At 60.0% G+C, this 57,671-nt stretch carries 52 protein-coding genes (1 of these 52 running past the window's edge); 27 read left to right on the forward strand and 25 right to left on the reverse strand.

Annotation, left to right across the window (positions count from 1 at the left end; genetic code table 11):
- Positions 1–87: 87 nt before the first annotated feature.
- Entirely contained in the window at positions 88–1,287 is a 1,200-nt protein-coding gene (tyrS, locus tag QRN33_RS17945) for a tyrosine--tRNA ligase (protein WP_042610446.1), read from the reverse strand.
- Between the two features lie 212 nt (positions 1,288–1,499).
- Here tyrS and QRN33_RS17950 point away from each other — a divergent pair, with 212 nt between their 5' ends.
- The gene (locus QRN33_RS17950) at positions 1,500–2,924 is read left to right on the forward strand and encodes a peptidoglycan DD-metalloendopeptidase family protein (protein ID WP_285409533.1); all 1,425 of its coding nucleotides are present in this window, start codon (positions 1,500–1,502) and stop codon (positions 2,922–2,924) included.
- Between the two features lie 3 nt (positions 2,925–2,927).
- Complete coding sequence (locus tag QRN33_RS17955) at positions 2,928–4,019, forward strand: anhydro-N-acetylmuramic acid kinase (protein WP_285409459.1); 1,092 nt, start codon at positions 2,928–2,930, stop codon at positions 4,017–4,019.
- A gap of 71 nt (positions 4,020–4,090) precedes the next feature.
- Here the strand turns inward: QRN33_RS17955 and erpA are convergent, their stop codons facing one another.
- The gene (gene erpA, locus QRN33_RS17960; protein ID WP_007918905.1) at positions 4,091–4,441 is read right to left on the reverse strand and encodes an iron-sulfur cluster insertion protein ErpA; all 351 of its coding nucleotides are present in this window, start codon (positions 4,439–4,441) and stop codon (positions 4,091–4,093) included.
- A 168-nt stretch (positions 4,442–4,609) separates the two neighbouring features.
- Positions 4,610–5,644 carry an N-acetyl-gamma-glutamyl-phosphate reductase gene (gene argC, locus QRN33_RS17965; RefSeq protein ID WP_123417911.1) on the reverse strand — a complete coding sequence of 345 codons (1,035 nt, stop codon included), beginning with the start codon at positions 5,642–5,644 and terminating at the stop codon, positions 4,610–4,612.
- A gap of 134 nt (positions 5,645–5,778) precedes the next feature.
- Between argC and hemJ the strand changes: the two genes are divergently transcribed.
- The 6 genes from hemJ (at position 5,779) to coq7 (ending at position 10,322) form a co-directional block, all read left to right on the forward strand.
- Positions 5,779–6,207, forward strand: coding sequence for a protoporphyrinogen oxidase HemJ (gene hemJ / locus QRN33_RS17970; protein WP_123417910.1), 429 nt, complete (start codon positions 5,779–5,781; stop codon positions 6,205–6,207).
- A 33-nt stretch (positions 6,208–6,240) separates the two neighbouring features.
- The gene (locus QRN33_RS17975) at positions 6,241–7,209 is read left to right on the forward strand and encodes an NAD(P)H-dependent flavin oxidoreductase (protein WP_065616570.1); all 969 of its coding nucleotides are present in this window, start codon (positions 6,241–6,243) and stop codon (positions 7,207–7,209) included.
- Positions 7,210–7,287: 78 nt separating this feature from the next.
- Entirely contained in the window at positions 7,288–8,235 is a 948-nt protein-coding gene (locus QRN33_RS17980) for a DUF805 domain-containing protein (RefSeq protein ID WP_281925395.1), read from the forward strand.
- 61 nt (positions 8,236–8,296) lie between these two features.
- Positions 8,297–9,085, forward strand: a complete 789-nt coding sequence (locus tag QRN33_RS17985) for an SDR family NAD(P)-dependent oxidoreductase (protein WP_042610440.1) — start codon at positions 8,297–8,299, stop codon at positions 9,083–9,085.
- A 56-nt stretch (positions 9,086–9,141) separates the two neighbouring features.
- Positions 9,142–9,480: a histidine triad nucleotide-binding protein gene (locus tag QRN33_RS17990; protein ID WP_016772924.1), complete on the forward strand. Its 339-nt coding sequence runs from the start codon at positions 9,142–9,144 to the stop codon at positions 9,478–9,480.
- Positions 9,481–9,674: 194 nt separating this feature from the next.
- Positions 9,675–10,322: a 2-polyprenyl-3-methyl-6-methoxy-1,4-benzoquinone monooxygenase gene (gene coq7, locus QRN33_RS17995; protein ID WP_064365385.1), complete on the forward strand. Its 648-nt coding sequence runs from the start codon at positions 9,675–9,677 to the stop codon at positions 10,320–10,322.
- A gap of 118 nt (positions 10,323–10,440) precedes the next feature.
- Here coq7 and speD read toward each other — a convergent pair whose 3' ends face one another.
- Together speD and QRN33_RS18005 are read right to left on the reverse strand one after the other, a co-directional pair.
- Entirely contained in the window at positions 10,441–11,235 is a 795-nt protein-coding gene (speD, locus tag QRN33_RS18000) for an adenosylmethionine decarboxylase (RefSeq protein ID WP_024014530.1), read from the reverse strand.
- Between the two features lie 237 nt (positions 11,236–11,472).
- Positions 11,473–11,895, reverse strand: coding sequence for an OsmC family protein (locus QRN33_RS18005; RefSeq protein WP_016772921.1), 423 nt, complete (start codon positions 11,893–11,895; stop codon positions 11,473–11,475).
- 235 nt (positions 11,896–12,130) lie between these two features.
- Here QRN33_RS18005 and crp point away from each other — a divergent pair, with 235 nt between their 5' ends.
- A complete protein-coding gene (crp, locus tag QRN33_RS18010) occupies positions 12,131–12,775 on the forward strand; it encodes a cAMP-activated global transcriptional regulator CRP (protein ID WP_042610435.1) in 645 nt (214 codons plus the stop codon).
- A 9-nt stretch (positions 12,776–12,784) separates the two neighbouring features.
- On the opposite strand, the gene QRN33_RS18015 is transcribed toward crp, so the two are convergent.
- The 4 genes from QRN33_RS18015 to QRN33_RS18030 form a co-directional block, all read right to left on the reverse strand.
- On the reverse strand, positions 12,785–13,486 hold the full coding sequence (locus QRN33_RS18015; protein ID WP_083353683.1) for a lipoate--protein ligase family protein: 702 nt from the start codon (positions 13,484–13,486) through the stop codon (positions 12,785–12,787).
- Between the two features lie 124 nt (positions 13,487–13,610).
- A complete protein-coding gene (trpC, locus tag QRN33_RS18020; RefSeq protein ID WP_064365387.1) occupies positions 13,611–14,450 on the reverse strand; it encodes an indole-3-glycerol phosphate synthase TrpC in 840 nt (279 codons plus the stop codon).
- On the reverse strand, positions 14,447–15,496 hold the full coding sequence (gene trpD / locus QRN33_RS18025; RefSeq protein ID WP_064365388.1) for an anthranilate phosphoribosyltransferase: 1,050 nt from the start codon (positions 15,494–15,496) through the stop codon (positions 14,447–14,449). Before trpD ends, trpC begins: the two co-directional genes overlap by 4 nt.
- 9 nt (positions 15,497–15,505) lie before the next feature.
- Positions 15,506–16,099, reverse strand: coding sequence for an aminodeoxychorismate/anthranilate synthase component II (locus QRN33_RS18030; protein ID WP_285409460.1), 594 nt, complete (start codon positions 16,097–16,099; stop codon positions 15,506–15,508).
- A gap of 407 nt (positions 16,100–16,506) precedes the next feature.
- On the opposite strand from QRN33_RS18030, the gene estP reads away from it, so the two are divergent.
- Complete coding sequence (gene estP / locus QRN33_RS18035) at positions 16,507–18,414, forward strand: esterase EstP (RefSeq protein WP_285409461.1); 1,908 nt, start codon at positions 16,507–16,509, stop codon at positions 18,412–18,414.
- Between the two features lie 173 nt (positions 18,415–18,587).
- On the opposite strand, the gene trpE is transcribed toward estP, so the two are convergent.
- The 10 genes from trpE to QRN33_RS18085 form a co-directional block, all read right to left on the reverse strand.
- Positions 18,588–20,069, reverse strand: coding sequence for an anthranilate synthase component I (trpE, locus tag QRN33_RS18040; RefSeq protein WP_285409462.1), 1,482 nt, complete (start codon positions 20,067–20,069; stop codon positions 18,588–18,590).
- A gap of 70 nt (positions 20,070–20,139) precedes the next feature.
- A complete protein-coding gene (locus tag QRN33_RS18045) occupies positions 20,140–20,958 on the reverse strand; it encodes a phosphoglycolate phosphatase (RefSeq protein ID WP_041476686.1) in 819 nt (272 codons plus the stop codon).
- Complete coding sequence (gene rpe / locus QRN33_RS18050; protein ID WP_007918813.1) at positions 20,955–21,629, reverse strand: ribulose-phosphate 3-epimerase; 675 nt, start codon at positions 21,627–21,629, stop codon at positions 20,955–20,957. The genes QRN33_RS18045 and rpe overlap by 4 nt, the downstream gene beginning before the upstream one ends.
- A 114-nt stretch (positions 21,630–21,743) precedes the next feature.
- A complete protein-coding gene (locus tag QRN33_RS18055; RefSeq protein WP_285409463.1) occupies positions 21,744–22,892 on the reverse strand; it encodes an iron-containing alcohol dehydrogenase in 1,149 nt (382 codons plus the stop codon).
- 286 nt (positions 22,893–23,178) lie between these two features.
- Complete coding sequence (locus QRN33_RS18060; RefSeq protein ID WP_285409464.1) at positions 23,179–24,003, reverse strand: ABC transporter permease; 825 nt, start codon at positions 24,001–24,003, stop codon at positions 23,179–23,181.
- 12 nt (positions 24,004–24,015) lie between these two features.
- Positions 24,016–25,263, reverse strand: a complete 1,248-nt coding sequence (locus QRN33_RS18065) for an ABC transporter permease (RefSeq protein ID WP_285409465.1) — start codon at positions 25,261–25,263, stop codon at positions 24,016–24,018.
- Between the two features lie 224 nt (positions 25,264–25,487).
- A complete protein-coding gene (locus QRN33_RS18070) occupies positions 25,488–26,531 on the reverse strand; it encodes an ABC transporter substrate-binding protein (RefSeq protein ID WP_285409466.1) in 1,044 nt (347 codons plus the stop codon).
- A 60-nt stretch (positions 26,532–26,591) separates the two neighbouring features.
- Entirely contained in the window at positions 26,592–27,716 is a 1,125-nt protein-coding gene (locus QRN33_RS18075; protein ID WP_042610424.1) for an ABC transporter ATP-binding protein, read from the reverse strand.
- Between the two features lie 335 nt (positions 27,717–28,051).
- On the reverse strand, positions 28,052–28,681 hold the full coding sequence (locus QRN33_RS18080) for a response regulator (protein ID WP_003228820.1): 630 nt from the start codon (positions 28,679–28,681) through the stop codon (positions 28,052–28,054).
- Between the two features lie 115 nt (positions 28,682–28,796).
- Positions 28,797–31,193 (reverse strand): PAS domain-containing sensor histidine kinase, encoded by a 2,397-nt coding sequence (locus QRN33_RS18085; RefSeq protein WP_285409467.1) that lies wholly within the window; start codon positions 31,191–31,193, stop codon positions 28,797–28,799.
- Between the two features lie 73 nt (positions 31,194–31,266).
- On the opposite strand from QRN33_RS18085, the gene QRN33_RS18090 reads away from it, so the two are divergent.
- Positions 31,267–32,253, forward strand: a complete 987-nt coding sequence (locus QRN33_RS18090) for an alpha/beta hydrolase family protein (protein WP_227973185.1) — start codon at positions 31,267–31,269, stop codon at positions 32,251–32,253.
- Positions 32,254–32,349: 96 nt separating this feature from the next.
- On the opposite strand, the gene QRN33_RS18095 is transcribed toward QRN33_RS18090, so the two are convergent.
- Genes QRN33_RS18095 through QRN33_RS18105 form a run of 3 tightly spaced genes read right to left on the reverse strand, consistent with a single transcriptional unit; the run spans position 32,350 to position 34,806 of the window.
- Positions 32,350–33,117: a TerB family tellurite resistance protein gene (locus QRN33_RS18095; protein ID WP_285409468.1), complete on the reverse strand. Its 768-nt coding sequence runs from the start codon at positions 33,115–33,117 to the stop codon at positions 32,350–32,352.
- A 1-nt stretch (position 33,118) separates the two neighbouring features.
- Positions 33,119–33,790: an N-acetylmuramate alpha-1-phosphate uridylyltransferase MurU gene (murU, locus tag QRN33_RS18100; RefSeq protein ID WP_285409469.1), complete on the reverse strand. Its 672-nt coding sequence runs from the start codon at positions 33,788–33,790 to the stop codon at positions 33,119–33,121.
- Positions 33,787–34,806, reverse strand: a complete 1,020-nt coding sequence (locus tag QRN33_RS18105; RefSeq protein WP_285409470.1) for an aminoglycoside phosphotransferase family protein — start codon at positions 34,804–34,806, stop codon at positions 33,787–33,789. The genes murU and QRN33_RS18105 overlap by 4 nt, the downstream gene beginning before the upstream one ends.
- Before the next feature lie 130 nt (positions 34,807–34,936).
- Here QRN33_RS18105 and QRN33_RS18110 point away from each other — a divergent pair, with 130 nt between their 5' ends.
- The 11 genes from QRN33_RS18110 (at position 34,937) to QRN33_RS18160 (ending at position 49,035) form a co-directional block, all read left to right on the forward strand.
- The gene (locus QRN33_RS18110; RefSeq protein ID WP_285409471.1) at positions 34,937–37,735 is read left to right on the forward strand and encodes an LPS-assembly protein LptD; all 2,799 of its coding nucleotides are present in this window, start codon (positions 34,937–34,939) and stop codon (positions 37,733–37,735) included.
- Entirely contained in the window at positions 37,710–39,032 is a 1,323-nt protein-coding gene (gene surA, locus QRN33_RS18115) for a peptidylprolyl isomerase SurA (protein ID WP_185053921.1), read from the forward strand. The genes QRN33_RS18110 and surA overlap by 26 nt, the downstream gene beginning before the upstream one ends.
- Positions 39,029–40,018, forward strand: coding sequence for a 4-hydroxythreonine-4-phosphate dehydrogenase PdxA (gene pdxA, locus QRN33_RS18120; RefSeq protein ID WP_083353693.1), 990 nt, complete (start codon positions 39,029–39,031; stop codon positions 40,016–40,018). The genes surA and pdxA overlap by 4 nt, the downstream gene beginning before the upstream one ends.
- A complete protein-coding gene (gene rsmA, locus QRN33_RS18125; RefSeq protein WP_039757718.1) occupies positions 40,015–40,833 on the forward strand; it encodes a 16S rRNA (adenine(1518)-N(6)/adenine(1519)-N(6))-dimethyltransferase RsmA in 819 nt (272 codons plus the stop codon). Before pdxA ends, rsmA begins: the two co-directional genes overlap by 4 nt.
- Before the next feature lie 113 nt (positions 40,834–40,946).
- A complete protein-coding gene (gene apaG, locus QRN33_RS18130; RefSeq protein WP_042610118.1) occupies positions 40,947–41,327 on the forward strand; it encodes a Co2+/Mg2+ efflux facilitator ApaG/CorD in 381 nt (126 codons plus the stop codon).
- A complete protein-coding gene (locus QRN33_RS18135) occupies positions 41,327–42,208 on the forward strand; it encodes a symmetrical bis(5'-nucleosyl)-tetraphosphatase (protein ID WP_064365401.1) in 882 nt (293 codons plus the stop codon). The genes apaG and QRN33_RS18135 overlap by 1 nt, the downstream gene beginning before the upstream one ends.
- A 34-nt stretch (positions 42,209–42,242) precedes the next feature.
- On the forward strand, positions 42,243–42,572 hold the full coding sequence (glpE, locus tag QRN33_RS18140) for a thiosulfate sulfurtransferase GlpE (protein WP_042610116.1): 330 nt from the start codon (positions 42,243–42,245) through the stop codon (positions 42,570–42,572).
- Positions 42,573–42,868: 296 nt separating this feature from the next.
- The gene (locus tag QRN33_RS18145; protein WP_039757710.1) at positions 42,869–44,791 is read left to right on the forward strand and encodes a PrkA family serine protein kinase; all 1,923 of its coding nucleotides are present in this window, start codon (positions 42,869–42,871) and stop codon (positions 44,789–44,791) included.
- Positions 44,792–44,910: 119 nt separating this feature from the next.
- Positions 44,911–46,182, forward strand: coding sequence for a YeaH/YhbH family protein (locus QRN33_RS18150; protein WP_039757709.1), 1,272 nt, complete (start codon positions 44,911–44,913; stop codon positions 46,180–46,182).
- Positions 46,179–47,741: a SpoVR family protein gene (locus tag QRN33_RS18155; protein WP_024014545.1), complete on the forward strand. Its 1,563-nt coding sequence runs from the start codon at positions 46,179–46,181 to the stop codon at positions 47,739–47,741. Before QRN33_RS18150 ends, QRN33_RS18155 begins: the two co-directional genes overlap by 4 nt.
- Positions 47,742–47,805: 64 nt before the next feature.
- Entirely contained in the window at positions 47,806–49,035 is a 1,230-nt protein-coding gene (locus QRN33_RS18160; RefSeq protein ID WP_285409472.1) for a multifunctional CCA addition/repair protein, read from the forward strand.
- 84 nt (positions 49,036–49,119) lie between these two features.
- Here QRN33_RS18160 and folK read toward each other — a convergent pair whose 3' ends face one another.
- Positions 49,120–49,638 (reverse strand): 2-amino-4-hydroxy-6-hydroxymethyldihydropteridine diphosphokinase, encoded by a 519-nt coding sequence (gene folK / locus QRN33_RS18165; RefSeq protein ID WP_042610112.1) that lies wholly within the window; start codon positions 49,636–49,638, stop codon positions 49,120–49,122.
- On the reverse strand, positions 49,629–49,985 hold the full coding sequence (gene folB, locus QRN33_RS18170) for a dihydroneopterin aldolase (protein ID WP_285409473.1): 357 nt from the start codon (positions 49,983–49,985) through the stop codon (positions 49,629–49,631). The genes folK and folB overlap by 10 nt, the downstream gene beginning before the upstream one ends.
- A 74-nt stretch (positions 49,986–50,059) precedes the next feature.
- Between folB and plsY the strand changes: the two genes are divergently transcribed.
- Positions 50,060–50,629 (forward strand): glycerol-3-phosphate 1-O-acyltransferase PlsY, encoded by a 570-nt coding sequence (plsY, locus tag QRN33_RS18175; protein WP_024014548.1) that lies wholly within the window; start codon positions 50,060–50,062, stop codon positions 50,627–50,629.
- A 23-nt stretch (positions 50,630–50,652) separates the two neighbouring features.
- On the opposite strand, the gene tsaD is transcribed toward plsY, so the two are convergent.
- Positions 50,653–51,678, reverse strand: a complete 1,026-nt coding sequence (gene tsaD / locus QRN33_RS18180; protein ID WP_285409474.1) for a tRNA (adenosine(37)-N6)-threonylcarbamoyltransferase complex transferase subunit TsaD — start codon at positions 51,676–51,678, stop codon at positions 50,653–50,655.
- A 199-nt stretch (positions 51,679–51,877) separates the two neighbouring features.
- Here tsaD and rpsU point away from each other — a divergent pair, with 199 nt between their 5' ends.
- The 4 genes from rpsU to QRN33_RS18200 form a co-directional block, all read left to right on the forward strand.
- Positions 51,878–52,093: a 30S ribosomal protein S21 gene (gene rpsU, locus QRN33_RS18185; protein ID WP_002551877.1), complete on the forward strand. Its 216-nt coding sequence runs from the start codon at positions 51,878–51,880 to the stop codon at positions 52,091–52,093.
- A 486-nt stretch (positions 52,094–52,579) separates the two neighbouring features.
- A complete protein-coding gene (gene dnaG, locus QRN33_RS18190) occupies positions 52,580–54,529 on the forward strand; it encodes a DNA primase (protein ID WP_285409534.1) in 1,950 nt (649 codons plus the stop codon).
- A 67-nt stretch (positions 54,530–54,596) separates the two neighbouring features.
- Complete coding sequence (rpoD, locus tag QRN33_RS18195) at positions 54,597–56,444, forward strand: RNA polymerase sigma factor RpoD (RefSeq protein WP_042610108.1); 1,848 nt, start codon at positions 54,597–54,599, stop codon at positions 56,442–56,444.
- 125 nt (positions 56,445–56,569) lie between these two features.
- On the forward strand, positions 56,570–57,671 hold the start of the coding sequence (locus tag QRN33_RS18200; protein ID WP_123417890.1) for a bifunctional diguanylate cyclase/phosphodiesterase. The gene runs 2,645 nt beyond the window's last position; 1,102 of the gene's 3,747 nt are visible here — the first part of the coding sequence; it begins with the start codon at positions 56,570–56,572; its stop codon lies beyond the right edge, outside the window.

Here is a 57,671-nt window from a genome sequence, read left to right on the forward strand (position 1 = left end):
ATCTCAAGGAGTTTTCCGTTTCGACTGCGCCGGAAGTGGGGCGAATTATAGACCTCTGGAATTCGCCGTCAACCCCTAATTCCAACTTTATTCAGATTTCAGCGTGATACGCGCAAAAGCCTTCTTACCGGCCTGGCAAACGTGAGTCGCGCCCACTACATATATAAAGGAGCGATCAACCACCTCACCATCAACGCGCACTCCGCCAGCCGCCAACAGATCACGCGCTGCTGCCGAGTTCTTCACCAGGCCTGCCTTATTAAGAACGGCAGCGATCGGCATGTCCTCAGCCGAAGCCAGTTCGATCTCAGGCAAATCGTCCGGAAGCTCGCCATCCTTCATGCGATTGCCAGCCCCACGATGAGCATTCGCTGCAGCTTCTTCACCATGGAAACGCGCAACAATCTCTTCAGCCAGCTTGATCTTGATGTCACGCGGGTTCGCACCAGCTTCAACGTCAGCCCTGAATGCATCGATCTCATCCATGGACCGGAAGCTCAGCAATTCAAAGTAACGCCACATCAGCGCATCCGGAATGGAAACCAGCTTGCTGTACATGACGCCCGGCGCTTCCTGGATACCGACGTAGTTGCCCAGCGACTTGGACATCTTCTTCACGCCATCCAGACCTTCCAGCAAAGGCATGGTCAGAATGCACTGAGCCTCCTGACCATACCCACGCTGCAGTTCACGCCCCATCAGCAAATTGAATTTCTGATCGGTACCGCCCAGTTCGACATCCGCGCGCAGTGCGACCGAGTCGTAGCCCTGCACCAGCGGATAGAGGAACTCGTGAATAGCGATTGGCTGATTGGTGGTGTAGCGCTTGTCGAAGTCATCGCGCTCGAGCATGCGGGCGACAGTGTATTGCGACGTCAGACGAATGAAATCCGCCGGACCCATCTTGTCCATCCAGGTGGAGTTGAAGGCAACTTCGGTTTTCGCCGGATCAAGAATTTTGAAAACCTGAGTCTTGTAGGTTTCGGCATTCTCGAGAACCTGTTCGCGCGTCAGCGGCGGGCGCGTTGCGCTCTTGCCACTCGGGTCGCCGATCATCCCGGTGAAGTCACCAATAAGGAAGATCACCTGATGCCCCAGCTCCTGGAACTGACGCAGCTTATTAATAAGCACGGTATGACCCAGATGCAGATCCGGAGCGGTAGGGTCGAAACCAGCCTTGATACGCAGCGGTTGGCCGCGCTTGAGCTTCTCGACCAGCTCGGACTCGACCAACAGTTCTTCCGCACCACGTTTAATCAGCGCTAGCTGCTCTTCAACCGACTTCATAACAGACCCGCAAGGCTCAGATTCAAAGGGAACCAACCATACAAGAACGCGCACCAATTACAAGTTTTGCCCGGCGCACGGACAGCAATCCACAGGCCCGAGGTCTGTGGACTTGCTTCAGAGATGATTTGGTTATATTTTATACAGTTATTTCATCTTCATCATGTCATTCATCTTTTCCAATTCATCTATTTCAAAGTCAAAAATTACCTATGACCACAGAACCGTCTAAAGCGCCCCCGCTTTACCCGAAGACCCACCTGCTCGCCGCAAGTGGAATCGCCGCCCTTCTCAGTCTGGCGTTGCTGGTATTTCCCTCCAGCGATGTTGAAGCCAAAAAGACGACTCTGAGTCTTGAACTGGAAAGTCCTGCTGAACAACTGCCACAAGATCAAGACGCTGCCGATGCAGCTCAAGCCACAAACGAACCCGCAGCTTCCCCGTTCGCACAAATCGAAAACAGCGACGAAAATGCCGCGCAAACAGCTGAAACCGCGCCGGTGCCTGTTGCGGCTGCTGAGAAATCAAAAGAGCCTGGTCACCGCGAGGTCGTGGTTTCCAAAGGCGATACACTGTCTACCCTGTTTGAAAAGGTCGGTCTGCCTGCAGCCTCTGTGCACGAAGTACTGGCAAGCGACAAGCAGGCCAAACAGTTCAGCCAGCTCAAGCGCGGTCAGAAACTCGAATTCGAACTGAGTCCGGAAGGACAGTTGACCAGCTTGCACAGCAAGGTCAGCGACGTTGAAACCATTACCCTGACCAAGAACGATAAGGGCTATTCGTTCAACCGTGTCACCGCCAAGCCAACGGTTCGCACTGCCTACGTTCATGGCGTCATCAACAGCTCGCTTTCGCAGTCCGCTGCGCGCGCCGGCCTCTCTCACAGCCTGACGATGGATATGGCCAGCGTCTTCGGCTATGACGTCGACTTTGCTCAGGACATCCGTCAGGGTGACGAATTCGATGTGATCTACGAGCAGAAAGTCATCAACGGCAAGGCAGTCGGCACCGGCCCGATCCTTTCCGCGCGCTTCACCAACCGTGGCAAGACCTACACCGCCGTTCGCTACACCAACAAACAAGGCAACAGCAGCTATTACACCGCCGATGGCAACAGCATGCGCAAGGCTTTCATCCGGACGCCGGTTGACTTCGCCCGCATCAGCTCGAAGTTCTCCATGGGCCGCAAGCACCCGATTCTCAACAAGATCCGCGCCCACAAAGGTGTTGATTACGCAGCTCCACGGGGCACGCCGATCAAGGCTGCCGGTGACGGCAAAGTATTACTGGCCGGCCGTCGTGGCGGTTACGGCAATACCGTGATCATTCAGCATGGCAACACCTACCGCACGCTGTACGGCCACATGCAGGGTTTCGCCAAAGGCGTGAAAACCGGCGGTACCGTCAAGCAGGGTCAAGTCATTGGCTACATCGGTACCACCGGCCTTTCTACTGGCCCACATTTGCATTACGAATTCCAGGTAAACGGCGTTCACGTCGATCCGCTGGGCCAGAAGCTGCCAATGGCCGATCCGATCGCCAAGTCCGAGCGCGCGCGTTTCCTGGCGCAGAGCCAGCCGCTGATGGCGCGCATGGATCAAGAGAAGGCCACCATGCTGGCTTCGAGCAAGCGCTAAGCGATGGCCCTGTATATCGGTGTGATGTCCGGAACCAGTCTCGACGGGCTGGACATCGCCCTGATCGAACAGACCTCGGCGATCAAACTGATCGCCACCCACTACCTGCCAATGCCTGATTCCCTGCGCGCCGAGCTGCTTGGCTTGTGCGCCAGCGGCCCCGACGAGATCGCCCGTTCGGCGATTGCCCAGCAACACTGGGTCGAGCTCGCAGCCTCAGGTATTCATGCCCTCCTCGCTCAACAACAGCTCCAACCCGATGCCATCCGCGCTATCGGCAGCCACGGTCAGACCATTCGCCATGAACCGGCACGCGGCTTCACCGTGCAGATCGGTAACCCAGCCCTGCTGACAGAGTTGACCGGCATTACCGTCGTCAGTGATTTCCGCAGCCGCGATGTTGCGGCGGGCGGCCAGGGTGCACCTCTGGTGCCAGCGTTTCACGAAGCTTTGTTTGAAGAGCGTACCGGTAACCAGGCAGTCTTGAATGTAGGCGGATTCAGCAATCTCAGCCTGATTGAGCCAAGCAAACCTGTAGCCGGTTTCGACTGCGGCCCGGGAAATGTTCTGATGGACGCCTGGATTCACCGGCAACGCGGCGAAAACTATGACCGGGGCGGGCAGTGGGCTGCGACCGGTACGGTTCAGCCAAGCCTGCTCAAAGCACTGCTCAGCGACCCGTTCTTCGTGACCAAAGGCCCGAAGAGTACCGGCCGTGAAGTGTTCAATCTGCCTTGGCTGGAACAGCATCTTTCAGGCCTGCCGAGCTTTGCGGCCGAAGACGTTCAGGCCACGCTGCTCGAACTGACGGCGCTGACCATCGTCGAGTCGCTGCAAAGTGCTCAATCGAACACGCAGGAACTGCTGGTCTGTGGCGGCGGCGCACATAACGCCACACTGATGAAACGACTGGCGGATCTACTGCCGAACACTAAGGTCGCCAGCACCGCAACTCACGGCGTCGATCCGGATTGGGTGGAAGCCATGGCCTTCGCGTGGCTCGCTCATTGCTGCCTGGAAGGGATTGCCGCCAACCGGCCAAGCGTCACCGGTGCTCGCGGTCTGCGCGTACTCGGCGCTATCTACCCGGCATAATCTCCGCACACAACAAAACGCCGCAGAACCGAAAGGCTCTGCGGCGTTTTGTTGTGTGCGGTGAAGTGCGATCAGATCGAGAACGACGATCCGCAACCACATGTCGTTGTGGCATTCGGGTTCTTGATCACGAAGCGCGAACCTTCCAGACCTTCCTGATAATCCACCTCGGCACCGGCCAGGTACTGGAAGCTCATCGGATCGACCACCAGGCTCACGCCTTCGCGCTCGACGATGGTGTCGTCATCGGCCACGTCTTCATCGAAGGTGAAACCGTATTGAAACCCAGAACAACCGCCACCCGTAACGAATACGCGCAGCTTCAAGCGATCATTCCCCTCTTCATCGACCAGGCTCTTCACCTTGTGCGCAGCACCTTGAGTGAATTGCAAAGCCGTGGGGGTGAAGGATTCGACGCTCATGCTGACTATCTCCCGGCGTTACGCCGCCATAATGCGTGATGACGCGCATTATCCGCTTGTCCTAGAAAATTGGTCAACTATTAGAGGAGCAGCGGCAAGCTTCGAGCGCTGAGCTTCAAGCCTGCCGCTGATCTCTTGTAGCTGGTGGCTTGAAGCCCGTAGCTGCTTTTAAGGAAGCATGCCGGCGTGGGACAGGCCAAAGCGCTCGTCCAGTCCGAACAGGATGTTCATGTTCTGCACCGCCTGGCCCGAGGCGCCCTTGACGAGATTGTCGATCACCGAAAGTACCACCACCAGATCGCCATCCTGCGGACGATGCACAGCAATGCGGCAGACGTTGGCGCCGCGCACGCTGCGGGTTTCCGGGTGGCTACCGGCTGGCATTACATCGACGAACGGTTCGTTGGCGTAGCGCTTTTCGAACAGCGCCTGCAGATCCACCGAGCGATCGACCACGGTCGCATAGAGCGTGGAATGAATACCGCGAATCATCGGCGTCAGGTGCGGTACGAAGGTCAGGCCGACATCCTTGCCCGCCGCGCGACGCAGACCCTGGCAAATTTCCGGCAGGTGGCGATGACCTTTTACCGCATAGGCCTTCATGCTTTCCGACGTCTCGGAGTACAAAGAACCTACAGCCGCGCCACGCCCGGCACCGCTGACGCCGGATTTGCAGTCGGCGATCAGGCGCGAAGCGTCGGCCAGCCCTGCTTCAAGCAATGGCAGGAAGCCCAGTTGCGTAGCGGTTGGGTAGCAACCCGGCACCGCGATCAGGCGCGCTTTCTTGATCTGCTCGCGATTGACTTCCGGCAAACCGTAGACAGCTTCGTCCAGCAGTTCTGGCGCGCCGTGCGGCTGGCCGTACCACTTGGCCCATTCATCAGCGTCTTGCAGACGGAAGTCGGCCGACAGATCAATGACCTTGGTGCCCGCCGCCAGCAGCTCGCCTGCCAAGGCGTGAGCCACACCGTGTGGCGTGGCGAAGAACACCACATCGCAGGCGCCGAGGGTTTTCACGTCCGGCACGCTGAACGCCAGGCCGTCGTAGTGGCCGCGCAGGTTCGGGTACATGTCAGCCACGGCCAGACCGGCCTCGGATCGGGAAGTGATGACGACCACTTCTGCCTGCGGATGCTGTGCCAACAGACGCAGCAGTTCGACACCGGTGTAACCCGTGCCGCCGACGATACCGACCTTGACCATAAACCTGCCCTCAACGAACCCACTGGAAAGCCGTCGATAATAGGGGCCGCGCGCGCCTGCGACAACCGCCAAGGTGACGCGCGGGCGCTCAAGCCTCTACTATCTGGCTACCGTGAATGAGGGAATAACCAAAAATGCTCTATCTATGGCTTAAAGCGTTTCACATCGTCAGCGTCGTCTGCTGGTTTGCCGGGCTGTTCTACTTGCCGCGCCTGTTCGTTTACCACGCACAAAGTGCAGACACGATCAGCCAGGAACGCTTCAGCGTCATGGAGCGCAAGCTGTATCGCGGCATCATGGGCCCGGCGATGATCGCCACGCTGATCTTCGGTGGCTGGCTGATCTACCTCAACCCGTCACTCTTCAGCCAGGGCGGCTGGATCCACGCCAAGCTGACCCTGGTCGTATTGCTGATCGGCTACCACCACATGTGCGGCGCACAGGTAAAACGTTTTGCCCGTGGCGAAAACAGCCGCAGCCATGTCTTTTATCGCTGGTTCAATGAAGTGCCGGTTCTGATATTGCTGGCTATCGTAATTCTGGTCGTGGTCAAGCCGTTCTAACTTCAATCAATACAGATCTTCGGGGTGTTCTCAATGTCGCTGCCCGCTCTGCTCGAACAACGCCTGCGTCTGCCCGTCGTGGCGGCGCCGATGTTTCTGATTTCCAATCCGGAGCTGGTGCTCGCCTGCTGCCGCAATGGCGTGGTCGGCAGCTTTCCGGCGCTGAACCAGCGCGAGAGCAGCGGATTCAAGGCCTGGCTGGAACAGATCGAGGCGGGCCTGGCGACGCTGGATAATCCGGCCCCTTATGCCGTGAACCTGATTGTTCACCACAGCAACCCGCGCCTGCAGGCGGATCTGGACATCTGCGTCGAGCACAAGGTACCGATTGTCATCACCAGCCTAGGCGCGGTGAAGGAACTGGTCGACGCGGTGCACAGCTATGGCGGCCTGGTGTTTCACGACGTGACCACGCGGCGCCATGCCGAGAAAGCCGCTGAAGCCGGGGTCGACGGACTGATTGCCGTCGCAGCCGGTGCCGGTGGGCATGCCGGCACCTGGAGTCCGTTTGCGCTGATTGCCGAAATCCGCGAGTTTTTCGACAAGACGCTGTTGCTTGCAGGATGTTTGAACCACGGCCATGAGATTCTCGCCGCGCAGCTGCTCGGCGCGGATTTGGCCTACTTCGGTACGCGATTTATCGGCACCACCGAAAGTCACGCGCCTGACGCCTACAAAGACATGCTGCTGACAGCCAAGGCTGCCGACATCATTCATACTCCAGCGGTGTCGGGAGTGCCGGCCAGCTTCATGCGCCAGAGTCTGGAAGCGGCCGGTTTCGACATGGCAGCGCTACAAGGCAAGGGTGAGGTGAATTTCGGCGACAAGCTCAAGCCGATCAATGATGAGGCCAAAGCCTGGAAGACCGTGTGGTCGGCGGGCCAGGGTGTTGGTCAGATTGACGATCTGCCAAGCGTGGACCAGTTGATTGCGCGGCTGGACGCGGAATATCGTCAAGCCCAAACGCGCGCTGCACAGCTGCCACAACGCTGGCCGCGCTGAGAGATACCCGGCCAGTCACTATCAGGCTGGCCTCGACTTGATACCTGCAAACCCAATCGCGACAAGGATGCCTCGGCCATGAGCGAACCCCGTTACAAGATCGTCTTCGACGGCGCGCTGCAACCCGGCGTCGACCTCACTACTGCCAAACTGAATCTGGCGGATCTGTTCAAAAGCGATGTGGCCGCCATCGAGCGCCTGTTCAGTGGCCGCGCCGTCGCCCTCAAACGGGATTTATCCCACAGCGATGCCCAGACGTATCTGCAAGCGTTGAGCAAAACCGGGATCGATGCGCGGATCGAAGCGGAAACTGCCATTGAGCTGAGTCTGGCAGATGTCCACGATAACCCTGTAGCGGTGGCCGAACCGGACTCACCTTACGCCCCGCCACGCGCCAACGTCGGAGAAAGCCTGCCAGCGTTCGCCACGCTCAAGCCATTCAGTGTCGAAGGCCGGATCGGTCGCCTGCGCTTTCTGGCCTGGACCATGGTCTTGAGTCTGGTGGCCCTGCCCATCGTCGGCGTGTTCGCCTTGATCGCGTTGGGACTGGTCAGCGGCGACTCGACAACCGGCCTGATTTTCGGCGGGATTCTGGCCGTCTTCCTGTTTATTGGCTTCATGATCGTCAGCATTCTGTTCAGCGTTCAGCGCCTGCACGATATCGGCTGGTCAGGCTGGCTGTGGTTGCTGAATCTGGTGCCGTTCGTGGGCAGCTTCTTCCCACTGGTGATCATGGTCGTCCCCGGCAATACCGGCGCCAACCGCTATGGCCCGCCGCCGCCACCCAACAGCACAGCGGTCAAAGTGCTGTGCTCATTGTGGATCGTGTTCTTCGCGCTGATTTTTGCCGGCGGCCTCCTTGGTGGCTTCTCCGCTGTGCAAGAGGAGTACGAAAGCAATCTGGAAAGCAGTTATGACAGCGGCTCGGTGACCACCGACGAAGTTGAGGTCGTCGAACCGCCAGCGATTTCCGCCGACGAGGCAGCCGAACCGGCGCAGGCCCCTGTAGACTCTGCGCAAGAATGAACAGCGCTCCTCGCCGTGACAACCGCGTCGCCGGCGCGGAGCTGTTGCGATGGAGAACTGCATGACCCGTTACGCTCTGATCACTGGCGCCTCTAGCGGCATCGGCCTGGCCATGGCCGAAGCGCTGGCCCGGCGCGGCCGCAGCCTGATTCTGGTGGCACGACAGCGTGATCAGCTGGAAAGTATCGCCATCGAGCTGACCCAGCGCTTCGATGTCGAAGTGTTGTTTCGTGCCTGCGACCTCGGCGAACCGTTGCGCCTGTCCGGCTTTTTGCTGGAGCTCGAAGAAGGTGACCGGCAGATCGATCTGCTGGTCAACTGCGCCGGTATCGGCACGTGCGGCCCGTTTCTCGCGCAGGACTGGATGACCGAACAGGACCTCATCGAGGTCAACATCCTGGCCCTCACCCGCCTTTGCCATGCGGTCGGCAACAGCATGGCGCTACTGGGTGGCGGGCAGATTCTGAACGTCGCCTCGGTGGCCGCTTACAGCCCCGGCCCATGGATGAGCACTTACTACGCCAGCAAAGCCTACGTGCTGCACTTTTCCGAAGCCCTGCGCGTCGAGCTCAAACAAAGCGGCGTGAAAGTCTCGGTGCTGTGCCCTGGCCCGACACGTACGCCGTTCTTCCGTACCGCACAAATGAGCAGCGAAAAGATCGAAAGCAGCAACTCGCTGATGAGTCCGGAAGAGGTCGCGCTGCATGCCGTGCGTGCACTGGATAAAAATCGCGCAATCATCATTCCGGGACGACGCAACCGCTGGCTGGCGTTCCTGCCGCGGCTGGGTTCGCGCTGGCTTAACCGGACGATTGTCGGCATGGTCAACAAAGCTTACTGCCCCCGCTAGGAAGACGACTTCGAAGCGGTACACTCGATTCAGCCCAACTCAACGGAGAAACAGCAGTGGATACTCTGTTCACCAAGATCATCAACCGGGAAATCCCGGCCAATATCATTTACGAGGACGACCAGGTTCTGGCCTTCCACGACATCGCCCCACAGGCTCCGGTGCACTTTCTGGTAATCCCGAAAAAACCGGTGCGCACGCTCAATGACCTGACCGAAGACGACAAGGCGCTGGCCGGGCACATCCTGTTCACTGCGCAGCGTCTGGCGCTGGAACTGGGTTGCGAAGAGGGCTTCCGCGTGGTGATGAACTGCAATGAACTTGGCGGGCAGACTGTCTATCACATTCATATGCACGTGCTGGGGCAGCGTCAGATGAACTGGCCGCCGGGCTGATTGGCGACAACCGACTGTGGAAGCGAGCCTGCTCGCGAAGGCGTCGATACATTCAACACTTCAGTATCCGATAATCCGCTTTCGCGAGCAGGCTCGCTCCCACAAAGAGCAAAATCAGCAGCCAATGACCCAGCGCAAACCCTCGCCGGCCGATTCGGTTAAACTGGCCGCCGAGATTCTTCCCGGAGGTCAGCATGACTACCCAACGTCACTACTCGCCCATAGACCGTCTTCTGCTGCAAGCCGATGCCGCGATGCGCACGCTGTTGCCCTTCAGTGGCCAGCCGTACCGTCCATCGCCAGCGATTCTGCAGCCGGACACGCAGATGAGCGACGAAGACACCCGCCACGTCGCCGGTCTGATGCGCATCAACCACACCGGTGAAGTCTGCGCCCAGGCGCTGTACCAGGGCCAAGCGCTGACCGCCAAGTTGCCGCAAGTACGCCAAGCCATGGAGCACGCGGCTGAAGAAGAGATCGATCATCTGGTCTGGTGCGAGCAGCGCATTCACCAACTGGGTAGCCACACCAGCGTGCTGAATCCACTGTTTTACGGCATGTCGTTCGGCATCGGCGCGGTCGCTGGACTGATCAGCGACAAGGTCAGTCTTGGTTTCGTAGCGGCGACCGAGCATCAGGTGTGCAAGCACCTGAATGAGCATCTGGAGCAATTGCCGGCCGAGGACGAGAAGTCCCGGGCGATTCTCGAGCAGATGCGCATCGATGAAGAACATCACGCGGAAAGTGCTTTGGATGCGGGCGGGTTTCGTTTTCCGGCGCCGGTGAAGTTCGGGATGAGTCTGTTGGCGAAAGTGATGACCAAGAGTACCTATCGGATTTGAGATCTGGGTCGATGCTGATGGCCTCATCGCGAGCAGACTCACTCTTACAGGGCTCCGTATTGCAGCAATAAAAAAGGCGACTGCCGTGAGGGAGTCGCCTTTTTTGTGTCGGGGAATCTTAGGTCGGCATGTTGCGCGCGTAGAAGATTTCCAGCATTTCGTGCTTCACACGGTCGGTCACCTGGGCACGTTGCTCGGGCGAAAGATTGCTGGTGGCGTCGCCGAACAGGTAGTTGTCCAGTTCGAAGTTCTTCAACAGCATCTTGGTGTGGAACAGGTTTTCCTGGTACACGTTCACGTCGGTCATCTGGTACGCGTCGCGGGTGTCTTCGGAGAGGTAGTTCTGGATCGAGTTGATTTCGTGGTCGATGAAGTGCTTGTTGCCCTCAACGTCACGGGTGAAGCCGCGCACACGATAATCCACGGTCACGATGTCCGAATCGAACTGGTGAATGAGGAAGTTGAGCGCTTTGAGCGGTGAAATGACACCACAGGTCGACACGTCGATATCCACACGGAAGGTCGCAATACCATCGTCCGGATGGATTTCCGGGTAGGTGTGCACCGTGATGTGGCTCTTGTCGAGGTGGGCCAGAATGATTTCGGGCAACGGGCCCGGCGATTCTTCGATCTGGCTGTCAGTCGGGGTTACCGGCTCTTCCGAAATCAGAATCGTGACGCTGGCGCCCTGGGGTTCATAGTCCTGACTGGCGATGTTCAGGATGTTGGCACCAATGATCTCGACAACTTCTGTGAGAATCTGCGTCAGGCGTTTCGCGTTGTACTCTTGATTGATGTACTCGACGTAAGCCTGCTGGTCTTGCGGGGTTTCCGCATAGCAGATGTCATAGATGTTGAAGCTCAAGGTCTTTGTCAGGTTATTGAACCCGTGGAGCTTGAGTTTGCTTTTCACCGTTAAAAACTCTCTATGTATGCGGCGCGGCCGCGTGATCAAGCATGCCCGTCAAGTGCGAACAACGCACCTGCGTAGGACGGTTAACACCTCTTCGCGATGGCGATTTTGGTTATCTGTTCAGGCGGATGACCTGTCGGCTGACCGATCACTGCCCTGAAAAAAGTGGCGCATTATGCAGACGTCAGCGGGGGATCGCCAGAGTCTGCACTGCTTTTATGATAGTTGAATGTCGGTTCAACCGAGTTCAACGATTTCATAGTCGTGGGTAATCGCCACGCCAGCCGCGCCGAGCATGATCGACGCGGAGCAATACTTCTCGGCCGACAGCTCGATGGCGCGCTTGACCTGGGCTTCTTTCAGGCCCCGGCCCTTGACTACGAAGTGCATGTGAATCTTGGTAAAGACCTTGGGATCTTCAGTCGCGCGCTCGGCGTCGAGGAAGGCTTCGCAGCTTTCGACGGCCTGTCGCGACTTCTTCAGGATGCTGACCACGTCGAAGTTGCTGCACCCGCCGACACCCAGCAAGAGCATCTCCATCGGGCGAACCCCGAGGTTACGACCACCGGCGTCCGGCGGGCCGTCCATCACCACAACATGACCGCTGCCCGATTCGCCGAGAAACATGGCTTCGCCAGCCCATTGGATGCGTGCCTTCATCGCCCAGACTCCACTGTAAAAAAAGGGTCGCCAGCTTAGCACAGGGCTTTGTCCCGGCAGGAACGACGTCCTAGGACGGATGCTGTCTGGCTGTAGGTAATTTCTCGAATTTTCGACGAAGTGTCTGGTAAGCTGGCGCCAATTCGCTGGCGCCCATTCGTCAGCCCTGTAGCGACCGCCTTCAGCGCCTCATAAAAACTCAAACATCACCGTGCAGTCTTTTCGGGATACAACCATGGTTGCTATTACCCCCACACCCAAAATCAAGAACATCGACAAGCTGCTGATGCATTGCCAGCGCCGGCGTCATGCGGCAAAGAGCAACATCATCTGCGCCGGCGATCGCTCGGACACGCTGTACTTCATCATCAAGGGCTCGGTCACCATCCTCATCGAAGACGACGATGGTCGCGAGATGATCATCGCCTACCTGAACGCCGGGGATTTCTTCGGCGAACTGGGCCTGTTCGAACAAGCCGGCCACGAACAGGAACGCAGCGCCTGGGTGCGGGCCAAGGTCGAATGCGAAACCGCGGAAATCAGTTACGCCAAGTTCCGCGAACTGTCGCAGCAGGACCCAGACATTCTTTACGCACTCAGCGGACAAATCGCACAACGCCTGCGCAATACCACGCGCAAAGTCGGCGACCTGGCGTTTTTCGACGTCACCGGTCGAGTCGCTCGGTGCCTGCTGGAACTGTGCAAACAGCCGGACGCCATGACGCACCCGGATGGCATGCAGATCAAAGTCACCCGCCAGGAAATCGGTCGGATCGTCGGTTGTTCGCGAGAGATGGTCGGCCGCGTGCTCAAGGATCTTGAAGAACGCAACCTGGTCGACGTGAAGGGCAAGACCATGGTGGTCTTCGGGACACGCTGAGCCTGCAAATCAGGCGCTGTAGATCTGCGCCAGCATCAAACGAAACAGCTCATCGAGACGCGCCAGCGCTTGTGGCGCGTTGAATTTCTCATGCAAGGCGATGTGGCTTTGCGCCCTCACCCGTTGCTCCAGCCCGCAGGCTTCATTGAAGCGATTGACCGCGGCGACCATCGACTCGCGCTCGTCATCCATCAGCATCGCCCCGTGCACCAGACCCACCGGACGTTGTCCGCCCTGGCTCTGACGCCAGCGCTGGGCGGTGCCGACCATCTTGCGGCCGTCGAGATTGACGTTGAAGCGGCCATCGCAGAATGCACCGTCGATTTCCCCCACCGACGATGTGCCACCCAACTCATCCAGCAACTGACAGATCGGATCGCACAGGCGACGATAGCCGGTTTCGATGCGGTTCAAGTCGCCTTCGCTGCGAGGCGGGGCATAGACCAGAGCAATGTTGATGGTTGCAGCAGATTGCGGCACCGGCTCGCCGCCGGTTTCTCGCAGCAGCACCGGCCAGCCGGCGGCAGCGGAGACTTCGCAGGCGTGGGCAAATTGCGGGAGACGGTTGAGGCGGCGCGGCATGACCAGCGCGCGGTCGGTGGGTTGCCAGAACAGCAGACCGAATTCGGCGTCGCCGGCGCAGACCGAGGCCAACAAGTCCTGTTCGGCTTGCAGGCCGGATTCGATGGTCAGGGGGGTTGGCAGCGACATGGGGGGCTCCGGCAGATTGAATCTCTTTAGCGGAATTTAGCGCCTCTTCGCGAGCAGGCTCGCTCCCACACTGGAATGCATTTCCCTATGGGAGCGAGCCTGCTCGCGAATGGGGGCGACTCGGTCAGTCGAGGGTCGAACCGCTGACGACTGGACCGCCCCGCTCCGGGAAGAACAAGCGCTGCAATTCAACGCCCGGGTTTTCCGCGCGCATGAACGCTTCGCCGACCAGGAACGAATACACATCGCTGATTTCCATCAGCTCGACGTCGGCCCGATTGAGGATACCGCTCTCGGTAATCACCAGGCGATCGCGCGGGATGCGTGGCAGCAGGTCGAGAGTGGTTTCCAGGCTAACGTCAAAGGTGTGCAGGTTGCGGTTGTTGACGCCAACAAGCGGCGTGTCGAGGGTCTTCAGCGCGCGCTCCAGTTCGTCACCGTCGTGCACTTCCACCAAGACGTCGAGACCGACGCCTTTGGCCACGGCGGCCAGTTCGGCCATTTTCACGTCGTCGAGCGCGGAGACGATCAGGAGCACGCAATCGGCGCCAAGCGCGCGGGCTTCAACGATCTGGTACGGATCGATCATGAAGTCCTTGCGGATCACCGGCAGCTTGCACGCAGCGCGTGCCTGTTGCAGATACGCATCGGCGCCCTGGAAGTAATCGATGTCGGTCAGCACCGACAGGCAAGTCGCCCCGCCCTTTTCGTAGCTCTTGGCGATGTCGGCCGGCACGAAGTCTTCGCGGATCACGCCTTTGCTCGGCGAGGCCTTTTTGATTTCAGCAATCACTGCCGGCTGTTTCTTCTTCGCTTGCGCCAGCAATGCCTGGGCAAAACCACGGGGTGCATCGGCCGCCTTGGCCAGACCTTCCAGCTCGCTCAGGCTGACCCGAGCGCTGCGCTCGGCGACTTCCTCAACCTTGCGCGCCAGAATGTTTTCCAGAACCGTCGGTACACTCATCCTTCATTCTCCACTTTGAATACCGCGGTAAAGGCACCCAGCTCCTCGAGTTTTTCCCGAGCGAGGCCGGTGTGCAGCGCGTCGTGCGCCAGCTCCACACCTTGTTTCAGACTGCTTGCCAGGTCGGCGGCATACAGCGCCGCACCGGCATTGAGCACAATCATCTCGGCCGCTTTCTGGCCGTTTTCGGTTTTGCGCTTGCCGAGGGCATCGCGGATCAGCGCCAGCGATGCTTCCGGGCCCTCGACCGAGAGGCCGTGCAGACTCTGGCTCTTCATGCCGAGGTCTTCCGGTTCGACCCAATACTCAGTGATTTCGTTGTTTTTCAGTTCGGCGACAAAGGTCGGCGCGGCGAGGCTGAATTCATCCAGACCGTCCTTCGAATGGACCACCAGCACGTGTTTGCTGCCCAGTCGCTGCAAGACTTCGGCCAATGGCCGGCACAGCGCCTGAGTAAACACGCCTACCACTTGATGTTTCACACCGGCCGGATTCGTAAGCGGGCCGAGCATGTTGAACAGCGTGCGCAGGCCGAGTTCGCGGCGCGGGCCGGCGGCGTACTTCATCGCTTTGTGGTGAGTCTGGGCAAACATGAAACCGATACCGACGTTGTCGATGCAGCGCGCGACCTGTACCGGGGTGAGGTTCAGGTAAATGCCGGCAGCCTCCAGCAGATCGGCGCTGCCGCTCTTGCCGGAGACTGCGCGGTTGCCATGCTTGGCCACGGTGCAACCGGCCGCTGCAACAACAAAGGAAGACGCGGTCGAGACGTTGAAGATGTTCGCACCGTCACCGCCGGTGCCGACCACATCGACCACGCCGTCGAGGGTTTTCAGCTCGACCTGATCGGCCAGCTCACGCATCACCGACACGGCGCCGACGATCTCGTCGATGCTCTCGCTCTTCATGCGCATGGCCATCATGAACGCGCCGATCTGCGCTTCGGTGCACTGGCCGGTCATGATTTCGCGCATCACATCGCGCATTTCATCGGTACTGAGGTCGAGGTGATCGACGATACGGCTCAGGGCTGTCTTGATATTCATGGGAAGTCCTTAGCGCGTGCCGCCGGTTTGTTTGAGGAAATTGGCAAACAGTTCATGACCCTGCTCGGTGAGGATCGACTCGGGGTGGAACTGTACGCCCTCGATGTTCAGGGTCTTGTGACGCAGGCCCATGATTTCGTCGACCGAGCCGTCGGCGTGTTGGGTCCACGCGGTCAGCTCCAGGCAATCGGGCAGGCTCTCGTGCTTGACGATCAGCGAGTGATAGCGGGTAACGGTGAGCGGATGATTGAGGCCGGCAAACACGCCCTTGTCCTCGTGGAATACCGGGCTAGTCTTACCGTGCATGACCTGGCGGGCACGCACCACATCACCGCCGAAGGCCTGGCCGATGGACTGGTGGCCCAGGCACACGCCGAGGATCGGCAGTTTGCCGGCGAAGTGCTTGATCGCGTCAATGGAAACGCCCGCCTCGGTGGGCGTGCACGGCCCGGGGGAAACCACGATGCGCTCGGGATTTAGCGCCTCGATTTCGGCAATGGTCAGTTCGTCGTTGCGCACCACTTTGACTTCGGCACCCAGCTCGCCGAGGTATTGCACAACGTTGTAGGTAAAGGAGTCGTAGTTGTCGATCATCAGCAACATGGCGTTTCGAACCTCTTGAATTCTGACTTGATGACAGCCTTCAGATGACTTGCCCGCAGGGCGCTACACGATGTCGGACGCGCAGAGAGCGCCAGCACAGCGGCATTTCAAACAGACAAGGAAGGCAAAGCGATACAGATCCGGCGGGGCCGGCAGAGAAGATTCAGGCGCGCCAACGCCAGCGGGCGTGTGCCTTGATGACTTGATCCAGAAGTTTGCTGGTGATCAACACGGGGAAGGTCTCGTTCATACGTTCCGGCACAGTAACTTAGCTGGGCGGAGCGTGCAATATGGCGGGGCCTGCGGGTTATGAAACGGCAGAAGGATTCGCGACCGATGGCAAAACGCCGAACGTTTTTGGTACTGTCGTTTCGTTCACCTACAACAATAAATAAACGGACTTGCTCATGATCAGACAAACGTTGTTTGTACCGCTGGCCGGCTGCTTGCTCGCACTCGCCTGCGCCCAGGCCAACGCAGCACCCAACCCTTATTCGAGCTTCATCGTATTCGGCGACAGCCTCAACGACGCCGGCACCTTCGCCGACACGGGCGGCCCGGCGGGCTCCACCGAGCGCTACACCAACCGCACCGGGCCGGTATATCGGGATGGCAGCGGCGAAGTTTATTCATTGAATTCCACACAGTTGCTTGGCGGTCGCCTGGGCTTTTCCGCCGACCAGACTGCCTCGTCCAGCTCCGCGGTGCGCGCGGCAAACGGCCAGCCCGACGGCAACAACTGGGCGGTCGGCGGCTATCGCACTGACCAGATTCTCGACTCGATCACCACCCAATCGGCCACCGGCGAACGCACCCGCGCCGGTTACCTGCCGTCGAACGGTTTTCGCGCCGACCCGAATGCGCTGTATTACATTTCCGGTGGCGGCAACGACTTCCTCCAGGGCCGCATTCTCAGCCTGCCCCAAGCCAACGCCGCTGCCGATCGGCTGGCCGACAGCGTGCAGACTCTGCAGAGCGCCGGCGCCAAATACGTGATGGTCTGGCTGCTGCCCGACGTGGGCCTGACACCTGCCATCAATGGCACGCCGCTGCAAGCGTTCAGCAGCACCCTCGCCAACCAGTTCAACAGCCAGTTGGTGACGCGCCTGCAAGGCATCAACGCCGAAGTCATTCCGCTGAACATTCCGGTGCTGCTCTCGGAAGTCTTCGCCGACCCGGGGCGCTTCGGTCTGGCCACTGACCAGAACCTCACCGCGACCTGCTTCAGTGGCAGTGGCTGCGCGGAAAACGCCCGCTACGGGATCAACAGTGCCACGCCGGATCCGACCAAGCTGATCTACAACGATGGCGTGCACCCGACCGAATCCGGGCAGAAACTCATCGCCGATTACGCCTACTCTCTACTGGCAGCGCCGTGGGAACTGAGCCTGTTGCCGGAAATGGCCCACGGCACTGTGCGTGCGCATCAGGATGAATTGCGTAACCAATGGCAGGCGGATTGGGAAAACTGGCAAGCGGTCGGCCAATGGCGCGCTATCGTCTCGGCGGGCGGACAGCATCTGGATGTCGACAGCCAGAGCAGCGGCGCCAGTGCCGATGGCAGCGGTTACAACCTCAACGTCGGCGGCAGCTATCGCCTGAACGAAGCCTGGCGCGTGGGCGTGGCGGCCGGTTTGTACCGGCAGAATCTCGAGGCCGGCCACAACGACTCCGACTACAAACTCAACAGCTACATGGCCACCGCGTTCGCCCAGTTCCAGCAGAATCGCTGGTGGGCCGACGCCGCGCTGACCGGCGGCAAACTCGACTACGACAATCTCAAGCGCAAGTTCGACCTCGGCGCCAGCGAGGGTGCGGAGAAAGGCGATACCGACGGCAGCCTGTGGGCGTTCAGCACGCGCCTCGGTTATGACATTGCCCAACCCGGCAGCCAATGGCACCTGTCGCCATTTGTCAGCGCCGATTACGCCAGTGTCGATGTCGACGGTTACTCGGAAAAGAGCAATCGCGCCACGGCGTTGACCTTCGATGACCAGAGCCGCGATTCGAAACGTCTGGGCCTGGGCATTCAGGGCAAGTACAACTTCACCGCGCAAACGCAGGTGTACGGCGAATACGCGCATGAGCGTGAATACGAAGATGACGTGCAGAAGGTCAACATCGCCCTCAATACCCTGCCGGCCAATGACTTCACCCTTGAAGGCTATACACCGGCGAGCCATCTGAACCGCTTGAGCCTTGGCGTCAGTCACAAGCTGACGGCGGACCTGGCGCTGCGTGGGGGGTATACCTTCCGCAAGGATGATGACTTCAAACAGCAGGGACTGAATGTCGGGGTTGTGCTGGATTTCTGAGTCGTAGATGCAAAAAAAGCGGCGCCTGTCGGGGCGCCGCTTTTTTTATGCCTCAATACAAAACCCAATGTGGGAGCGAGCCTGCTCGCGAAAGCGCCGGGTCAGTCAACATCAACGGTGACTGACACACCTCTTCGCGAGCAGGCTCGCTCCCACATGGGAAATTGCGTGGCTCAAATTTCCGGGGTCTGCTCGGCCAGGGCCACGGCGCGGAACATCGCGCGGCGTTTGTTCAGGGTTTCTTCCCATTCCAGCGCCGGCACCGAGTCGGCGACGATGCCGCCACCGGCCTGCACATGCAGCTCGCCGTTCTTGATCACAGCGGTACGAATGGCAATGGCGGTGTCCATGTTGCCGTTCCAGGCAAAGTAACCGACCGCGCCGCCATATACCCCACGCTTGACCGGCTCGAGTTCGTCGATGATTTCCATCGCGCGAATTTTCGGCGCGCCGGACAAAGTCCCCGCCGGCAGAATCGCCCGCAGTGCGTCCATGGCCGTCAGGCCCGACTTCAACTGGCCGGTGACGTTGGAGACGATGTGCATGACGTTGGAATAACGCTCGATGACCATTTTCTCGGTGAGCTTCACCGAACCGATTTCCGAGACGCGCCCGGTGTCGTTGCGGCCCAGATCGATCAGCATCAAGTGCTCGGCGATCTCCTTGTCATCCGAGAGCAGATCCTGCTCCAGCGCCACATCGGCTTCTTCAGTCGCACCGCGTGGACGCGTGCCGGCAATCGGGCGCACGGTGATCAGGTTGTCTTCAACGCGCACCAGCACTTCCGGCGAACTGCCGACGACATGGAAATCGCCGAAGTTGAAGAAGTACATATACGGAGTCGGATTGAAGCAGCGCAGGGCGCGGTACAGATCGATCGGCGCAGCCTTGAAGTCGATCGACATACGCTGCGACGGCACGACCTGCATGCAGTCGCCGGCAAGGATGTATTCCTTGATGGTGTCGACGGCTTTTTCGTAATCGTCCTGAGTGAAGCTCGAACGGAACACCGGATCGGCCGATTGCTGTTTGCTGAAATCCAGGCCACGACGCGGGGTGATCGGCTGACGCAGTTGCTCGAGCAACTCCTGCAAACGCGCCTGGCCTTGCTCGAAGGCATCGGCCTGGGCAGGGTCGGCAAGGACAATCGCGTGCATCTTGCCGGCCAGGTTGTCGAACACCACGACGGCGTCGGACACCATCAGCAGAATGTCCGGCACGCCCAACGGATCCGGGTTCGGACACTTGCCCAGACGCTTCTCGACATAGCGCACGCAGTCGTAACCGAAGTAACCGACCAGGCCACCGTTGAAACGCGGCAGACCGGCGATGGTCGGCACGTTGTAGCGCGCCTTGAAGGCTTCGACGAAGGCCAGCGGATCTTCAACATCGTGGCTTTCAGTCTCGACGCCATCAACAGTGATGCTGACGTGATGGTCGTGCACCCGCAGCACGGTGCGGCACGGCAGGCCGATGATCGAGTAACGGCCCCACTTCTCGCCGCCCTGCACCGATTCGAGCAGGTAGGAGTTGGGCTGGTCAGCCAGTTTCAGGTAGATCGACAGCGGCGTGTCGAAGTCGGCCAGGGTTTCGCAGGCCAGCGGGATGCGGTTATAGCCGTCAGCGGCCAGACGCAGGAATTCTTCGCGATTCATAAGGTGCCTCGTGGTGTGAGGTGCAATCAGTCAGTCAGGCAAACGCGCCGGCAGGGCCGGCCAGAATCAGTCAGGCGCGCCAACGCCAGCGGGCCAGGGCCTTGATGACTTTCATCCAGAGTTTGCGGGTGACCACCACGATGGCGTTTCCAGAAGGGGGTTGAACAGCGTCGGGCAACGTTATCCCACCGGCCAGATCCAGGCAACCGGGAATTAGCTTGCGCAAATCGTCGATCACCAGAGCCGGGGATTCCTCGGCAATCGGCCGGCCATGGTTGTAGCCGTAACTGAGCGCCACACATTTGACCCCCGCCGCTTTCGCCGCCTGCACATCGCTGCGCGAGTCGCCGACGAACAACGATTGCGAGGCCGGAATGTTGGCCATTTTCATCACGAAAAACAGCGCCGCCGGGTCAGGTTTCTTCTGCGGCAGGGTATCGCCGCCGATGATCCACTTGAAGTAGCGGCCGATCTTCATCTGATCGAGCAGCGGCGCGACGAACCGCTCGGGCTTGTTGGTGATCAACGCCATGGCCACGCCTTGCTTGTGCAGCCACTTGAGCGTGTCGCGCACACCGGGATAGACCACGGTCAGCTCATGGCTGGCGCCGTACGCCTCCATGAAAATTTCCAATGCGCGCTCGGCTTCGGCGTCATCCACCGCCGAATGATCAATGCCACCCGCCAAGGCCCGACGCACCAGCACCGGCGCGCCGTTGCCGACCCATTCGCGTACCGCCTCGATACCCGCCGGCGGACGGCCGAGGGAGAGCAGCATGGTGTCCACCGCCGCTGCCAGGTCGGGAACCGAATCGATCAGCGTGCCATCCAGATCGAACATCACCAACCGTGGCAATTGCCCCGGGAACAGCTGCTCAAAACCGCTCATGGGCGCGCCAGTGCCAGTTCGGAACGCATCTTGTCGATGACTTCCTGATAGTTCGGCGCATTGAAAATCGCCGAGCCGGCGACAAAGGTGTCAGCGCCGGCGGCGGCGATTTCGCGGATGTTGTTGACGTTGACGCCGCCGTCGATTTCCAGACGGATATCGCGCCCCGAAGCGTCGATGATCGCCCGCGCTTCACGCAGTTTGTCGAGGGTGCCGGGAATGAACTTCTGCCCGCCGAAGCCCGGGTTGACGCTCATCAGCAGGACCATGTCGACCTTGTCGATCACGTACTTGAGCACGTCCAGCGGGGTCGCCGGGTTGAACACCAGGCCGGATTTGCAACCGCCTTCACGGATCAGTTGCAACGAGCGATCAACGTGCAGCGTGGCTTCCGGGTGGAAGGTGATGTAGGTCGCGCCGGCTTCGATGAAGTCGCCAACGATGCGGTCCACCGGGCTGACCATCAGGTGCGCGTCGATCGGCGCGGTGACGCCGTACTTGCGCAGTGCTGCGCAAACCATCGGGCCGATCGTCAGGTTCGGCACGTAGTGGTTGTCCATGACGTCGAAATGGACGAAGTCGGCGCCGGCGGCGAGAACGTTGTCCACTTCCTCGCCGAGGCGGGCGAAGTCGGCGGAGAGGATCGACGGAGCAATTACGAAGGGCTGCATGACGCACCTGTGCTGAGCTAAATCACGATGGCGCGCATTGTATACCTCAAGTTTCCACGCGCGCACCGGGACCGCGATGATTGGGTTGCGCCATGAGCCCCAAGCGACCGCAACTCAGTAGGCCGCGCGATAGATCTTCTCGATGTCGCCGGCGCTGAGTTGGCGCGGGTTGTTGCGCATCAGTCGCTCAATGCCGGCGGCCTCTACGGCCATGGCCGGGATCGCTTCTTCCGGCACGCCGAAACTGCGCAACCCGGCTGGAATTTCCACCGCCGCGCACAAATCGCTCATGGCCTGCACGGCTTTGTCCGCTGCTTCGCTGGCACTCAGATGAGCGGTCTTCACGCCCATGGCTTCGGCAATATCTTGCATGCGTTCGACACAGGCCATTTTGTTCCAGGTCATCACATAGGGCAGCAACAAGGCGTTGCTGACGCCGTGAGCAATATTGAAACGCCCGCCCAGCGGATACGCCAGCGCATGCACCGCGCCGACCCCGGCATTGCCGAACGCCATGCCGGCCATCAGGCTGGCGGTGGCCATGTCTTCGCGCGCTTGCAGGTTGGCGCCGTTGGCGTAGGCCTTGGGCAAGGCGCCGGCGATCAGTTTGATCGCGCCAATGGCGAGGGAGTCGGTGATCGGCGAGGCGTTCACCGACAGATAGGATTCGATGGCGTGCACCATTGCATCGACGCCGCTGGCGGCGGTGACACTGCGCGGACAGGTCAGGGTCATTTGCGGACTGACCAGCGCCACATCCGGCAACAGATAGTCGCTGACGATGCCTTTCTTCAACTGCGCGACCTTGTCGGAAAGGATCGCCACGTTGGTGACTTCGGAACCGGTGCCAGCGGTGGTCGGGATGGCGATCAGCGGCGGGCCCTTGCGCGGCACCTGATCAACGCCGAACAGGTCTTCCAGCGCGCCGTGATAACCGGCGTAGGCGGCGACGCTCTTGGCGATGTCGATGGCGCTGCCTCCGCCGAGGCCGATCAAACCGTCATGCCCGCCCTCACGGTAGGCGCGCATGCAGTCTTCGACGATGGCGATTTCCGGGTCGGGCAGCACCCGGTCGAAAATCTCGTAGTCGCGCCCGCCGAGTTGTGCCAGCGCCAGCTCGACGGTGCCGGATTTGACCAGCGCCGCGTCAGTGACGATCAGTGGGTTGTCGACATCAAGGCGCGTGAGCTCCGCCGCCAGTTGCTCGATGGCTGCGGCGCCGGTGATCAGTTTGTGAGCGATTTTGAACTGGGACAGACTCATGGTGCGCAGCCTCTTATAGATGTGGGAGCTGGGCACAAGATTAGCTGGGGATTTGGGGTTGTCTGCTATTCAGGTGGTGAATGGTTGACCGGTAAAAGATCAAGAGCCCCTCACCCTAACCCTCTCCCGGAGGGAGAGGGGACTGACCGAGTTGTACTCTCGAAGTACATCGACCTGAATTACCGAGTCGAACTCCGGCCGCGAAAGCCACGAAGATCTGCTCCCTTCCCCCTAGCCCCCTTGGGGGAGAGGGCTGGGGTAAGGGGGTAAGCTTTTGATCTTGATTTTAGATCTGAGCGGTGCGCAGTTTCTCGCTACGCCCGCGCAACCATTCCAGGGTCAGCAGCAGGATGACGGAGAAGGCGATCAGCAACGTCGCCGCCGCCGCAATCGTCGGGCTGAGGTTCTCGCGAATCCCGCTGAACATCTGCCGTGGCAACGTCGCCTGCTCAGGCCCTGCGAGAAACAGCGTCACCACCACCTCGTCAAACGACGTCGCAAAGGCAAACAGCGCCCCGGAAATCACCCCGGGCGCAATCAGCGGCAAGGTCACCCGGCGGAACGCGGTAAGCGGCGACGCCCCCAGGCTGGCCGCCGCGCGTACCAGATTGTGATTGAAGCCCTGCAACGTCGCCGACACGGTGATGATCACAAACGGCACACCCAGCACCGCGTGCACCACGATCAACGAGAAGAAGCTGTTGCCCAGCCCCAGCGGCGCGAAGAACAGATAGCTCGCCACACCGATGATCACCACCGGCACCACCATCGGCGAAATCACCAGCGCCATCACCAGCGATTTGCCGGGGAAGTCGCCCCAGGTCAGGCCGATCGCCGCCAGCGTGCCGAAGATCATCGCCAGCACGGTCGCGGCCGGGGCGACGATAATGCTGTTCTTCAGCGCACGCATCCATTCCGCCGAAGCAAAGAAGTCGTGGTACCACTGCAGCGAGAAGCCCTGCAGCGGATATACCAGGAAACTTCCCGAGTTGAACGACAGAGGCACGATCACCAGCACCGGCAGGATCAGGAACAACAGGATCAGGCCGCAGAGGATCCGCAGGCTGTAGAACCACACCCGTTCGATGGGCGACATGTAAGGACTCAGCATCGCAAATTCCCCTTAGCTCAGGCGCAGGCGACTGGCGCCGACCAGCCAGCTGTAGATCAGATAAAGCACCACGGTCGCCAGCAACAGCAGACCGCCGAGCGCGGTGGCCATGCCCCAGTTGATGCTGGTGTTGGTGTAGAAAGCGACGAAGTAGCTGACCATTTGGTCGTTCGGGCTGCCGAGCAGCGCCGGCGTGATGTAGTAGCCGATGGCGAGGATGAACACCAACAGGCAGCCGGCGCCGACACCGGCGTAGGTCTGCGGGAAGTACACGCGCCAGAAACTGGCGAACGGATGACAGCCGAGAGAAATCGCCGCGCGCATGTAGGTTGGCGAGATGCCCTTCATCACGCTGTAGATCGGCAGAATCATGAACGGCAGCAGGATGTGCACCATCGAGATGTACACGCCGGTGCGGTTGAACACCAGTTCCAGCGGTTTATCGATGATGCCCATGGCCAGCAGCGCGCTGTTGATCAGGCCGCCGGATTGCAGCAGCACGATCCAAGCCGCGACCCGCACCAGAATCGAGGTCCAGAACGGCAGCAGCACCAGAATCATCAACAGGTTGCTCTGCCGCGAAGGCAGGTTCGCCAGCAGGTAGGCCAGTGGATAGGCGAGCAACAGGCAGATCACAGTGATGACCAGGCCCATCCAGAAGGTACGGGCGAAGATGTCGAGGTAGATCGCCTGATCCGGGGTGGCCGGGGCCAGTTCGCCGAGGTCGTCGATGCGGTGATCGACTGCCGCCAGCAGGTAGTACGGAGTGATACTGCTGGTGTTGCGTCTCACCGCTTGCCAGTAGGCCGGGTCGCCCCAACGCTCGTCGAGCGCTTCCAGGGCTTCTTTATAGGAGGCCGGTTCGCTGGCGAACGGCAGCGCCCGGGCGGTTTTGGTCAGCAGGCTGCGATAGCCGGCCAACTCCATGTTCAAGCGCTTGGACAGATCACCCAGCGTCTGGTTTTTGCGTGCTTCGGCGAGGTCTTCGCTGGCCGCCTTGTACACCGGCTCGGCAGGCAGGCCGCGGCCGTCCCAACTGGCGATGGCAGTGACCGTGCGCGGCATGCCGCCGACCACTTCCGGGTTGCCGACGCTTTTATAGAGCAGCGCCACGATCGGCACCAGAAACACCAGCAGCAGGAACAGCACCAGCGGCGCAATCAGCGCCTGGGCCTTCCAGCGGTTGACCCGCTCGGCGCGCTTGAGCTTCTGCTTCAAGGTGGGGCTGGCGCCCTCGTTCAGGGGAACGGCGATGGCCATGACGTACTCCGCAAATCTTTGATCGTTACAGAGGTGGCGAACCGCCGCTGTTGTGTTGAACCACCACGCTGAGGATGGCGGCCCCTGTGGCGAGCGAGCTTGCTCGCGCTGGGCTGCGTAGCGGCCCCAAAATCGGGTTGGCACTGCCAATTTTGTGAGTGCTGGGCACTCAAGCGGGAGCAAGCTCCCTCGCCACAGGAGTTCTCATCCAGTTTTGAGCTGGGTTATTTCGCCGCCCAGGAATTGAAGCGCTGTTCCAGTTGTTCGCCGTTGTCAGCCCAGAAGCTGACGTCGATCTGCACCTGGTTGGCGATGTTTTCCGGGGTGGTCGGCATGTCTTTCAGGACATCCTTGGCCAGCAGCGGCACGGCCTGGGTGTTGGCCGGGCCGTAGGCGATGTTTTCCGAGTAGGTCTTCTGCTGCTGCGGCTGTACCGAGAAAGCGATGAATTTCTTCGCCGCTTCCGCGCGCTTGGCGTCCAGACCTTTCGGAATGGCCCAGGCATCGAAGTCGTAGATGCCGCCGTTCCATACCACTTTCAGATTGGATTCTTTCTGCACCGCCGCGATGCGACCGTTGTAGGCCGAGCTCATCACCACGTCACCGGAAGCGAGGTACTGCGGCGGCTGTGCGCCGGCTTCCCACCACTGAATGCTTGGCTTGAGCTCATCGAGTTTCTTGAAGGCGCGATCCTGTCCGCCCTTGCTCGCCAGCTCTTTGTAGACGTCTTTCGGCGCCACACCATCGGCCATCAGCGCAAATTCGAGGGTGTACTTGGCGCCTTTGCGCAGGCCACGCTTGCCGGGGAATTTCTTGGTGTCCCAGAAATCCGCCCAACTGGTCGGTGCAGTTTTCAGCTTGTCAGCGTTGTAAGCCAATACCGTCGACCAAACGAAGAAGCCCACGCCGCAAGGCTGAATCGCGCCTTTGACGTAGTCTTCGCTCTTGCCGAACAGCGCCGGGTCGAGTTGCTCGAACATGTCTTCGTCGCAACCACGGGACAGCTCTGGCGATTCAACTTCGACCAGGTCCCAAGACACGCTCTTGGTGTCGACCATGGCTTTGACCTTGGCCATTTCGCCGTTGTATTCGCCGGCAACGATCTTGCCGTTGCCCGCCGCTTCCCACGGTGCATAGAAGGCTTTGACTTGCGCCGCCTTGTTCACCCCGCCAAACGACACCACGGTCAAGTCCGGGCCGGCAGCCATCGCGCCGGTCGCACCCATCAGGCCCAGAGTCAGGGCGGTGAACTTCAGGGATCTCAACATTTATTGTTCTCTCCACGTGCAGGGTTGGTGTTGGTATTGCCGGGGCGCTTGGTGCGCCTCTTAATGCGCTTCTGAAAGCGGATCGAGCGCGCGTACGTGCTCGACCTGCCAGCCAAGCGGTACCACGTCACCGACGCTGAGTGCAGGATCGAGCTCGGCAATCGGCTGTTTCACGAAGAAGTCGCTCTTGCCGCAGACTTCCAGGCGCACCCGGACGTGGTCGCCCAGATAGATGAATTCCGCCACCCTCCCTGAGAAGCGGTTGACACATTGATCGCTCGAACCATTGAGGCTGACGCGCTCCGGACGGATCGACAGGGTCACCGGCTCGCCGGTCTGGCCGACGTTGACTGCCAGCGCCTCGACCTTTTCGCCACGGCCCAACTCGACCACACAACGCTCGCCGCTCTGGCTGAGCAGGCGTCCGTTGAGGCGGTTGTTCTCGCCGATGAAGTTGGCGACGAAAGTGTTCTTCGGCTCTTCATACAGCGTGCGTGGCGGCGCGATCTGCTGGATCTCGCCTTGATGGAACACGGCAACGCGGTCGGACATGGTCAGCGCTTCGCCCTGATCGTGGGTCACGTAGACCACGGTCACGCCGAGGCGCTGGTGCAGGTGTTTGATCTCCATCTGCATGTGTTCACGCAATTGCTTGTCGAGGGCGCCGAGGGGTTCATCCATCAGAACCAGTTGCGGTTCGAACACCAGCGCACGGGCCAACGCCACGCGCTGCTGCTGACCACCAGACAACTGCGCCGGATAGCGCGAAGCGAAGGCATCGAGCTGAACCATGCTGAGGACTTTCTTCACCCGCTCGCTGACATCGCTTTTGTTCAGGCCACGCACGGTCAGCGGAAACGCAAGGTTCTCTGCGACGGTCATGTGCGGGAACAGCGCGTAGTTCTGGAATACCATGCCGATGTCACGCTTGTGCGGCGGTACGTTGTTGATCGAACGCCCGGCGAGGAGGATTTCCCCGGCGGTCGGTGTTTCGAAACCGGCGAGCATCATCAGGCTGGTGGTCTTGCCGGAACCGGACGGCCCGAGCAGGGTGAGGAATTCGCCTTTGCGAATGTCCAGGTTGAGGTCTTTGACGATCAGGTTCTCGCCGTCGTAGCTCTTCTGCACACCACGAAAGCTGACCAGCACATCACTGGTCCCTGCGCTTGTATCGACCTGGCTCATACCCACACCCTTGCTGTTGATGACTGCTTGTTCATCAAGCCTAGTGGCTGGCGCCAGCCACGCAAATCGGGGCGCAGGAGAGAATCGCTTAAGCACAATGGAAGGTTGAGGGTAGGGATTGCCCTACAAGGATGGCGCTAATGGATAAAGCAGTGGCGAGCGGTGAGCTGCAAGCCGCAAGCAAGGGCAAAAGCGGCTGTCGCTAATGGATATGCCTGCACGCAGATCCATTGTAGGAGTGAGCCTGCTCGCGATAGCGGTGCATCAGTCACTGAATTGTTTTCAGGAAGCACGCTATCGCGAGCAGGCTCACTCCTACAGTTGATAGCGGTGGGTCAGAGAAGTTTATGCTCCATCGCGTATTTGACCAGTTCAGCCAGCGAGGTGATGTTGAGCTTTTGCATCAGCCGCGCCTTGTGGGTGCTGATGGTCTTGCTGCTCAGGGCCAGTTGCTGGGCGATATCGTTGACGTTGGCGCCCTGGGCCAGGCGTTCGAACACCGAGAATTCGCGTTCGGACAACAGCGAATGCAGCGGCCGCGTGTCGGTCAGGCCGACTTCGAAGACCATGCGGTCGGCCAGTTCCGGGTCAATGTAGCGCCCACCCGCCGCGACCTTGCGGATCGCCGTAAGCAGCAGCGCCGGATCGCTGTCCTTGGTCGCATACCCGGCCGCGCCGACCTTCAATGCGCGCGCAGCCATTTGCGCTTCGTCGTGCATCGACAGCACCAGAATCGCCGGCGGATTGTTCAGCGCACGGATGCGCGGGATCGCTTCCAGGCCATTGACCCCGGGCATGGAGATGTCCAGCAGCACCACTTCGCACGGCACGCTGCGCAGGGTTTCCAGCAGTTGCTCGCCATTGCTCGCCTCCCCCACCACTTGCAGATCCTTGGCCAGGCCGATCAATTGCTTGATGCCCTCGCGGACGATGGTGTGGTCTTCGGCTACCAGTACACGGATCACGTTCTTCTCCTCAGCCAAAATATTTCGCGAGCAGGCTCGCTCCCACCTTGGAATGCATTCTCCCCGGTGGGAGCGAGCCTGCTCGCGAAGGCGTCAGCACTCACAACACAAACCTTCAGACCTCACTCACCGGCACCCACACCTTAAGACTGGTGCCCTCCCCCGGCTCGCTCTCCAGCTCCAGCCGCCCGCCCATGATCAGCACCCGCTCACGCATGCCGACCAGGCCAAACGACGTCGGCCGATCTTCAGCGGTGACAAATCCCACGCCATCATCGCTGACGGTCAAACACAATTCATCGACCGCAAGCGCCAGCGTCAATTCCACCGTGTGCGCCTGAGCATGACGCATCACGTTGGTCAGCGCCTCCTGCAAAATCCGGAACAGCCCCACCGCCTTGGCATCGCTGAGCGCCGGCAGGTTGTCCGGCACCTGCACCAGACACGGAATCTGCGTGCGCGCCTCGAAGCGTCGCGCCTGCCACTCGATCGCCGAGGCAATCCCGGCATCGAGGATCGGCGGGCGCAACGCCGTCGCCACATCGCGCACCAGCTGAAATAGTTGTGCGATCAGGCGCTTCATGCTGTTGAGCCGTTCGTTCAGACCCGGATCGAGTTGCGAGTAGGCCAGTTCGCACATCGATGTCTCCAGTTTCAGCACGGTGAGCATCTGCCCCAGCTCATCATGAACTTCGCGGGCGATGCGCGCCTTCTCTTCTTCGCGCACGCTCTCCAGGTGCGCCGACAATTCACGCAACTGCTCGCGCGAAGCCGCCAGTTCCAGCTCGATGCGTTTGCTTTCGCTGATGTCCCAGACGATGCCGTCCCACACGTAGGCGCCGTCCTCCAGTTGCCGGGTGATCGCCTTGATCTCGGCCCAGCGCTGCTCGCCCTGACGCGTGACGATGCGGCCCTGCCACGACCAGTCGCTGTCGGTGTCCAGCGCCTGATCCTGGGTGCGGTGATAACTGGCCTTGTCGTCGGGATGCACCAGACTGCGCAGGCCCATGTCGCGATGAGCGATGGCCGCCGGCGCATAACCGACCAGCGTTTCGCTGCCCTCGCTGATGTAGGCAAAGTCGATCTGCCCGGTGACCGGCGCCCGCTCCAGCCGAAACACCAGGCCCGGGACGTTGGCGGCGATGCCTTGCAGGCGCGCTTCACTTTCCTGCAAAGCGGCCAGTGCGCGGCGTCGATCGGTGACGTCGGTGAGGTAGACCACCAGATATTCACTGTCACGAAAGCGCAGAAAACTCAGGGACACATCCGCCGGCAACACGCTGCCGTCGGCACGCAGGCAACTGGTTTCGAAGCTCAGCGGCCCTTCTTCACTGGCCCGCGCACGCTTCCACAGATTGAGCCAGCGGTCCATGTGCAGGCCGGGTTCGAAGTCGATCAGCGGCCGCTCGATCAGCCCGCCCGAGGGATAGCCGAGCATGTTTTCCGCTGCGCGGTTGGCGTAGCGCACATGGCTGTCCCAATTGACCCACAGAATGCCAACGGTGCTTTGGTCGATGGAAAACTGCGTCAGTCGCAGCGCTTCTTCACTGGCTGCGCGCAACGCGATGTCCTCGCGGGCGCTGAGCAGGCGCTGTTCGAGGCTGTGCTGTTGGCGTCGCTGCCAGACCACGATCGCCACGCAACTGAACAGCATCACGGCAAACAACAGGCTGAGGTTCTGCCAGAACCCCGGCGATTCGGCCAGCCGTGGGTATTTCGGTTGCAGCCACTGATTGTGCAGTTGTTCCAGATCCTTGGCCGGAATCGCACGCAAGGCGCTCTGGACGATGCCGGCCAGTTCCGGCCAATCCCGCCGTGACGCCACACGCAGCAATTGCGGCAGGCCGATATCACCGACCACCACCAGTTCGGCGAACTCCGGCTCCACCGACAGGCGTCCCAACTGTGCCTCATCAACCACCGCGTAGGAGGCCTGCTGACTCAACAGCAACTGCAACGCCTGACGCTCCAGCGGCACGCCTTGCAGATTCAGGTGCGGATAGTTGCTGCGCAGATAATCGGCGGTGCTGCTCGGCATGCGCACGGCGACGCGAGTCTGGCTGTCGAGTTTTTCCAGATCGACTGCACCGCTGCTTTTCTGGTCGCTGACCACCAGTTGCGGCACGCGCATGTACGGGTCGGAAAATTGCCAGAGGCGCAGCGCGCCCGGCGTTTGACTCAGACCCGGGGCGATATCGATCTCACCCTCGCGCAACGCGCTTTCCAACTGCCCGAGGTCCTGGAAATTGCGCCAGCTCAGTTCCACGCCCAGGGTTCTGGCGAGCAGTTTCATCAACTCGACATTGGCCCCGGACAGGCGCTGCAGGCGCCGATCATAAGTCGCGTAGGGCGCCTGCAGGACCAGGCCGACGCGCAACTCATTGTGCTGCGCCAGCCATTGCTGCTGCTCTGGCGTCAGTTGCGCGGCATGGGCCGGTGGCGCAGGCGCCGCCCAGCCCATCAAGGGAAACCACAAACAGCCGATAACCCACAGGCAGCAAAATCGCTTCATTGAAGTCTCATACACTGACAAATTCTGACCAACCCATTAGGCTGCCGGGATACTTTCTGGCCTGGAATAACCGATGCCCTCTGTCTACCGCCTGGCACTGCCAGCATTGTGCCTGTCGCTGATCCTGCCCTGTGCGTTTTCCGTCGAAGCCGCCGACCCGGCGCCCGCCGCCACGGACAAGCCCGCCGAAGAAAAACCGGCCGAGCGCCAGCCACTGCTTGAGCGTAGTCAGGAAGAGGCGGCCGCACTGCAACGTAAACTGCCGGCGCAAGAGCAGCAACAGTTACAGGCTGGCAGCGAGACCTTCCTCGCCCTGTGGAAACCGGCCAACAGCGCCGAGCCCAAAGGTGCGGTGATCATCGTTCCCGGTGTTGGCGAAACCGCTGACTGGCCGCAGGCCGTCGGCCCGTTGCGGCGCCAATTGCCGGACGCCGGTTGGAGCAGCCTGAGCATCACCCTGCCCGATCTGCAAGGCGACGCCATCGCCCCACGCGTGATCGAACCGGCCGCGGCGCCGAAAGCCCCGGAAACCACGAGCAAAGACGCGACCACTGCGCAACCGATCGAACAAGCCGCTGGCGGTGAAGCGGAAGTTGCTGAACAGGTCGTGGCGCAAACCAGCGAAGAACAAGCCAAGGCCGATGCCGAACGCGTCTTCGGACGGATCGACGCAGCGATCGCCTACGCCGAGCAGCAGAGCGCGCGCAGCATTGTCGTGCTCGGTCACGGCACCGGTGCCTACTGGGCGGCGCGTTTTCTCAGCGAGCGACAAACGCCTCAGGTGGAGAAACTGGTCATGGTTGACGCGCAAGCACCGGCCAAAGCCCTGCCGCCACTCGCCGAACTGACGCCGACGCTGAAGCTGCCGACGGCGGATATTTTCTATATGGACAAAGCCCTCGATCGCAACGCGGCGCTGGAGCGCATGCAGGCGAGCAAGCGCCTGAAGACCTCGGCGTTCAGCCAGGTCGCGTTGAAGGTGTTGCCGGACAAAAAGGCTGAGCAGGAACAGCTGGTTCGACGGGTGCGGGGCTGGTTGAATCCACAAAATACGGACTGATAAAAGCAAAAGATCGCAGCCTTCGGCAGCGCCTAGAGGAATATGCATTCCAAAGGTAGGAGCTGCCGAAGGCTGCGATCTTCTGATCTTCAAGGGTCAGCGAAAATCCCGCCGCTCCCGAATCAACGTATAGGCATTGTGCAATTCCCGCGTCCGCTCGGTCGCCTCACGCACCTGGGCCGGCGTCGCGCCGCTGCCGGCAATCTTGTCCGGGTGATGGCGACTGAGCAATCGCCGGTAAGCGCGCTTGATCTGCGCCGGCTCGCTGCTCGCCGACACCCCAAGCAACTTCATCGCCTCCTGATAACTCACCGCAGCACTGACAATCGGCCGCTTGCCCGGCTCGTAATCGCTGGCCAGCGCTTGCACCTGCTGCGACGTCCAGCCCAGCCACTTGCCCCACTGCGCCAGCAACTCGCGTTCGCTGACACCGGCGCGACCATCGGCCCAGACCATTCGCCAACAGGCGCGCAACACACCTTCGGTCGCATGCGGTTGCGAACGCAGGCGGCGCAGATAACCGCGCAGATTGTCGCTGCCGGACTTGCCACGATTGAACGCAGCAATGGCCCGCCGTGTCGCCGGCTCGCTCATCTCCAATGCGCGCATTTCATTGCGCGCCTGCTGGATATGCCCGTCCGTGACGCGCCCGTCGCTCTTGGCCAGACGCCCGAGCAAGACGAACAGCAGCTCATCGTTGCGCAGCATCGGCCGACCGCCGAGCTTTTCCCGCAAGTGTCCCCAGCTCTGCAGCTGCAGGCGCCGATCCAGCGCCTGCCCCAGCAACGCTCCAAGCATGGCCCCCGGTATGCTGGCAATCGCGTACCCCACTCCGGCTCCAATCAGAGTCCCTGGCCACAACATCTCAGCGACTCGCTTCTATCAGGGCTTCGGCTTCGGCCAAGCGTTCATGGGTACCGACATCCACCCAATGGCCCTTCAGGCGCTCGCCCGTGACTTCGCCGTCGGCCATGGCTTTGCGCAACAAAGGCGCGAGTTTGAAAGCACCGTCGCTGCAACCGTCGAACAGCTGCGGATGAAGCACGGCGATACCGCTGTAAGTCAGAGTAGGTGCATCAGGCTTGCCGTCCTGCACTTTGCCGTCGATCAGGGTGAAATCGCCCTTCGGGTGATGCGCCGGATTGTCCGCCAGCACCAGATGCGCCAAACCATTGATCGGCTGGTGCAAAACGCTGAAGTCGTAATCGGTCCAGATGTCGCCGTTGACCACCAGAAACGCATCGTCACCGAGCAACGGCAGTGCACGGAAAATCCCGCCGCCGGTTTCGAGCGGCTCGCCCTCCGGCGAATACTGAATGCTCAGACCGAAACGCGAACCGTCGCCCAGATGATCTTCGATCTGCTGACCGAGCCAGGCGTGGTTGATGACGATGTCGTTGAAGCCTGCGGCCGCGAGGGCGCGCAGGTGATACTCGATCAGCGGCACACCGCCGGCACGCACCAGCGGTTTAGGCGTGGTCAGGGTCAGGGGGCGCATGCGTTCGCCTTTGCCCGCCGCCAGAATCATTGCCTTCATGCCGTCGCTCCAGCATGCAAGCTGCTGAACAGCGCTTGCAGCTCCGCCAGTTCGGGACGGCGGGCGATCACAGCTTCTATATAAGAGAAGAAGCGCGGCACGTCGGCCAGATAACGCGGCTTGCCGTCGCGATGGCAGATCCGCGCGAAGATGCCGATGACTTTCAGGTGACGCTGCACGCCCATCAGGTCGCTGGCGCGCAGGAAATCTTCGAAATCCGTCTGCACCGGAATATCCAGCGCCGAGGCCTGCTGCCAATAACTCTCCAGCCAGCCGCGTACACGTTCTTCAGGCCAGCTGAGGAACGCGTCCTTGAACAGGCAAGTAACGTCGTAAGTCACCGGGCCGTATACCGCATCCTGAAAATCCAGCACGCCGGGGTTGGGCTCGCTGAGCATCAGGTTGCGTGGCATGTAGTCGCGGTGCACCAGCACTTTCGGCTGCGCCAGCGCGCTGTCGATCAGCAGCTCGCTGATGTGCTGCCACTGTTGCTGCTGCGCCGCATCGAACTCGATGCCCAGCTCATGCTTGACGTACCACTCGGGGAACAACTCCAGTTCACGCCGCAACAGGGCGACGTCGTAACCGGGCAACGGTGCGACCATCGGCAACTGTTGAAAAGCCAACAGCGCTTGCAGGGCATCGTGGAATAACGCGTCGGCATTTTCGCCATCGATCACGTCAAGATAGGTCTTGTTGCCCAGGTCATTGAGCAAAAGAAAACCGCGCTCGAGGTCTTCGGCATAAATTTTCGGCACATTTATTCCGGATTTCGCCAGCAAAAAGGCGATATCCACGAACGGTTTGCAGTTTTCCTGCGGTGGCGGCGCGTCCATCACGACGAAGCTGCGACCGTCGCCCTCCCAACGGAAGTAACGACGGAAACTCGCGTCGCTGCTGGCCGCGGTCAACGTGGCCGGGGGCACGGTGCCCCAGCCCTGCTCGGCAAACAGCTTCGCCAACTGCTCATCGAGCCAAACTTTCAGGTGTTGCAAGCGTACATCTTGGTCAGGCATTGCAAGGGTCTCCGACGGCGCTAGCCGTCAAGCGGGTCATGCTTTATTATCCAGCATCTTTTTCAGACCATCGAGAGGCGTGCGGCCCACACCGCGGGCAGATGGCACGCAGGAAGCCCGGACTAATAAGATGGCATTGAAATCCCCCGCGTTTCGTAAAAAATTTCCGTTGTTGGTAACCGGCAGTCTGCTGGCTATGCAACCTCTGGCCAGTCAATTCGTTGTTGCCGCCGAGCAGTATGACTGCTCCGTCTCGGCTACGGGTGGCTGGGACTGTGCGCCCAAGTCGCCCGCCGCGGCATTGCCGCCGCGTCCGGTGCATGACGGCAGTGCCGTCAGCGCCGCCGGCGAGCCTGTGGCCGACAAGGGTTCCGACGCCGACACTGGCGCGAAAACCGCACTGGTCACCGAAGCCAAGGGCCGCGGCCTGAAATCCCGTAGCGAAGACTACAGTCACCTCGACTGGGTTCCGCGCGAGAAGCTCACCGCCGCCCAATTGGCCGAGACCGGTCCTTACTGCTCTGGTTCCTATATCGAACCGATTCGTCCTGGCATGAATGACAAGACGAATAAAAGTGATGCGCCGACCTTCATCGGTGCCAAAGCATCGCGTTACGAGCAGGACACCCAGGTCGCCAGCCTCGCCGGTGACGTGATCATGCGTCAGGGCAGCATGCAGGTCGAAGCCGACGAGGCCAACCTGTATCAGGCCGAGAGCCGTGGCGAACTGGCCGGCAACGTACGCATCCGCGACAACGGTGCGCTGATCGTCGGCGACCACGCCGATGTGCAGCTCGACACCGGTGAAGCCAAGGTCGACAACGCCGAGTACGTGATGCACAAATCGCGCATCCGCGGTAACGCGCTGTACGCCAAGCGTGCCGAGAACGCGATCATCCGCTTGAAGGACGGCACGTACACCACGTGCGAACCGAACAGCAACGCGTGGCAGCTCAAGGGCAACAACATCACCCTGAACCCGGCCACCGGTTTCGGTACCGCGACCAACGTGACCTTGCGCGTCAAAGACATTCCGATTCTGTACACGCCGTACATCTACTTCCCGATCGATGACCGCCGCCAGTCAGGCTTCCTGCCGCCGACCATCGGTTCGGGCAGCGACACCGGCTTCATGCTGGTCACGCCTTATTACTTCAACCTGGCGCCGAACTATGACGCCACGTTGTACCCGCGCTACATGAGCAAGCGCGGCATGCTGGTGGAAGGCGAATTCCGCTACCTGACGAAGTCGAGCGAAGGTCAGTTCGGTGCGGCGTACCTCAACGACGAGGACAATGATCGCGAAGCTCAGACCGACTACGATAAAACCCGCTACATGTATAACTGGCAACACAAGGGTGGTCTCGACTCCCGTGTGCTGACCGAAGTCGACTACACCAAGATCAGCGATCCCTATTACTTCCAGGATCTGCAAACCGATCAGATCGGTGTGAAAAGCAGCGACTTCGTAAACCAGCAGGGTGCGGTCACTTATCGCGGCGACAGCTACACCGCACGCCTCAACGCGCAGCAATACCAACTGGCGACTGTTTCCAACATCACACCGTATGGCCGTTTGCCGCAGCTCACTTTCAATGGTCAGCTGCCATACCACCCGGAAGGTCTGGATTTTGATTACGAAACAGAGCTGGTCCGCTTTGATCGCGACCTGCTTACGGGTAACTACGTTGATAAAGATGGCGGTCCGATCAACGCTGACGGCACGGTAGGTACTCCGCGTCTGGACAACAACATCACCGGTCTGGCGCGTGCCAATGGCGATCGCTTGAATCTGAAGCCGGGCATCAGCTTGCCGATGAACTGGACGTATGGCTTCCTGAAGCCATCGCTGAAATATCAGTACACCCAGTATCAACTGGACCTTGACCAGAAAGGCAAAAGCACGCTGCTGGCGGGTGAAGACTACAGCCGCAACCAGAATCGTGGCGTTCCTATCGCCAGCGTCGACAGCGGTCTGTACTTCGACCGCAACACGTCATACTTCGGCAAGAACTACCGTCAGACCCTGGAACCACGCCTCTTCTACCTCTATGTACCGGAGAAAGATCAGGAAGACATTCCAGTGTTCGATACCAGCGAAACGACGTTCAACTACTCGTCGCTATTCCGTGATAACCGCTTTACGGGCTCCGACCGTGTCGGCGACGAGAACAAGCTGTCGCTGGGCGTGACCAGTCGCTGGATTGAAGAAAACGGCTTCGAGCGTCAACGCATCAGCGTCGGCCAGGCCCTGTACTTCAAGGATCGCAAGGTTCAACTGCCAGGTGTCGCTTTCAACGATCGTGACGATGCCAAATCCGACGTTTCGCCGTACGCGCTGGAATACGAATACCGTTGGAACCGCGACTGGCGCGCCACGGCCGACTACAACTGGGACCCGGACAGCCGCAGCCCGCGCTCCGGCAGTGCGATGTTCCACTACCAGCCAGCCGACAACCCGAACAAGGTCATCAACGCCGGCTATCGCTATCGCAACGACCAGGTCCGTTATGACCAGAACACCGGTAAATGGACAGTGGGCGGCGGCGATTACGGTACCCCGGGCCAAGCTGGCTACGTGAAGGACTACTACAAGATCCAGCAGCATGACTTCTCGGTCATCTGGCCGATCGTTCCACAGTGGAACGCCATCAGCCGCTGGCAGTACGACTACAACCGCAATCGCACCCTGGAAGCCTTCGGTGGTTTCGAATACGACAACTGCTGCTGGAAACTGCGCCTGATCAACCGTTACTGGGTCTCCTATGACGAGTTCAGTCAGGAAGCTCCGGAAAACGAGAAAGGCGACCACGGCATTTTCCTCCAAATTGTTCTGAAGGGACTCGGCGGCCTGACTGGCGCCAAGGTAGAGAGCTTCCTCGACAAAGGCATTCAAGGTTATCGTGAACGTGAAGACCAAGCTTTCTGATTGTCTGCGCCCGCTGCTGCTGGGCGCGCTGTTCTTGGGTACGGCGGCAAACGCCGCCGTGCAGTCCATCGATAAAGTGGTGGCGATCGTCGACAACGACGTGGTCATGCAGAGCCAACTGGACCAGCGCGTTCACGAAGTTCAGCAGACCATCGCCAAGCGCGGGGGCGGCCTGCCGCCTCCGGGTGTGCTCGATCAGCAAGTGCTCGAGCGCCTGATCGTCGAAAACCTGCAACTGCAGATCGGCGAACGTTCCGGCATCCGCATCACTGACGAAGAACTCAACCAGGCCGTCGGCACGATCGCCCAGCGCAACAACATGACTGTTGATCAGTTCCGCGCTGCGCTGGCTCGTGATGGCCTGAACTATGACGACGCCCGTGATCAGATCAAACGCGAAATGATCATCAGCCGTGTGCGTCAGCGACGCGTGGCAGAACGCATTCAGGTTTCGGAGCAGGAAGTGAAGAACTTCCTCGCCTCCGATCTCGGCAAAATGCAGCTGTCCGAAGAACTGCACCTGGCCAACATCCTGATCCCGACCCCGGAAAGCGCCAACTCTGATGCCATTCAGAGCGCTGCGCGCCAGGCGATGGAGGTTTACCAGCAGCTCAAGCAAGGCGCTGACTTCGGTCAGATGGCCGTGGCCAAGTCCGGCAGCGACAACGCGCTGGAAGGCGGCGACATGGGCTGGCGTAAAGCCGCGCAACTGCCACCGCCGTTCGATCGTGAACTGAGCAGCATGGCCGTCGGCGACATCACCCAACCTGCACGCACCCCGGGCGGTTTCATCATTCTGAAGCTGCTGGGCAAGCGTGGCGGCGAAGCGCAGATGCGCGACGAAGTGCATGTGCGGCACATCCTGGTCAAGCCAAGCCCGATCCGCGACGAGGCCAAGACCAAGGCACTGGTGCAATCGTTGTATGACCGCATCAGCGCCGGCGAAGACTTTGCCGAGCTGGCAAAAAACTACTCGGAAGATCCGGGTTCCGCGCTCAATGGCGGCGACCTGAACTGGATCGACCCGAACGTACTCGTACCGGAATTCCGCGAAGTGATGGCCTCGACTCCACAAGGCCAGCTGTCCAAGCCATTCCAGACCCAATACGGCTGGCACGTGCTGGAAGTCCTTGGCCGTCGCGCCACCGACAGCACCGAGCAGGCCCGTGAGCAGCAAGCCATGACCGTACTGCGTAACCGCAAATACGACGAAGAGCTGCAAACCTGGCTGCGTCAGATCCGTGACGAAGCGTACGTAGAGATCAAACTCCCTGGTGCAGACCAGGCAGCGCAGTGAAACCCAAGCGTTTCGCGCTGACACCCGGCGAACCAGCCGGCATCGGTCCCGACCTGTGCCTGCTGCTCGCCTCGCAAGCCCAGCCACATCCCCTGATTGCCATCACCAGCCGCGACCTGCTCCTTGAGCGGGCCGCGCAACTGGGGCTGGTCGTCAATCTGCTGGATGTCACCCCGGATCAGTGGCCTGATGTTCCGGCACCCGCCGGTGGCCTGTATGTCTGGGATACGCCGCTCAGCGCACCGGTAGTTGCCGGGCAACTGGACAAGTCCAACGCGGCGTTCGTCCTCGAAACCCTGACCCGCGCCGGCAACGGCTGCCTGAACGGCGACTTCGCCGGGATGATCACAGCGCCGGTGCATAAAGGCGTGATCAACGAGTCAGGCATCGCCTTCTCCGGACACACCGAATTTCTTGCCGACCTGACGCACACCGCGCAAGTGGTAATGATGCTTGCGACGCGTGGTTTGCGCGTGGCACTGGTCACCACGCACCTGCCCCTGCGCGAGATTGCCGATGCGATCACCCCAGAGCGGCTGGAGCGCGTCACGCGAATCCTGCACGCCGATCTGCGAGACAAATTCGGCATTGCCCAGCCACGCATTCTGGTCTGCGGACTCAATCCGCACGCCGGTGAAGGCGGCCACCTGGGCCATGAAGAAATCGACATCATCGAACCGACCCTGGAGCGCCTGCGCAGCGAGGGCATGGACCTTCGTGGCCCGCTGCCTGCCGACACTCTGTTTACCCCCAAATATCTGGAGCACTGCGATGCAGTGCTGGCGATGTACCACGACCAGGGCTTGCCCGTGCTCAAGTACAAAGGCTTCGGCGCTGCCGTCAACGTGACGCTGGGCCTGCCGATCATCCGCACCTCGGTCGACCATGGCACCGCCCTGGATCTGGCCGGCAGCGGCAGGATCGACACCGGCAGCCTGCAAGTGGCCCTGGAAACCGCCTACCAGATGGCAGAGACCCGTTTATGAACGAGCAATATCAACACAAGGCGCGCAAACGCTTTGGCCAGAACTTTCTCCACGATGCTGGCGTTATCGACCGCATCCTGCGCTCGATCCATGCCAAGGCTGACGACCGCCTGCTGGAAATCGGCCCGGGCCAGGGTGCCCTGACCCAAGGGTTGCTTGGCTCCGGCGCCCAACTCGACGTGGTGGAACTGGACAAGGATCTGATCCCGATCCTCAACCAGCAGTTTGCCGGCATGAGCAATTTCAACCTGCATCAGGGCGATGCGCTGAAATTCGACTTCAATACGCTGAACGCCGCGCCGAACAGCCTGCGGGTGGTCGGCAATCTGCCGTACAACATCTCCACGCCGCTGATTTTCCACCTGCTGAACAACGCCGGCATCATCCGCGACATGCACTTCATGTTGCAGAAAGAAGTGGTCGAGCGCCTGGCCGCAGGCCCGGGTGGCGGTGACTGGGGTCGTCTGTCGATCATGGTTCAGTACCATTGCCGCGTCGAACATCTGTTCAACGTCGGCCCGGGCGCGTTCAATCCGCCGCCGAAAGTCGACTCGGCGATCGTTCGTCTGGTGCCCCACGCGGTATTGCCACACCCGGCCAAGGATCACAAGTTGCTCGAGCGCGTTGTGCGCGAAGCGTTCAATCAGCGCCGCAAAACCCTGCGCAATACCCTCAAGCAATTGCTCAGCAACGCCGAAATCGAAGCCGCCGGCGTCGATGGCAGCCTGCGTCCCGAGCAACTTGATCTGGCCGCATTCGTGCGCCTGGCCGACCAGCTCGCGATACAGGTACCGGCAGCTCCCGCCGCCGACTGACCAGCGATGAACGCTATCGGGCAGCACTCCACTCTGGTTTACTGCCCGATACTTGCCTAGACTGATTCCCCATCAGCTACGCCCCGCGTTCCGCTTCGTTAAGGCCTTCTTGCATGTCCGATTCCCGTTATCAGGTCGATGTCAGCGTCGTCACCCACTATCTGGCAGACCAATCGCAACCCGAACACGACCGTTTCGCCTTCGCCTACACCATTACCGTGCAGAACAACGGTGAGATTGCGGCCAAACTTCTCTCCCGGCATTGGGTGATTACCGATGGCAATGGCCATGTCGAAGAAGTGCGCGGTGAAGGGGTCGTCGGCCAGAAGCCGCTGATCGCCGCGGGCGAAAGCCACACGTATACCAGCGGCACGGTAATGATCACCAAGGTCGGCACCATGCAGGGCACCTATCAAATGCTCGCCGATGACGGCAAGCATTTCGATGCAGTCATCAAACCGTTTCGCCTCGCTGTACCCGGAGCCCTGCACTGATGACGACTTACGCCGTCGGTGACCTGCAGGGCTGCCTCGAACCGCTCAAGTGTCTGCTCAAGCAAGTTGCCTTTGACCCGGCGCTGGATCGGCTGTGGCTCGTGGGCGACCTGGTCAATCGTGGCCCGCAGTCGCTGGAAACCCTGCGCTTTCTCTACCAGATGCGTGAGTCACTGGTGTGCGTGCTCGGTAATCACGACCTGCACCTGCTGGCCGCTGCGAAGAAAATCGAGCGTTTGAAGAAAAGCGACACGTTGCGCGAAATCATCGAGGCGCCGGATGGCCCGCAACTGATGGAATGGCTGCGCCAGCAGAAGCTGATGCATTACGACGAAATCCGTGATGTCGCCATGGTTCACGCTGGCATCCCGCCACAATGGTCGCTGCGCCGCGCCTTGAAGTGCGCCGCCGAAGTCGAGACCGCGCTGCGCGACGACAACGTGTTCCCCGCCTACCTCGACGGCATGTACGGCAACGAGCCGGCAAAGTGGGATAACGACCTCAAAGGCATCGATCGCCTGCGGGTGATCACCAATTACTTCACGCGCATGCGCTTTTGCACCGCCGAGGGCAAGCTTGACCTCAAGAGCAAGGAAGGCCTCGACAGCGCCCCGCCCGGCTACAAGCCGTGGTTTCAGCACAAGGAGCGCAAGACCAAGGGCCTGCGCATCATTTTTGGTCACTGGGCAGCGCTTGAAGGCAATATCCACGAGCCGGGCATTTCAGCGCTGGACACCGGATGCGTATGGGGCGGCAGCCTGACGCTGATGAACGTCGACAGCGGCGAACGCCTGTCATGCAAATGCGATGAACACGGCGGGCTTGCGCACACGGTCGCGCCACTTATCTCCGAATCTTCGCCAGTCGGCGCACCGCGCTAGACTGCGCCTTCAGTTGAGCAACAGGAACTTTGTCATGAGCGAATTCAAACGAATCCCCCCGGAACAGGCCCAGGCCCTGCGTGAACAAGGCGCCGTCGTAGTCGACGTGCGCGACCCGGCTACCTTTGCCTCACTGCATATCAGCGGCTCGAAGCATCTCGACAACCATTCGCTGCACGCTTTCATTCAAGGCGCCGACCTGGATGCACCGACCGTCGTGGTCTGCTACCACGGCAATTCCAGTCAGGGCGCAGCTGCCTATCTGGTCGGCCAAGGTTTCTCCGACGTCTACAGCATGGATGGCGGTTTTGAGCTGTGGCGTACGACCTATCCTTCGGAAACTGCGCAAGGCAGCGAAGAATAATTTTTTTGCGCGGCGCAGGCCCCGGCTTCCGTGGGCCTGCGCGCGGCAGACAAACGGTCTGCCACAACTAATTACGTATCTCGCCTTTACCTCTCGAATTCCCAACTATCCTTAAGCGCAGGCCATCCAAAACAGGGGAGAGCCGGTACACCGGCGCGCGGGTCATCGGGAGTAGCTTTCGCGGTTTGTCGACCGTGGAAGAATTCTGGGGGGTAAACAGCAGCTGCCATAGCGACTGCTGCCAGCATCGACTGAGTGATCCGGCGTCGGCTCCACGTATCGAGCGAGGTGACGTCATGAGTATCTTTAGCCACTTCCAACAACGCTTCGAATCCACACGCCAGGAAGAACTTTCTCTGCAGGAGTACCTGGAGCTGTGCAAAAAGGATCGCAGCGCCTACGTTTCCGCCGCCGAGCGTCTGTTGATGGCGATCGGCGAACCGGAACTGCTCGACACTTCGACCAATTCGAGGCTGTCGCGCATCTTCTCCAACAAGGTGATCCGTCGCTATCCGGCCTTTGAAGACTTCCATGGGATGGAAGAATGCATCGACCAGATCGTCTCGTATTTCCGCCACGCCGCCCAAGGCCTGGAAGAGAAGAAACAGATCCTCTATCTGCTCGGCCCCGTGGGTGGCGGTAAATCGTCCCTGGCCGAGAAGCTGAAGCAGCTGATGGAAAAAGTGCCCTTCTACGCCATCAAGGGCTCGCCGGTCTTCGAATCGCCTCTGGGTCTGTTCAACGCCACCGAAGATGGCGCGATCCTTGAGGAAGACTTCGGTATCCCACGGCGCTACCTGAACACCATCATGTCGCCCTGGGCGACCAAGCGCCTGGCTGAATTCGGCGGCGACATCAGCCAGTTCCGCGTGGTCAAACTGTACCCGTCGATCCTCAATCAGATTGCCGTCGCCAAGACCGAACCCGGTGACGAGAACAACCAGGATATCTCGGCGCTGGTCGGCAAGGTCGATATCCGCAAGCTCGAAGAATTCCCGCAGAACGACGCCGACGCCTACAGCTACTCCGGTGCGCTGTGCCGGGCCAACCAGGGCCTGATGGAATTCGTCGAAATGTTCAAGGCGCCGATCAAGGTGCTGCACCCACTGCTGACCGCCACGCAGGAGGGTAACTACAACAGTACCGAAGGCCTCGGCGCGATTCCGTTTACCGGCATCCTGCTGGCTCACTCCAACGAATCGGAGTGGCACACCTTCCGCAACAACAAGAACAACGAGGCGTTCATCGACCGGATCTACATCGTCAAAGTGCCGTACTGCCTGCGCGTCAGCGATGAAGTGAAGATCTACGACAAATTGCTGTTCAACAGCTCCCTGTCCAAGGCGCATTGCGCACCGGACACCTTGAAGATGCTCGCGCAGTTCACCGTGCTGTCGCGCCTCAAGGAACCGGAAAACTCCAACATCTATTCGAAGATGCGCGTCTACGACGGTGAAAATCTCAAGGACACCGATCCAAAGGCCAAGTCGATTCAGGAGTACCGCGACTCGGCCGGTGTCGATGAAGGCATGAACGGTCTGTCGACCCGCTTCGCCTTCAAGATCCTGTCCAAGGTGTTCAACTTCGACCCGCATGAAATCGCCGCCAACCCGGTGCACCTGCTCTATGTGCTGGAACAGCAGATCGAACAGGAGCAGTTCCAGGCTGAAACCCGCGAACGCTATCTGCGTTATCTGAAGGAATACCTCGCCCCGCGCTACATCGAGTTTATCGGCAAGGAAATCCAGACTGCTTATCTCGAGTCCTACAGCGAGTACGGTCAGAACATCTTCGATCGCTATGTGCTGTATGCGGACTTCTGGATTCAGGATCAGGAGTATCGCGATCCGGAAACCGGCGAGATCCTCAACCGCGTGGCCCTGAACGAAGAACTGGAAAAAATCGAAAAACCGGCCGGCATCAGCAATCCGAAGGATTTCCGCAACGAAATCGTCAACTTCGTCCTGCGCGCCCGGGCCAACAACAACGGCAAGAACCCGACCTGGCTCAGCTACGAAAAACTGCGGGTGGTCATCGAGAAGAAAATGTTCTCCAACACCGAGGACCTGCTGCCCGTCATCAGCTTCAACGCCAAGGCCAGCAAAGAGGATCAGCAGAAACACAACGACTTCGTTACACGAATGGTTGAACGTGGCTACACCGATAAACAGGTACGGCTTCTGTCCGAATGGTACCTGCGGGTCCGCAAGTCGCAGTGAGGCAGCTGCAAGCGTCCAGCTACGAGCTGCAAGAGAAAAGCGTGTAAAACGGAGTTTTTCGGGATCGGCTTCTACTTGCAGCTTGCAGCTCAAAACTTGAAGCTCCCCGGAGGGGCCTTATGAGCTATGTGATCGACCGACGCCTCAATGGCAAGAACAAGAGCACGGTGAACCGTCAGCGTTTTCTGCGGCGTTATCGTGACCACATCAAAAAGGCTGTCGAAGAGGCAGTCAGCCGGCGCTCCATTACCGATATGGAGCACGGGGAACAGATCAGTATTCCTGGTCGCGATATCGACGAGCCGGTGCTTCATCATGGACGCGGCGGTAAACAGACCGTGGTGCATCCCGGCAACAAGGAATTCACGGCCGGTGAACACATTGCGCGCCCACCCGGAGGCGGAGGTGGCCGCGGTCCGGGCAAGGCCGGCAATTCCGGCGAAGGCATGGACGAGTTCGTCTTCCAGATCACCCAGGAAGAATTTCTCGAATTCATGTTCGAAGACCTCGAACTGCCGAACCTGGTCAAACGCAACCTGACCGGCACCGACACATTCAAAACCGTACGCGCCGGGATCAGCAACGAGGGTAATCCGTCACGGATCAATATCATCCGCACCCTGCGCTCAGCTCACGCGCGTCGTATTGCCCTGTCCGGCAGCAGCCGCGCGAAACTGCGCGAAGCCAAGGAAGAGCTGGCGCGGCTCAAGCGCGAAGAGCCGGACAATTTCGGTGATATCCAGGAACTCGAGGCCGAAATCGAGAAACTCAGTGCACGTATCCACCGTGTGCCGTTTCTCGATACCTTCGATTTGAAATACAACCTGCTGGTCAAGCAACCGAACCCCAGCTCGAAAGCGGTGATGTTCTGCCTGATGGACGTTTCCGGCTCGATGACGCAAGCGACCAAGGATATCGCCAAGCGCTTTTTCATCCTGCTATATCTGTTCCTCAAGCGTAACTACGACAAGATCGACGTGGTGTTCATCCGCCACCACACCAGTGCCCGGGAAGTGGACGAAGAGGAGTTTTTCTACTCACGGGAAACCGGCGGCACCATCGTTTCCAGCGCCTTGAAGCTGATGCAGGAAATCATGGCCGAGCGCTATCCAAGCAACGAGTGGAACATCTATGCCGCTCAAGCCTCCGACGGCGATAACTGGAACGACGACTCGCCGATCTGCCGTGACATTCTGATCAATCAGATCATGCCGTTTGTGCAGTACTACACTTATGTGGAGATTACCCCACGCGAACATCAGGCCCTGTGGTACGAGTACGAACGCATCGCCGAAGCCTTCTCTGACACTTTTGCCCAGCAGCAACTGGTCTCGGCCGGAGATATCTATCCGGTCTTCCGTGAACTCTTCCAGCGCAGGTTAGTGACATGACCGCCAAAGAGCAGAAGCGCCAACCGATTTCCACCGGCTCCGAATGGACATTCGAGCTGATCCAGACCTACGACCGCGAAATTGCCCGGATCGCGGCCCGCTATGCGCTGGATACCTACCCCAACCAGATCGAGGTGATCACCGCCGAGCAGATGATGGATGCCTACGCCTCGGTGGGCATGCCGCTGGGCTATCACCACTGGTCCTATGGCAAACACTTCCTCAGCACCGAGAAATCCTACAGTCGCGGGCAGATGGGCCTTGCCTACGAAATCGTGATCAACTCCGATCCGTGCATCGCCTACCTGATGGAGGAGAACACCATTTGCATGCAGGCGCTGGTGGTGGCTCATGCCTGCTACGGCCACAACAGTTTTTTCAAGGGCAACTACCTGTTCCGCACCTGGACCGACGCCAGTTCGATCATCGATTACCTGGTGTTCGCCAAGCAGTACATCATGCAGTGCGAAGAGCGCCATGGCATCGATGCGGTGGAAGATCTGCTCGACTCCTGCCACGCGCTGATGAACTACGGTGTCGACCGCTACAAGCGTCCGTATCCGATTTCCGCCGAGGAAGAGCGCCGGCGCCAAAAGGATCGCGAAGAGCACATGCAGAAGCAGATCAATGATCTGTGGCGCACCATCCCCAAGGGTGCGGACAAATACAGCGACAAGGACAACGCCCGCTTTCCGGCCGAGCCGCAGGAAAACATCCTCTATTTCATCGAGAAGCATGCACCTCTGCTGGAGCCGTGGCAGCGTGAGATCGTGCGAATCGTGCGCAAGATCGCCCAGTATTTCTATCCGCAGCGCCAGACCCAGGTGATGAACGAAGGCTGGGCAACGTTCTGGCATTACACGCTGATGAATGACCTGTATGACGAAGGCCTGGTCACTGATGGCTTCATGATGGAGTTCCTCACTTCGCATACCAGCGTGGTGTTCCAGCCGGGTTTCGACAGTCCGTACTACAGCGGTATCAACCCGTATGCACTGGGCTTCGCCATGTACCGCGACATTCGGCGCATGTGCGAAGAGCCAACCGAGGAAGACCGTCGCTGGTTTCCGGATATCGCCGGCTCCGACTGGCTGTCGACCATCAAGTTCGCCATGAGCAGTTTCAAGGACGAGAGTTTTATCCTGCAGTACCTGTCGCCCAAGGTGATCCGCGATCTGAAGCTCTTCAGCATCCTGGATGACGATCAGAAGGATGACCTGCTGGTGCCGGCCATTCATGACGAGGGTGGCTACCGCATCATCCGCGAAACCCTGGCTGCGCAGTACAACCTCGGCAATCGTGAACCCAACGTGCAGATCTACAGCATCGACCGGCGCGGCGACCGCTCCCTGACCCTGCGTCATCAGCAGCACGACCGTAAACCGTTGGGCGACTCCACCGAGGAAGTGCTCAAGCACTTGCACCGGCTATGGGGTTTCGACATTCATCTGGAAACCCTGCAAGGTGACCAGATCATGAAAACCCATCACGTCCCGCCACGCAGTGAGCACAGCGAAGGCGATTATGGCCGGCTCGATCTGGCCGTGATTCATCTTTGATCCGGTTCTGGCCTCCGAACGTCTGACGCAAGGGTTATCCTGTCGGACTGACGGAGGTTTTTTTATGCAGGTTTACAAGGTTGGCGGCGCGGTACGTGATCGCCTGTTGGGATTGCCGGTCACTGATGTCGACCGGGTCGTGGTCGGCGCGACCACTGAAGAAATGCTCGCCAAGGGATTCCGCCCGGTTGGCGCAGATTTTCCGGTGTTTCTGCACCCGAAGACCGGCGAGGAATACGCCCTCGCCCGCACCGAGCGCAAAAGCGGGCGCGGCTACGGCGGCTTCACTTTCCATGCAAGTCCCGAAGTCACGTTGGAAGAAGACCTGATTCGCCGCGACCTGACGATCAATGCCATGGCCGAAGACGATCAGCTCAACCTGACCGATCCGTATCATGGGCAGCGCGATCTTGAAGCGCGAATTCTGCGTCACGTTTCCCCGGCGTTCGCCGAAGATCCGCTGCGTGTGCTGCGCGTTGCCCGTTTCGCCGCGCGCTATGCCGGACTGGGCTTCACGGTCGCGGACGAGACAATGGAGCTGATGCGTCAGCTCAGCGAGTCCGGGGAACTGCAGGCACTGACGGCCGAACGCAGCTGGAAGGAAATTTCCCGGGCGCTGATGGAAAACCACCCGCAGGTATTCGTCCAGGTGTTGCGCAACTGCGGCGCCCTCAAAGTGCTGATGCCGGAGGTTGACGCCTTGTTCGGCGTACCGCAGCCGCAGGCCCATCACCCGGAAATCGACACAGGCCTGCATACCCTGAGCGTGCTGGAGCAATCAGCCCTGCACAGGCAACCGCTGACGGTGCGCTGGGCCTGCCTGCTGCATGACTTGGGCAAAGGCCTGACGCCAGAAGAGGAATGGCCTCGGCATATCGCTCATGAGCACACCGGGCTGAAGCTGATCAAAGCGGTCAACCAGCGCTTCAAGGCACCCAAAGAGTGTCAGGAACTGGCTCTGCTGGTCGGCCAGTATCACACCCATGGGCACCGGGCTCTGGAGTTGAAGGCCTCCACATTGCTGGAGTTGCTGCAGAGCTTCGATGTCTATCGGCGGCCGGAGCGCTTCGAGGAGTTTATCGCTGCGTGCGAGATGGATGCTCGTGGCCGCAAAGGCCTGGAGCAGCGCAGTTATCCACAGGCGGAATATCTGCGTGGGGCGGCGAAGGCTGCGCGAGAAGTGGCGGTGCAGCCACTGCTGGAAATGGGCTTCAAGGGCCCTCAGTTGGGCGAAGCGCTGAAGCGTGAGCGGCTCAAAGCGTTGAAGACCTACAAAGAATCGGCGTCGGTTTAAAAAGCATCGCGAGCAGGCTCACTCCTACAGGGGAATGCGTTCCAAAATGTAGGAGTGAGCCTGCTCGCGATGGCGCCCGTTGGATCACCGCAAATCCGAAGGCGTGAGCTGCTCCCCCCGCCATTCGAACGCAACCGGCGCCAACACCTGATCAATCTGCGCCTCAGCCCACAACGTCGCAAAGCTCTTGCCCACACCCGGATGCACCCGCTGCGGCGCGATCAATGACAGCGGCCACAGCACGAAAGCGTTTTTCAGGATTTCCGCCCGCGGCAGAGTCAATCCGTCGAAATTACCCACCAGATCGCCATACAGCAGCACGTCGATATCCAGCGGCAACCCCTTGCGATCCGGTGCATAACGACCGTTATCCGCCTCGATGAATTTCAAGCGCCGATCCAGCTCCATCAATGGCAGATCGGTGTACGCCGAAACCACGAAATTGAAGAACGGCCCGCTCTTGATGCCCACCGGCTGGCTCTCGAACACCGCCGAACAACGGATATCCACCAGAAATTTCGCCAGCGCATCGAGACCGGCACGCAAATGGGTTTCCCGCTCGATATTGCTACCGAGCCCGAGGTAGACCTGAGTCAGCGACATCCGCGCTCGATCTCCACACCCACACCGCCCTTGGCTGCCGGCACGGCGCCCGGCTTGGTCAGTTTCAGCCGTACCCAGGTGATGTTGAATTCGGCCATGAGCACTTCAACCAGACGCTCGGCAAAGGTCTCGACCAGTTGGAACTGCGCCTGCTCGGCAAAAGCCTGGATGCGCTTGGAAACGCTGGCGTAATCGAGCGCCAGGGTCAGGTCGTCACCAGCGGCGGCCGGGCGATTGTCCCAGGCGAAGCTCAGATCAAGACGCAGGCACTGACGGATGCCGCGCTCCCAGTCGTAGGCACCGATCACGGTGTCAACTTCCAGGCCCTCGATAAACACTCTGTCCAAGCACTTCTCTCCGCTGCACGACAAGGGCGCAATGCGCCGTTAGAATCAGGGCGTCCTCGCCCGGAATAGTTAGCATGTTTTGGTTACTGGCGATTCTCGCCTACCTGCTCGGCTCGCTGTCCTTCGCCATTTTGCTCAGCCGCCTGACCGGAAACCCGGATCCGCGAATGAGTGGCTCGGGTAATGCCGGCGCCACCAACATGCTGCGCCTGGCCGGTCGCAAACTGGCGATCCTGACCCTGCTCGGTGATCTGTGCAAAGGCCTGCTGCCGGTGCTGATCGCATCGAGCGCGGGCCTTTCGCTGCAGGATCAGGCGTGGATTGGCGTGTGCGCCGTGATCGGTCACCTGTTCCCGCTGTACTTCCGCTTTCGTGGCGGCAAAGGCGTCGCCACTGCCGCCGGCATGTTGCTCGGCCTGTATCCACCCGCCGCGCTGCTGGCGGTGTGCGCCTGGCTGCTGACGTTCTACCTGACTCGCACCAGTTCGCTGGCAGCGCTGATTGCCACGCCGTTGACCCTGCCGCTGCTGGCCTGGCAGGAACCGGAGGCCTTGTTGCCAATGAGCGCGCTGACCTTGCTGATTGTCTGGCGTCATCGCGGCAATCTACGCGACCTGTTTGCCGGGCGCGAACGGCATTTTTGAATGACGTCCGCGAGCATCGCTGATCACAATGCCGACAACTGCTCCATCGGCCAGCGCGCCTGCACGGTGATGGCCAGACTTTCCTGCTGACCGGCCTTGAGGCGCTGGCATCCGGCAAACGCAATCATCGCGCCATTGTCGGTGCAGAACTCGGGACGCGCGTAGAACACATCGCCCTTCATATCGCCGAGCATCTTTTCCAGGGAAATCCGCAACGCCTTGTTGGCGCTGACGCCGCCGGCGATCACCAGCCGCTTCATGCCCGCCTGCTTCAGGGCGCGCTTGCACTTGATGGTCAAAGTCTCCACCACGGCCTGCTGGAACGCCAGCGCGATGTCGCAACGGGCTTGTTCGCCGTCGTCCCCGGCGCTGACGCATTGCTGCCAGGTGTTGAGCGCGAAGGTTTTCAGGCCGCTGAAGCTGAAATCCAGCCCCGGACGATCACACATCGGACGCGGGAAGGTAAAACGTCCTGCGACGCCCTTCTCGGCCAGCTTGGCGATTTCCGGCCCGCCGGGATAATTGAGGCCCATCATCTTCGCGGTCTTGTCGAACGCTTCGCCGGCCGCATCGTCGAGTGTCTCGCCAAGCAGGCTGTATTGGCCGATGCCGTCGACCTGAACCAGCTGCGTATGACCACCGGAAACCAACAAAGCGACGAACGGGAATTCCGGCGGTTTCGGCTCCAGCATCGGTGCCAGCAGGTGGCCTTCCATGTGGTGCACGCCAAGCGCCGGAATGCCCCAGGCAAACGCCAGTGCCTGCGCGCAGGATGCACCGACCAGCAGCGCGCCGACCAGGCCAGGACCCGCGGTGTAGGCGATTGCGTCGATCTCGGTCGGCACGCAGTCGGCTTCGGCCAACACCTGACGGATCAAGGGCAGCAGGCGTTTGACGTGGTCACGCGAAGCCAGCTCCGGCACCACACCGCCATAGACGCGGTGCAGGTCGATCTGACTGAACAGCGCATCGGCCAGCAGGCCGCGCTCGCTGTCATACAATGCGACGCCGGTTTCGTCGCAGGAGGTTTCTAATCCCAGTACTAGCATGGGTTTGCGCCTTGTTTAGGCTGAATTCGAAGGCGCGCATAATAGTCGCCACGTGATGCCCCGACCAGCGGTTTTCGATCAGAGGCTTTGCATTCCGAGCGATGAGGGGTTAACATCCGCAACCCTTAAAAACCGACGTCTTCAAGTGCTCTTTTGCCGCGAGGATGTTGACCCCGGTAATGAATGAAGGTAGCTCTGGATGCCAGCCGTCAAAGTAAAAGAGAACGAACCCTTCGACGTAGCTCTGCGTCGTTTCAAGCGCTCCTGCGAAAAAGCCGGTGTACTGGCTGAAGTTCGTAGCCGCGAATTTTACGAGAAGCCAACTTCTGAGCGTAAGCGCAAGGCAGCAGCCGCTGTTAAGCGTCACGCCAAGAAAGTTCAGCGCGAACAGCGCCGCGCCGTTCGTCTGTACTAATACACAGACGTTCGTAGCAAGCTTCTTGCCTAAGCCCGGCCCTCAGCCGGGCTAATGGCATTTGCGTAAAACGCTTGATGCTTCACCGTCGACGCCGCCGATGCGACCGAGACAAATCTGCTTCACCGCGTCAGGCCTGGCTCTTTTGCCAGCGGTGCACGTCTTTTCTGACGAGCCTTTCAAGGCTACTGACGAGCACACCCACTGATTCCTCTTACGACGATCAGCCCAAGGCACCTGCATGCGTGCCCGCTTTATTGAGCTATCCGAGGCCGACAACCGGCCGTCAGCGGATTCAGCGCAACACTTTCAAATAGTCGAAGACTGATAGGTACTAACGTCAGTGGATTTTCGGCAGATACACTTCCCGACAGCGATCACGCAGACGACACCGGTCGAGCCGCACTTTTTGTGCGTTTCCAACAATGGCCCGCGTCCGACAGCCTGGCGCAACGGATTTATTGCAGCGCAGACGACGAGAATGCCATGGCCGGGCTGATTCCCCAGAGCTTCATTGACGACCTGCTGAACCGCACCGACATCGTCGACGTGGTCAGCTCGCGCGTGCAATTGAAGAAGGCCGGCAAGAACTACACCGCCTGCTGCCCGTTCCATAAAGAGAAAACCCCGTCATTCAGCGTCAGCCCCGACAAGCAGTTCTATTACTGCTTCGGCTGCGGCGCTGGCGGCAACGCCCTCGGCTTTCTCATGGATCACGACAACCTGGATTTCCCCCAGGCCGTCGAAGATCTGGCCAAAGCCGCCGGCATGGAAATCCCCCGCGAAGAAAGCGGCCGCGAGCGCAAGCCGCGCCAGCCGACCGATTCTCCGCTGTACCCGCTGCTCACCGCCGCCGCTGACTTCTATCGGCAGGCACTCAAGAGCCATCCATCGCGCAAGGCCGCAGTGGATTACCTCAAGGGTCGCGGCCTGACCGGCGAGATCGCCCGGGATTTCGGCCTCGGTTTTGCGCCACCGGGCTGGGACAATCTGCTCAAGCATCTGAGCAGCGACACCCTGCAACAGAAGGCCATGATCGAAGCCGGCCTGCTGATCGAGAACGCCGAAACCGGCAAACGCTATGATCGCTTCCGCGATCGCGTGATGTTCCCGATCCGCGACACCCGGGGACGCATCATCGCCTTCGGCGGCCGCGTACTCGGTGACGACAAGCCCAAGTACCTGAACTCACCGGAAACCCCGGTATTCCATAAAGGCCAGGAACTCTACGGCCTTTATGAAGCGCGCAAGAATAATCGCAACCTCGATGAAATCATCGTCGTCGAAGGCTACATGGATGTCATCGCCCTCGCCCAGCAAGGCTTGCGCAATGCCGTCGCCACGCTGGGTACCGCGACCAGCGAAGAGCATTTGAAGCGCCTGTTCCGCGTCGTCCCGAACGTATTGTTCTGTTTCGACGGCGACCAGGCCGGGCGCAACGCCGCTTGGCGCGCACTGGAGGCGACCCTGCCGTGCCTGCAGGACGGTCGCCGCGCACGATTCCTGTTTCTGCCCGAAGGCGAAGACCCGGATACCCTGGTGCGCGCCGAAGGCACCGACGCTTTCAAGGCGCGCATCAATCAGCACGCGCAGCCGCTGGCCGATTATTTTTTCCAGCAACTGACCGAAGAAGCCGATCCGCGCTCCCTCGAGGGCAAGGCGCACATGGCCACCCTCGCTGCGCCGCTGATCGACAAGGTGCCGGGCGCAAACCTGCGCATTCTCATGCGTCAGCGCCTGACCGAGATCACCGGCCTGAGCAGCGAGACCGTCAGCCAATTGGTCCAGAGTGCACCGCAGGAAGCACCGCCCGCCTATGATCCGGGCATCGATTACGACGCCATGCCGGATTACAGCGACTACCATCAGCCGCAGGCACAGGACATGTATGTGCCGCAGCAGGAATGGACGCCGAAGAAACCCGGCGCCGGCGGCAAGAAGTGGGACAAGAATGGCAAGCGTGGCGGCGACCGTGAACCGCAGCGCCCGCGCACGCCGATTGGCGTTGAATCGCCAACCCTGACGGCCCTTAGAACATTGCTCCATCATCCGCAACTGGCCAAGCGCGTGGAAGACGCCGGGCACATTGCCGATGAAAATCAGACCAACGCCCAACTGCTTGTGGCGCTGCTCGAAGCCGTGCAGAAGAATCCCAAGCTAAACTCATTTCAGTTGATCGCGCGATGGCACGGTACTGAACAGGGTCGTTTGCTCAAGGCACTGGCAGAAAAGGAATGGCTGATTGACGGAGATAACCTTGAACAACAGTTTTTCGACACCATTACTAGCTTGTCAGCCCGCCAACGCGAGCGAAATCTCGAACAGTTACTCAGGAAAGCGCGGCAAAGCGAACTGAGCGTCGAAGAGAAAAATCAACTGCGCGACCTTTTAAGTCGCAATGTTTCCGCATCAAACCCGACCTCAACTGGCGCGTGAGGTCATAGCTCAGGTATAATCCTCGGCTTGTTTTTTGCCCGCCAAGACCTTCAGTGGATAGGGTGTTATGTCCGGAAAAGCGCAACAGCAGTCTCGTATTATTGAGTTGATCAAACTGGGTCGTGAGCAGAAGTATCTGACTTACGCCGAGGTCAACGACCACCTGCCCGAGGATATTTCAGATCCGGAGCAGGTGGAAGACATCATCCGCATGATTAACGACATGGGGATCCCCGTACACGAGAGTGCTCCGGATGCGGACGCCCTTATGTTGGCCGACGCCGATACCGACGAGGCCGCTGCGGAAGAAGCAGCCGCTGCGTTGGCGGCGGTGGAGACCGATATTGGTCGCACCACTGACCCGGTGCGCATGTACATGCGTGAAATGGGTACGGTCGAGCTTCTGACCCGTGAAGGCGAAATCGAAATCGCCAAGCGGATCGAAGAAGGCATTCGTGAAGTGATGAGCGCAATCGCGCATTTCCCTGGCACGGTTGACCACATTCTCTCCGAGTACACCCGCGTCACCACCGAAGGTGGTCGCCTGTCCGACGTTCTGAGCGGTTATATCGACCCGGACGACGGCATTGCGCCGCCTGCGGCAGAAGTGCCGCCGCCGGTCGATCCGAAAGCCGTCAAGGCCGACGACGACACCGACGACGATGAAGCCGACTCTTCCGATGACGAAGAAGAAGCCGAAAGCGGTCCGGATCCGGTCATTGCTGCGCAGCGCTTCGGCGCCGTGGCCGACCAGATGGAAATCACCCGCAAGGCCCTGAAAAAGCACGGTCGTCACAACAAGGCAGCGGTTGCCGAGTTGCTGGCCTTGGCCGAGCTGTTCATGCCGATCAAACTGGTGCCGAAGCAATTCGAAGCCCTGGTCGAGCGTGTACGCAGTGCCCTGGATCGTCTGCGTCAGCAAGAGCGCGCGATCATGCAGCTGTGCGTACGTGATGCACGTATGCCGCGCGCCGATTTCCTGCGTCAGTTCCCGGGCAACGAAGTCGACGAAAGCTGGTCCGACGCCCTGGCCAAAGGCAAGAGCAAGTACGCCGAAGCCATCGGTCGCGTGCAGCCGGACATCATCCGTTGCCAGCAGAAACTGATCGCACTGGAAACCGAGACCGGTCTGACCATCGCCGAAATCAAGGACATCAACCGTCGCATGTCGATCGGTGAGGCCAAGGCCCGCCGCGCGAAGAAAGAGATGGTTGAAGCCAACCTGCGTCTGGTGATCTCGATCGCCAAGAAGTACACCAACCGCGGTCTGCAATTCCTCGATCTGATCCAGGAAGGCAACATCGGTCTGATGAAAGCGGTGGACAAGTTCGAATACCGTCGTGGTTACAAGTTCTCGACTTATGCCACCTGGTGGATCCGTCAGGCGATCACTCGCTCGATCGCCGACCAGGCCCGCACCATTCGTATCCCGGTGCACATGATCGAGACGATCAACAAGCTCAACCGTATTTCCCGGCAGATGCTGCAGGAAATGGGTCGCGAACCGACCCCGGAAGAGCTGGGCGAACGCATGGAAATGCCTGAGGACAAGATCCGCAAGGTACTGAAGATCGCCAAAGAGCCGATCTCCATGGAAACCCCGATCGGTGATGACGAAGACTCCCATCTGGGCGACTTCATCGAAGACTCGACCATGCAGTCGCCAATCGATGTCGCCACGGTGGAAAGTCTGAAGGAAGCGACTCGCGAAGTACTGTCCGGCCTCACTGCCCGTGAAGCCAAGGTATTGCGCATGCGCTTCGGTATCGACATGAACACCGACCATACGCTCGAAGAAGTGGGCAAACAGTTTGACGTAACGCGTGAGCGGATCCGTCAGATCGAAGCCAAGGCGCTGCGCAAGCTGCGCCACCCGACGCGAAGCGAGCATCTGCGCTCCTTCCTCGACGAGTGATACCAGAACCCCCGGCCCAGGCCGGGGGTTTTGTTTCATGGCAGATTAAATTCCCCGCTCCACCCTCCCCGCCCCATACCCCGTCTACACTCGAAACAGTCCCCCCAAGCCCCGACGAGAGCGTTATGCCCAGACTGGCGCCCGTGCTGTTTCTGCTGTCATTGATGATCTGCACTGCCACGGCTGACGCGCTGACTCTCACCGATGAAGAACGCAGCTGGCTGGCGGCTCACCCTGACTTGCGCCTGGGTGTCGATGCGTCGTGGCCGCCCTTCGAATTTCGCGACGACCAGAACCGTTATCAGGGTCTGGCTGCCGACTATATCGACGTGATCCGTCAACGTCTGGCGATCAAGCTGACGCCCATCGAACCGGTGAGCTGGACGGTGGTGCTGGAGCAGGTCAAGAAGGGCAAGATCGATTTGCTGCCGGGGATCATGTCTACGCCGGAACGCCAGAACTATCTGTCATTCACCCGGCCGTACCTCGACTTTCCGATCGTCATCCTCGCCCATGTCGGCGGCGCCCAGCCGCGCAAACTCGATGACCTGTATGGGCTGAAAATCGCCGTGGTGGACAACTACGCCCCCCACGAACTACTACGCACTCACCACCCCGACCTGAATCTGGTCGCCATGCCCAACGTCAGTTCGGCGCTGCAAGCCCTGGCGACTGATGAAGTGGACGCGGTGGTCGGTGACCTGGCTTCCAGCGTCTGGAGCCTGCGCCAGCTCAAACTCGACGGCCTCTACGTCAGCGGCGAAACCCCTTATCGCTATCAACTGGCGATGGCCGTCCCCCGCGACAACAAGGTGCTGGTGGGGATTCTCGACAAGGTCCTTGCCGACATGACGCCGGCGGAAATCAGCAGCATCCAGGAGCATTGGGTCGGCAATGTGCTCGACCATCGCTCGTTCTGGTCAGACCTGCTGGTGTATGGCCTGCCCGGTCTGTTACTGCTGATCACCGTCCTCGCCGTGGTGATTCGCATCAACCGCCGCCTGAGCTCGGAAATCACCCGGCGCATCGACCTCGAGCAGGAATTGCGCAGCAGCGAATATCACTACCGTGGCCTGGTCGAAAGCTTGTCGGCGATTGCCTGGGAAGCGCGGATGAGCGACTTCACCTACAGCTATGTCTCGCCTCACGCCGAAGACTTGCTCGGCTATCCACAGTCCCATTGGCTGATTCCGGGCTTCTGGCACAACATCATTCACCCTGCCGACC

It is taken from the genome of Pseudomonas sp. FR229a, assembly GCF_030209115.1.
Lineage (GTDB): Bacteria > Pseudomonadota > Gammaproteobacteria > Pseudomonadales > Pseudomonadaceae > Aquipseudomonas > Aquipseudomonas moraviensis_A.

What these genes read in the sequence shown, in the direction of transcription:
- murU (WP_285409469.1), bottom strand. Translation starts at nt 33,790, where the DNA reads ATGAAGGCAATGATTCTGGCGGCGGGCAAAGGCGAACGCATGCGCCCC.
- QRN33_RS18155 (WP_024014545.1), top strand. Translation starts at nt 46,179, where the DNA reads ATGACCGCCAAAGAGCAGAAGCGCCAACCGATTTCCACCGGCTCCGAA.
- QRN33_RS18160 (WP_285409472.1), top strand. Translation starts at nt 47,806, where the DNA reads ATGCAGGTTTACAAGGTTGGCGGCGCGGTACGTGATCGCCTGTTGGGA.
- QRN33_RS18070 (WP_285409466.1), bottom strand. Translation starts at nt 26,531, where the DNA reads ATGTTGAGATCCCTGAAGTTCACCGCCCTGACTCTGGGCCTGATGGGT.
- QRN33_RS18095 (WP_285409468.1), bottom strand. Translation starts at nt 33,117, where the DNA reads ATGTTGTGGCCAGGGACTCTGATTGGAGCCGGAGTGGGGTACGCGATT.
- rpoD (WP_042610108.1), top strand. Translation starts at nt 54,597, where the DNA reads ATGTCCGGAAAAGCGCAACAGCAGTCTCGTATTATTGAGTTGATCAAA.
- plsY (WP_024014548.1), top strand. Translation starts at nt 50,060, where the DNA reads ATGTTTTGGTTACTGGCGATTCTCGCCTACCTGCTCGGCTCGCTGTCC.
- tyrS (WP_042610446.1), bottom strand. Translation starts at nt 1,287, where the DNA reads ATGAAGTCGGTTGAAGAGCAGCTAGCGCTGATTAAACGTGGTGCGGAA.
- folK (WP_042610112.1), bottom strand. Translation starts at nt 49,638, where the DNA reads ATGTCGCTGACTCAGGTCTACCTCGGGCTCGGTAGCAATATCGAGCGG.
- QRN33_RS18075 (WP_042610424.1), bottom strand. Translation starts at nt 27,716, where the DNA reads ATGAGCCAGGTCGATACAAGCGCAGGGACCAGTGATGTGCTGGTCAGC.
- QRN33_RS18150 (WP_039757709.1), top strand. Translation starts at nt 44,911, where the DNA reads ATGAGCTATGTGATCGACCGACGCCTCAATGGCAAGAACAAGAGCACG.
- rpe (WP_007918813.1), bottom strand. Translation starts at nt 21,629, where the DNA reads ATGCAGCCCTTCGTAATTGCTCCGTCGATCCTCTCCGCCGACTTCGCC.
- QRN33_RS18105 (WP_285409470.1), bottom strand. Translation starts at nt 34,806, where the DNA reads ATGCCTGACCAAGATGTACGCTTGCAACACCTGAAAGTTTGGCTCGAT.
- QRN33_RS18090 (WP_227973185.1), top strand. Translation starts at nt 31,267, where the DNA reads ATGCCCTCTGTCTACCGCCTGGCACTGCCAGCATTGTGCCTGTCGCTG.
- coq7 (WP_064365385.1), top strand. Translation starts at nt 9,675, where the DNA reads ATGACTACCCAACGTCACTACTCGCCCATAGACCGTCTTCTGCTGCAA.
- apaG (WP_042610118.1), top strand. Translation starts at nt 40,947, where the DNA reads ATGTCCGATTCCCGTTATCAGGTCGATGTCAGCGTCGTCACCCACTAT.
- QRN33_RS17955 (WP_285409459.1), top strand. Translation starts at nt 2,928, where the DNA reads ATGGCCCTGTATATCGGTGTGATGTCCGGAACCAGTCTCGACGGGCTG.
- trpC (WP_064365387.1), bottom strand. Translation starts at nt 14,450, where the DNA reads ATGAGTGTACCGACGGTTCTGGAAAACATTCTGGCGCGCAAGGTTGAG.
- QRN33_RS17975 (WP_065616570.1), top strand. Translation starts at nt 6,241, where the DNA reads ATGTCGCTGCCCGCTCTGCTCGAACAACGCCTGCGTCTGCCCGTCGTG.
- QRN33_RS17950 (WP_285409533.1), top strand. Translation starts at nt 1,500, where the DNA reads ATGACCACAGAACCGTCTAAAGCGCCCCCGCTTTACCCGAAGACCCAC.
- QRN33_RS18005 (WP_016772921.1), bottom strand. Translation starts at nt 11,895, where the DNA reads ATGAAGGCACGCATCCAATGGGCTGGCGAAGCCATGTTTCTCGGCGAA.
- QRN33_RS18110 (WP_285409471.1), top strand. Translation starts at nt 34,937, where the DNA reads ATGGCATTGAAATCCCCCGCGTTTCGTAAAAAATTTCCGTTGTTGGTA.
- argC (WP_123417911.1), bottom strand. Translation starts at nt 5,644, where the DNA reads ATGGTCAAGGTCGGTATCGTCGGCGGCACGGGTTACACCGGTGTCGAA.
- glpE (WP_042610116.1), top strand. Translation starts at nt 42,243, where the DNA reads ATGAGCGAATTCAAACGAATCCCCCCGGAACAGGCCCAGGCCCTGCGT.
- QRN33_RS18030 (WP_285409460.1), bottom strand. Translation starts at nt 16,099, where the DNA reads ATGTTGCTGATGATCGACAACTACGACTCCTTTACCTACAACGTTGTG.
- QRN33_RS18135 (WP_064365401.1), top strand. Translation starts at nt 41,327, where the DNA reads ATGACGACTTACGCCGTCGGTGACCTGCAGGGCTGCCTCGAACCGCTC.
- crp (WP_042610435.1), top strand. Translation starts at nt 12,131, where the DNA reads ATGGTTGCTATTACCCCCACACCCAAAATCAAGAACATCGACAAGCTG.
- trpE (WP_285409462.1), bottom strand. Translation starts at nt 20,069, where the DNA reads ATGAATCGCGAAGAATTCCTGCGTCTGGCCGCTGACGGCTATAACCGC.
- QRN33_RS18085 (WP_285409467.1), bottom strand. Translation starts at nt 31,193, where the DNA reads ATGAAGCGATTTTGCTGCCTGTGGGTTATCGGCTGTTTGTGGTTTCCC.
- rpsU (WP_002551877.1), top strand. Translation starts at nt 51,878, where the DNA reads ATGCCAGCCGTCAAAGTAAAAGAGAACGAACCCTTCGACGTAGCTCTG.
- estP (WP_285409461.1), top strand. Translation starts at nt 16,507, where the DNA reads ATGATCAGACAAACGTTGTTTGTACCGCTGGCCGGCTGCTTGCTCGCA.
- QRN33_RS18015 (WP_083353683.1), bottom strand. Translation starts at nt 13,486, where the DNA reads ATGTCGCTGCCAACCCCCCTGACCATCGAATCCGGCCTGCAAGCCGAA.
- rsmA (WP_039757718.1), top strand. Translation starts at nt 40,015, where the DNA reads ATGAACGAGCAATATCAACACAAGGCGCGCAAACGCTTTGGCCAGAAC.
- dnaG (WP_285409534.1), top strand. Translation starts at nt 52,580, where the DNA reads ATGGCCGGGCTGATTCCCCAGAGCTTCATTGACGACCTGCTGAACCGC.
- trpD (WP_064365388.1), bottom strand. Translation starts at nt 15,496, where the DNA reads ATGAATATCAAGACAGCCCTGAGCCGTATCGTCGATCACCTCGACCTC.
- tsaD (WP_285409474.1), bottom strand. Translation starts at nt 51,678, where the DNA reads ATGCTAGTACTGGGATTAGAAACCTCCTGCGACGAAACCGGCGTCGCA.
- QRN33_RS18060 (WP_285409464.1), bottom strand. Translation starts at nt 24,003, where the DNA reads ATGCTGAGTCCTTACATGTCGCCCATCGAACGGGTGTGGTTCTACAGC.
- QRN33_RS17985 (WP_042610440.1), top strand. Translation starts at nt 8,297, where the DNA reads ATGACCCGTTACGCTCTGATCACTGGCGCCTCTAGCGGCATCGGCCTG.
- QRN33_RS18055 (WP_285409463.1), bottom strand. Translation starts at nt 22,892, where the DNA reads ATGAGTCTGTCCCAGTTCAAAATCGCTCACAAACTGATCACCGGCGCC.
- QRN33_RS18145 (WP_039757710.1), top strand. Translation starts at nt 42,869, where the DNA reads ATGAGTATCTTTAGCCACTTCCAACAACGCTTCGAATCCACACGCCAG.
- QRN33_RS17980 (WP_281925395.1), top strand. Translation starts at nt 7,288, where the DNA reads ATGAGCGAACCCCGTTACAAGATCGTCTTCGACGGCGCGCTGCAACCC.
- hemJ (WP_123417910.1), top strand. Translation starts at nt 5,779, where the DNA reads ATGCTCTATCTATGGCTTAAAGCGTTTCACATCGTCAGCGTCGTCTGC.
- erpA (WP_007918905.1), bottom strand. Translation starts at nt 4,441, where the DNA reads ATGAGCGTCGAATCCTTCACCCCCACGGCTTTGCAATTCACTCAAGGT.
- QRN33_RS18045 (WP_041476686.1), bottom strand. Translation starts at nt 20,958, where the DNA reads ATGAGCGGTTTTGAGCAGCTGTTCCCGGGGCAATTGCCACGGTTGGTG.
- QRN33_RS18065 (WP_285409465.1), bottom strand. Translation starts at nt 25,263, where the DNA reads ATGGCCATCGCCGTTCCCCTGAACGAGGGCGCCAGCCCCACCTTGAAG.